Below are 56,789 nucleotides of genomic sequence, written 5' to 3'. Positions count from 1 at the left end.
TCGTCCTTGTCGTGGGCACGTTATTACTGACCAGTTAACCCGTCGGGCGTTCCCGCGCGCCATCCGGGGTCCTCGTTCCCGAGTCCTTCGGATCGGGCCCTCGACCGTGTTCCCGGGGCGTGTCCCGGAGGCGGAACGGGCCGCGGATGAGGGCCGACCACCCGGAGCGCGAACCACTCGGTTCGGGGCCATCGGCCCGCGTGACCTCGGTTCCCGGGGTCTCGGAGGCGACCACGGCCGCGCGTTCGACCGGCAGGACGCCACGGGTGCGTTCGTCCTCGTCGAGTTCGGGCAGCAGTCCCAGGGCGGCGCACGCGGACGGAAGAACGACGAACGCGGCCTGGGCGTACCCGCGAGCCGACGGATGAAAACGGTCTGGTCCGAACATGGAACCAGGGTCCGTCCGAAAATCCTCGCCGAGGATGTCGCTCAGTGAGACGGTGCGCCCGCCGACCTCGGTGACCGCGATCGTCTGGGCGGCCGCCAGTTGGCGCGAGGCCCGCCTGGCCACCGACCGCAGTGGCCAGCCGATGGGGCGCACCGTTCCCAGGTCCGGGCAGGTCGCCACCACCACCGGTGTGCCCAGCCCCATCAGCTCCCGGGTGACGTCGCGCAGCGCCGCCACCGCGTCGTTGGGCCGTACCCGGCGGATCACGTCGTTGGCGCCGATGAAGACCACCGCCACGTCGAAGCGCCGGTCGGGCACGCGCGCCCCGGCCCGTTCGAGTTGGCGGCCGAGGTCGGCCGAGGTGGCGCCCGGCTTGGCCGTGCAGCGCAGCCGCACCGGACGATCGGAGGCCGCGGCGATCCCCGCGGCCAGCATCACGCCGGGTGTCTCACCCGCCTCCTCCACGGCGAACCCGGCGGCGGTGGAGTCGCCGATCATCAACAGCCGCAGTGGCGGTCCGTCCCCGTCGCCGTAGGTGCCGTCGGCGCGGGGCCGCTTCCACTCGGTCACGCCGATGGCGTTCTTGGCCAGCCTGGCCTGGAGGTAGAGCAGGGCCAGCGTGCCCCCGCCCACGAGCGTGAGGCCGCCTCCACCGAAGGCGGTGGCGGCGGCGATGCGTCGGGCTCGCGTGGCTCGCAGCATGCGGAGGTCACCCCCGGTGAGTAGGACCCGCCTCAGGCACCGGCGAGCCGGTCGTCCACCGACGTTACCGGCGGGGAACCCGGTGGTCACGTACCTTGGCGGCACACAAGTCGCGCCTTCGGGACACCTGCTCGATACGTTCGCGAGGGTGGGGCCGGTCGGTTCGGTGCTTCGCGCCAGGTGAGGCGGAACGAACCCCCGAGAACACGCCCTAGAGTTCAGGGTGGGGGAGACCGGAACGGTCCCCACCGGCCTCGGGTGTCACCGGGGATGCGAGACAGGCGGGCCGAAGACCCGGTCGCCACTATGCGAAGGAGCGAAGTTGCGGGTACACGACTCACTCATCGACCTGGTCGGGGACACCCCGTTGGTTCGTCTGCGGAAGGTCACCGAGGGACTGGCCCCGACGATCCTGGCGAAGGTCGAGTACTTCAACCCGGGCGGGTCGGTCAAGGACCGCATCGCGCTGCGCATGGTCGAGGCCGCCGAGAAGAGCGGCGCGCTCAAGCCGGGCGGCACGATCGTGGAGCCCACCTCGGGCAACACCGGCATCGGTCTGGCGATGGTCGCCCAGGAGAAGGGCTACCGCTGCGTCTTCGTCTGCCCGGACAAGGTCGGCCCGGACAAGCTGTCGGTGCTGCGGGCCTACGGTGCCGAGGTCGTGGTCTGCCCGACCACGGTCGCGCCGGAGCACCCCGAGTCCTACTACTCGGTCTCGGACCGGCTGGCCCAGGAGATCCCCAACGCCTGGAAGCCCAACCAGTACGAGAACCAGAACAACCCCGATTCGCACTACCACTCCACGGGCCCGGAGATCTGGGACCAGACCGAGGGCCGCATCACGCACTTCGTGGCGGGCATCGGCACCGGTGGAACCATCAGCGGCACCGGTCGCTACCTCAAGGAGGCCTCCGAGGGGCGCGTGCAGGTCGTGGGAGCCGACCCCGAGGGTTCGGTCTACTCGGGCGGAAGCGGTCGCCCCTACCTGGTCGAGGGCGTGGGCGAGGACATCTGGCCCGGCACCTACGACACGGCGATCTGCGATGACATCGTGGCGGTCAGCGACAAGGACTCGTTCCTGATGACCCGTCGCCTGGCCAAGGAGGAGGGCCTGCTGGTGGGCGGCTCCTGCGGTCTGGCGGTGGAGGCGGCGCTGCGTGTGGCCGAGACGGCCGGGCCGGACGACGTCATCGTCGTGCTGCTGCCGGACGGCGGCCGCGGCTACCTCGGCAAGATCTTCAACGACGAGTGGATGTCCGACTACGGCTTCCTGTCGGCCGAGACCGAGGAGGCCACCGCGGGCAAGGTGCTGGGCGACAAGGAGGGCGAGATGCCCGACTTCGTGCACAGCCACCCGGACGAGACCGTTGGCACCGCCGTGGCGATCATGCGCGAGTACGGCGTCTCCCAGCTGCCGGTGATGAAGGAGGAGCCGCCGGTCATGGCGGCCGAGGTCGTGGGTTCCATCGCCGAGCGCGACCTGCTGGACGCCCTCTTCGACGGCCGCGCGGACCTGGACGACCTGGTGGAGACCCACATGGCCAAGCCGCTGTCCACGGTGGGCACCGGAACCCCGGTGAGCGACTGTGTGCGTCTGCTGCGCAGGTCGGGCGCCCTGGTGGTGCTGCGCGACGGCAAGCCGGTGGGGATTCTCACCCGTCAGGACCTGCTGGCGCACCTTTCCGGCTGAAGGTAGCGGCCTTCGCGCACCGGGTCTCGAACGTTGTTCGGGGCCCGGTTTTCACGTACCGGACAGGGTGCCGCATACTCGGACACTGCTAATGTTCGTCGCATTGGTATTTACTGGCCGGTAATAAGTAGGTGCACCCGTGTCCCGGCTCCTCAACTGGATCATCCGTTCCGTCTGGTCGTACGCACGCACCCACGGTGAGATCCGTGCGGAGTCGAAGGCCGGCCGTAGGTTCGCCCGCTTCGGCAGTGGTTCGGCCATCGCCTTTCCCATCGCCACCCTGTACGGCGAACCCTGGATCGAGATCGGGGTGCACACCGTCCTGGGCGGCGACATCACCCTGGCCGCGGGGATGGGCCCCGACTACGACCTCGGCGAGGGCTCCGTCGTGCGCATCGGGTCAGGGTGCGCGATCGGCCGCGGCTCGCACGTGGTCGCCCACCGGTCCGTCGACATCGGTGACCACGTCTACACCGGGCCCTACGTCTACATCACCGACCAGAACCACTCCTACGCCAACACCGACATCCCCGTCGGCCTGCAGTGGCCGGTGGACGACCCGGTGAGCATCGGCGCCGGGAGCTGGCTGGGCGCCAACTCCGTGATCCTGCCCGGCGTGCACCTGGGGCAGAACTCGGTGGTCGCCGCCGGCACGGTGGTACGCCCCGGCACCTACCCCGACCACGCCGTCATCGCCGGGATCCCGGGCAAGGTCGTGCGCGCCCACGATCCCGAGCTGGGCTGGGACCCGCCGCTGCGCGGCACCGGGACGCCCACCCGCGTGCCCACCCCGGTGACCGGTCTGCCGCCCGAGGCTCCCGCCGAACCACCGGAACCGGGCTCGCCCACCCGTTTCCCGCCGGCCTGACCGTCCCGCCCGTCCGGAGTATGAGACCTCCCAGTTGACAGCGGGTCCCGTGTGGATCCTGGGCACTATTGTTGGCCCCATGAAGTTCGATGGGTTTGAAACGCTGGCCATCCACGCGGGGCAGGAGCCGGACGCCGGCACCGGCGCCGTGGTGGTGCCGATCTACCAGACGAGTACCTACGCCCAGGACGGCGTCGGCGGGATGCGGCAGGGATACGAGTACTCCCGCACCGCCAACCCCACGCGCACCGCGCTGGAGGAGTGCCTCGCCGCCCTGGAGGCCGGATCGCGCGGGCTCGCCTTCGCCTCCGGCATGGCCGCCGAGGACACCCTGCTGCGCACGGTCCTCTCCCCGGGCGACCACGTCATCATCCCCGGCGACGCCTACGGGGGCACCTTCCGGCTGATCTCCAAGGTGGTCGAGCGCTGGGGTGTCAGCTGGGACGCGGTCGATCAGACCGACGTCGACGCGGTGCGGGACGCCATGCGCCCCAACACCAAGGTCGTGTGGACCGAGACGCCCACCAATCCGCTGTTGGGCATCACCGACATCGAGTCGGTCGCCCAGGTCGCGCACGACGGTGGCGCCCTGTACGTCGTGGACAACACGTTCGCCTCGCCCTACCTGCAGCGGCCGATCACGCTGGGCGCGGATGTGGTCGTGCACTCCACCACCAAGTACGTCGGTGGCCACTCCGACGTGGTCGGTGGAGCGCTGGTCGTCGCCGACGCCGAGTTGGGCGAGCGGCTGGCCTTCCACCAGAACACCATGGGAGCTATTCCGGGCCCCTTCGACTCCTGGCTGACCCTGCGCGGTGCCAAGACCCTCGGGGTGCGGATGGACCGCCACAGCGAGAACGCCGAGCGCGTCGTGGCCGCCCTGGAGGGCCACCCCGCGGTGCGACGTGTGTACTACCCGGGGTTGGAGTCGCACCCGGGGCACAAGATCGCCGAGCGGCAGATGCGTTCCTTCGGTGGGATGGTCTCCTTCGCTCTGCGCGATGGGGAGAAGGCGGCACTGGAGCTGTGTGAGCGGACCAAGGTCTTCACGCTCGGGGAGTCCCTGGGCGGGGTCGAGTCCCTCATCGAGCACCCGGGGCGGATGACCCACGCCTCGACGGCGGGTTCACCGCTGGAGGTACCGGCGGATCTGGTGCGGATCTCCGTGGGCATCGAGTCCGGGGATGACCTGGTCGCCGATCTGTTGCAGGCGTTGGAGGGCTGATCCCTCTCGGGGCCCGCGCGGCGCTGCCGCGCGGGTTCCCCGGCGTCGTTGCCGGGCCCGTCGCGGCGTACTTCGGCCTCGCGGCCGTCATCGCGACCCACGTGGTCGGGGCGGGTCGTGAGCGCGGTCGTGGGGGGATGACTCCGAGCCGGAGTCCTGGACCCTGGGAGGATCACCGCCGGGGTTCTTCTCCTCAGGCCGCGGTGGGCGTGCGGTCCTGGGTGGGAAGGGGCGCGGTGTCGTCGGTGGTCTCGTCGTCGCGGAAGTGCAGGCCGCAGACGAAACGGCTGGTGTGGGACAGGGCGCTGTCGTTGTCGTCGTCTCGCAGCGAGCGGTAGCTGCCTCGGCTGTCCTGACGGCGGATGCCGATGGAGACGGCCAGGAAGAAGCCGACCGCGAGGCCGAGGAGGATCAGGCCGACGAAGGTCAAAGCGATGAACGTGTTCTCCATTGCGGTTCTCCTAAGGGGTGTGGAGAGTCTTTTCTGCTATCCGGTCGGCCCCCCTGTGAACCGAGGGGGCGTTGGCTGTGATCTCAAGGTGTGAAGGCTTCCCTCTTGCTGTTCGGTGCTGTTGTTCTGTGTGGGATCGGTGGGGAGTGGGTCGTCCCCCGGGTTTTCTCGGCCGAGTGACCGAGAGAGGGATCCACTGTGTACTCCGGGTGGCCTTCAACTAATATGGGTTCAACGGAACTGGTTGAACTTGTTCGGCTGGTGTAGCTCTCAGCTTGTTGGTACAGGTTGAGTTGTTGGTCTTTTACCCCTATGAGGGCGGACTTATGCGGGCAGAAAGCCGATATCGACAGATCGCTCGAACTCTGCGCAGGGAGATCCAGGAGGGAAGCCTCCCGCAGGGGGGTCAACTGCCCTCCGAGAAGCAGATGGAGGAGCGCTTCGAGGCCTCCCGCAACACCATCCGTCTGGCCCTGGGCATGCTGCGCAACCAGGGCCTCATCGTGAGCAGACCCGGGCGCGGCCATTACGTGCAGGACGTGGTCCCCGAGATCTTCTACGCCACCCGCAGTCGTGGCGGCCCCGGCGGGTTCAACGAACCCAACCTCGCCGGGCTGACCCTGGAGGAACTCCAACTCCTCAGCGCCAACTCCGACATCGCCCCACGGCTGCGCGTCCCGGAGGGCACCATGACGGTCGTCCGACACCTGCACCGCTTCGCCGGAGACCGATCCGGTTCCGTCAGCTCCGCGTTCTATCCCATGGACCTGGTCGAGGGCACCCCGCTCATGCTGCCCGAGGACGTGGAGAGCGCCCTGGAGGTCCTCATGGACCACGGCCACCGCCAGGTCGGCTACGTGGACGAACTGGAGACCCGGATGCCCACGCCCCAAGAGGCGAGCCAACTGGAGCTCACCCCCGGGGTGCCGGTCCTGGAGGTCCACCGCACCGACTACTCCGAGGACCGTCCCATCCGGTTGGTGCACACTGTGTACGCGGGGAACAGCATTCGCTACCAGTACGAGCACGGCGACCTCAACGCCTACCACCGGGACTGATGCATCGCATGAGCACACCGAAGAAGACGCTGGTCGCCGACCACCTGCGCGAGGCCCTCGCCAGAGGCGACTACGAGCCGGGCGAGCGACTACCCGGCGAGGAGGACCTCGCCGACGACCTCGGGGTCTCCCGCGCCACGGCGCGCCTGGGCATGCGCATCCTCCAGGACGAGGGGCGCATCGACATCGTCCCCGGCCGTGGGGCGTTCGTCGCCGACCACCAGCCGTTCCTCCACCTGGCCACCCCGGTCTCCGGCGGCAGCGACTCCGAGCGCTTCGAAGCCGGCTACCAGCCCCGACTGTTGCAGGCCGGCTACCACGACATCGACGAGAAGATCAAGGTCAGCCTGGACACCATGCGGCCCAAGGTGGCCAAGCGGTTGCGCCACGAAGCCGACGACCGGACACAGCACGGCGGCCTCGTCGTGATCCGTTCCTCCGACCGCTTCGTCGACGGAAGTCTCTGGCAGTCCCAGATCACCTACTTCCCGTTCTCGATCGCCTCTGGAACCGCGCTCATGTCCCCCGAACCCTTGGAGGGCGGAGTGTCGGCGGTCATGCGCGACCTGGGCTTCCGCGAGAGCTGGAACTGGGACATCGTGGGTGCGCGCATGCCCTCGCCGGACGAGGCCGAGGCCTTCGGGCTGGGCCCCGGTATCCCACTGCTGGTGCAGGAACGGTCCGCCTACGACGGGGACCGACCACTGCGCTTCACCGAGACGCTCATGCCGGCCAACCGCCACCAGTTGCTGTACTCGGGCGGCGACGCCCCCGAGGAGCTTCTGCTCATGGCCTCGGACGTCAACATCTTCGAGCGCTGATCCCGGTTCAGTCCTTCCCGTCGAGGTAACGCCCGACCACCAGTGCCCCCAGGGCCTCGGCGTCGGCGTTCACCACACGCACCCCGCGTCGCCGCTCCAACAGCTCCCGGAAGGCGCGCAACCGGGGATCGTCGGCCAACAGGAAGAACGTCAACTCCGTACCCTCCGCCAACGCCGCGTCCAGCTCGGCCGTGGTGACCTCCACCGTGCGCGGGGTGGGCGGCCAGGCGAACCGCGCGTCGCCGTCCTCGCCCAGGTGCGCCGTGGGCTCCCCGTCGGTGACCACCATGATCACCGGACGCAACCCCCGGTGTCGCCGCAGGTGGGCACGGGCCAGGTGCAGCGCGTGCTGGAGGTTGGTGCCGGGCACCCGACGCCAGTCGTGTTCGACCAACTCCGCGGGCGTCATCTCCCGGGCCCGGTCGCCGAACCCGATCACCAGCATCCTGTCCTCGGGCCGCCGGGTCCGCACCAGGGTGTGCAGGGCCAGGGCCGTGCGGGTGGCGGCCTCGTGCAGGCCGCGCGTGGTCATCGAATGGGACAGGTCGACCAACAGGCACACCGCGGCCGCGCCGGTCGGTTCGGTCTCCGTGTAGCGCAGGTCGTCGGTGCGCAGGGGCGCGCCGTCGGCCGCCGTGAGGTCTCCCGCGGCGGCGCGTCGCACCATGGCCGCGCGCATGGTGGCCACGGGATCCAAGGGACGGTCGAGGCCGTCGTGCCGCACACTCGCGCCGGTCGTTTCGCCGGCGTTCCCGGAACCGCCCCGGTGGCCTCCGCCCCGCACGCTCGGCGCCGCCTCGATCTCGGCCAACGCCACCTCGCCCAGCCGGCGCAGCTCGCGTGGGGTCAACCCGTGGTCGGCCTCGTCCAACCGGTCCAGTCGTTCCCGCCCCTGGGCGCCCAGCAGGGCGCTCAACGCCAAGGCGTCCACCTCGTCCAGGGCGGAGCGCTCTCCGGCCGCGTAGCGTTCCAGGGCCTCCTCGGCCGCGACCAACGGCGCCGAGTCCCGATCGACGAGTTCGGCGGAGATCAGCGCGCGCAGCTCATCGGCGGCGCGCACCGCCTCACCCGGCGGTGGTTCCTCGCCGGCCAACGGGTCGGCCCCGCCCATGTACGCCCGGTACCGAAACCTCACACCACACGCCCCTCTCAGAACCGGTACACGCCACCGTCGGGCGCGGTGTCCTTGGACAGTCGTCGTTCCAGGTACAGCCCCTCCAACGCGAACTCCACCACGGCCGCGGCCAGCCCAGGTGTGGGCGGCCCGTCCGTCTCCTCCGGGGCCGCCCGTTCGATCAGTCCGGCCAGACCCGGCACCGTTCCCACCCGGCGCAGCAGCTCGGCGGCGCCCACCAGGTCACCGCTCTCCACCGTGCCACCGCCGGCGAAACGGTCGCTCAACGGTTCCAGGTCGGCCTCGCCCATCCTGGCCCGGAAGGTCTCGGCGATGGCGCGGCGCAACAGCGTCTCCAAGATCGAGGACTCACGTCCCTCCATCCCGGTCTCGAACTCGACTTTGCCCAGGAGGGGTTCGGCCACCCCCGCCAGGTCGCAGACCCGTGCCACCGGCACTTCCTCACCGATCAACGCCGCGCGACGCAGGGCCGAGGCCGCCACGGTCTCGGCGGCGGCCACGGTCAGCCGCACCGACACCCCCGACCGTTGGTCCACCCGATTGGAATCGCGCACCAGGCGGGCGAATCGGGCCACCGTCTCCAACAGGTGTGAGGGCACGACCGTGCCCTCGGACAGATCCGCCTCCTGCCGCAACAGAGCCAACTCGTGGTCGAGGTCGGGTGGGTAGTGGGTGCGCACCTGGGCGCCGAAGCGGTCCTTGAGCGGGGTGACGATCCGTCCCCGGCTCGTGTAGTCCTCCGGGTTGGCGCTGGCCACCAACAGCAGGTCCAGCGGCAGCCGCAGGTTGTAGCCGCGCACCTGGAGGTCGCGTTCCTCCAACACGTTGAACAGCGCGACCTGGACCCGCGCCGGCAGGTCGGGCAGCTCGTTGACACAGAAGATCCCCCGGTTGGCCCGGGGCAGCAGCCCGTAGTGGATCGTCTCCGGATCGCCGAGGGAGCGGCCCTCGGCCAGCCGGGCCGGGTCGACGTCGCCGACCAGTTCGGCGGTACCGGTGTCGGGGGTCGCCAGTTTCTCGCCGTAGCGTTCGTCCCGGTGCCGCCAGCGCACCGGGAGTTCATCGCCTTCGGCCGTGGATCGGCGGAGACAGGACGGACAGGTCGGCGCGTAGGGATGACAGGAGATCGGGCAGTCCGCCACCGTGGGAGACCACTCGTCGAGCAGCCCCGACACCGTGCGGATCAGCCGGGTCTTGCCCTGCCCGCGTTCCCCGAGCAGCACCACGTCGTGGCCGGCGATGAGCGCCCGCTCCAGTTGGGGCAGCACCGTGTGGTCGAACCCGTGGACACCGGGGAAGCGGGGCAGCCCCGAGCCCATGCGGGCCAGGAGGTTCTCGCGGACCTCGGCCGCGGTGGACCGGTGGACATGGCCGGACCCGCGCAGTGCGCCGAGGGTGCGCGCGAACCCGCCTGGAGGTGGTGAGGCATAGGTCACGGCAAGCAGTGTAGGCCCGGGAGAGTTTGAGGGGCCAGATGCAGGAAAGTCCCTGGGGGACGAATGGAAGAATGGGGCCGTGAGGTTCCCATGGTCGGTGTCGTGGCCGGCCGTAGACGGGGGTGGCAGTGACAAGGTTCGGCGATGCTCTGACGACGGGGGCCGACCTCGTGAACGCGGCCGAGCGTGCTGTTCTCCACGCACTGGAACAGGTGGATGGACTCGCCGATCTCGTGTGCTTCTTCGTCAGTGGGGCGGATCCCGACGAGGTCTCGCTCGCGGGCTTGAAGGTCATGGAGTTGTCCGGCGGCGCGATCACCCTGGGCTGCAGTGGGAGCGGTGTGGTCGGCGGCGGTCGCGGTGTGGAGGGACAGGGCGCCGTGAGTGTCTGGGCCGCCCGCCTTCCCGACGTGGAGTTCACCCCGTTCCGGCTGGACACGGTGGTGGAGGAGGAGCAGCTCGCGGTGGTGGGCATGCGCGAACCCGGACCGAACGACCGGGTCGGCATCCTGCTCACCAACCCCTACGAGTTCCCCACCCAGGCGTTCGTCCGTGAGACCACCGCCGCCTTGGGCGGGCTGCCGCTGGTCGGCGGGATGGCCGACGGCATGCGCGGTGAGGAGTCGGTACGGCTGTTCAGCGACGGCGAGGTGGTGGACAACGGCGCCATCGGCGTCCTCATCGGTGGTGAGGGTGTGCTGGGCACCGTGGTCAGCCAGGGCTGTCGCCCGGTCGGCCCGGCCATGACCGTCACCAAGGCCGAGGGCAACCTCCTCCTCGAACTGGCCGGGGGCAACGCCTACGAGAAGCTGGAGGAACTGGTCGAGGAGCTCTCCGACGAGGACCGTGAGCTCGCCGAACGTGGACTGCACATCGGGGTGGCCATGGACGAGTACGCCGAACAGCACGAACACGGTGACTTCCTCGTACGGAGCCTGGTGGGCGCCGACCCCGAGTTGGGCGCGTTGACCATCGGCGACATGGTGGAGATCGGACAGACCGTCCGCTTCCAGGTCAGGGACGCCGGCACCGCCGACGAGGACTTCGCCCGCAGACTGACCGAGTTCGGGGCCGAACACGCCGTCGGCGGCGGGCTGCTGTTCTCCTGCAACGGTCGAGGCGATGGCCTGTTCACCCGCGCCGACCACGATGTGCTCGCGGTCCGGCGGATCCTGGGCGCCGCTCCGGTGGCGGGGTTCTTCGCGGCGGGGGAGATCGGACCGGTCTCCGGGGTGAACCACGTACACGGGTTCACCGCCTGCCTGCTGGCCTTCGCTCCCTGACGCATCCGGTAGGACCACGATCGTCTCATTCCAAGTCGGACTTTTACCGCCGTATCACCAACACCCGACGTGGGCTCCTTGAGTGTGCGCGCGTTCCGTTAGTTACTGAGAGTGACTATTTTATTCACTTCGGGTAATTGGCGAGAGAAGGAACGATGGCGCAGAATCGGCGCACCACCGCGCCCTTGGTGGCACTGGGGGCATTCGCCCTGCTGGCCCCGTTGACGGTCCCCGTTGCGGCCTCGGCGGAGACCACCTGGCTCGAACAGGACCTGTCCTCCACCGACCGGATCGGTCTGGCCCTCGACTCGGGGGCACTGCGCCTGGAGACGGGAGAGAGATCGGGGGCCTCGCTCCGACTGGAGACCGCGGAGCGGCGCACCGGGTTGGCGACCTTCCCCGAACAGGAGTTGGAGACCCCCACCGACACCGTCGACGTGGCCGTGACCACCACCGGTGACGAGGAGGAGGTCCTCACCGAGGCCCGGGGCGTTCGCGCCGACGGCATGTGGACCGAGTGGCACCCGGCCCGATCCGGCGGGGGCCGGGTGGCCCTTTCCTCGGAGGTCACCGAGGTGCAGCTGCGCGTCGAGATGTCCGCCGAGGGGGAGCGGAACGACACCTCCGTCACCGACGTGCGTCTGCGCCCCGTGGAGTCCTCGTCCACCGACGCCGAAGCGGAGGCCGACACCGAGGCTTCCGCGCGGGACGACGACGTGCCCACCCCTTACTCCGCCCGGCTCTTCGCCACCCGCATCGGTCTGGTCGGCAACACCACCGCCAACGGTCACACGGTGCGCCCCGACGACCACTTCGTGGCCCTGCCCTCCCGCAGAGGCCTCGCCAACCGAGGTGGCGGCGAGTACACCGTCCGGGTGTGCACCACCGGCGAACTCGGGCCGGACGCCACGGGCGACACCGAGAACCACAAGGCGCGCTGTGCCTACCTGCCGGTGTGGGACGTGGGCCCGTGGAACATCACCGACGACCACTGGAACGAGGATCGTGAGTCCTGGCCCGACCTGGACCGGGGTCGCCCCCAGTCCCAGGCCGCCTTCACCGAGGGCCACAACGGTGGACTGGACGGGTTCGGTCGCCGAGTGGGGAACCCCGCCGGCATCGACCTGGCCGACGGAGCCTTCAACGAGGGGCTGCAACTGCCCACCAACGGCTGGGTCCAGGTCGACTACCTGTGGACCGCCGAGTACCGCGATCGCGCGGAGATCATCACGGACACCCAGAGCGACCCGGTGGTCGTACGCACCGGCCCGTCCACCCACCACGACACCGTCGGTCTGGCCGCGCACAAGGCCAACGTCGACGTGGCCTGCCAGGTGGTCGGCGACACCGCCAACGGACCGAACGGCACCGACGACGTGTGGTACCGGATCGGGGAGGACCACTACGTTCCGGCGGTCTTCGCCTCGGGCGGCTCCGAGGCCCCGCAGTGCCTGCCCGACCAGCCCTGAGCCGGTTTCGGTCAGCCGCGGGTGCGGATCACCACGGTTCCGGCGACGCGGTCGTGCAGGGCACGTTCCCGGTCGTCACCGAACATGGCCATCGACTCCCCGAGGGAGAACAGGTGGCCCAGACACGGCAACGACTGCGGCAGGCAGAACAGCATGGACCGGCCGATGGCCTGGCCCTGGTTCAGCCTGCCGCCGTCCGCCGCGTCGACCACCTTGATGCCCACCATCATCTTGCCGAGGGTGCTGCCCCAGGCGATCAGGTAGAGCCAGTCGTAGAAGAACAGCAGTAGGCCCCAGCCGAAGAGGAACAACGAGCCCCAGAGGGCTCCTTCGGCGTCGCTGGTCGCGCTGTCTCCTCCGTTCGCCAGCACCATGAAGAGCACCATCACGAGGAAGAACGCGAAGGCGGCGACGGTCGCCAGGACCGCGTCGATGGCCCGGGCGACCAGACGGATGCCGAACCCGGCGGGACGAGCCGGTGGCGGTGGCGGGGGCGGGGGGAGTGGAGAAGCCGACTGTGCGGGAAGCGGCCCTCCGTAGGACCAGCCACCGTTCTGCGGCGGTGGTCCGGCCTGATACGGGTCTTGGGGGTTCCAGTAGGGCGAGGGCATGCGGCCGCCGGTTCCTTGAGTAGAAGGGGTTCAACGAGCGGGGTTCAAATGCAGAGTACCCAGCCATGGGCCCACCGGCCACACGACGAGGGGCGGCCGTGGCCGCCCCTCGTCATGTGGTCTCGTCCGTGCGACGACCGGACGTTTCACATGCCGTAGGGCACCGCTCCGATGATCTCCACACCGAGGCTCTTGCCGTTGGGGAGCGCGTAGCTGACGGTCTCGCCCACACGCTTGCCGTTGATCGCCGAACCCAGCGGGGACTTGGGGGAGTACACGTCGATGGGGGACCCACTCTCCTCCCTGGAAGCGAGCAGGAAAGTGACCTCCTCGTCGTCACCCTCGAACATGATGGTGACGGTCATGCCGGGTCCGACCACGCCCTCGGTACGGGGCGTTTCGCCGACCCTCGCGGTGCGCAGGATCTCGGTGAGCTGGAGGATGCGGGCCTCCATCTTGCCCTGCTCCTCCTTGGCGGCGTGGTATCCGCCGTTCTCCTTGAGGTCGCCCTCCTCTCGGGCGTCCTCGATCTTCTCCGCGATCTCGATGCGCCCACGCCCCGACAGGTGGTCCAGCTCGGTCTTGAGCCGGTCGTACGCATCCTGGGTGAGCCAGGTGGCGTTGTCATCGCGGGTCTGGGTCACGGGAACTCCTTGTGTACTAGTAGCAAAGGCCACCAGGCGGCCAGAGCTGAACTTACGAGAATATCACCGAGCGCGATCAGGCGCCCGGTGTCCGTGCTCTCGGGGTTCCGCCCCGCTCCTGGGTACCCGGCCGGGGAGGACTCGGTCGATCAGTCTTGCGAACCTTGTTCCCTGCAAGAGGCCACTTCTACCGTGCCGGCCTCACGAACCGTCTCGATGCTCGCCTCGACCATCCGGTTACCGGCCTCGACCTCGACCCTGCTCGTACCCACCTCGACCATCTGCTCGTCCAACGCGCGCAGCAGGCACTCGGCGCCGTCCTTGCTGTTCACCTCGAAGGAGATCCGCGCCTCGTCGGCCGATGGCGCCGTGACCGTCACCACCTGGTGGTACACGCCACCGCCCAACCCGTTGTAGCTCATCACGGAGAATCCCCAACCGAAGGTGACCGCCACCGCGAAGATGGTGCCGACGATGAAGAAGACGGGCCCGTTGCCGTGGCGCTTACGGAGCGCTGGAGCTGTGTCGGCACTGTTCACGGCATCATCTTCCGGGGTCGCTGACATTGGGAATCTCCGAGCGAGGGGATGGTGTTGTCTAAGATATCCCCGACCTGACAGCCCCCCTACGCGGCCCGCACGTGAGTCGTACGACGTCGTGGACCACCGGGGGCACGGCCGTGCCCCTGACCAGAGGTCGTCCAGGTCGTCGACCGAGCCAAGGAGAATCCTTCGTTGTCCGAGCGCCTGCGGCTTATGGCCGTCCATGCCCATCCCGATGACGAGTCCAGCAAGGGTGCCGCCACCATGGCGCGCTACGTCCAAGAGGGCGCGGAAGTGCTGGTCGTCACCATGACCGGTGGTGAACGCGGCGACATCCTCAACCCCGCGATGGAACGCCCGGAGATCCGGGAGAACATCACCGAGGTACGCCGTCAGGAGATGAACCGGGCCCGCGAGATCCTGGGGATCGAGCAGGAGTTCGCCGGTTTCGTCGACTCGGGTCTGCCCGAGGGCGACCCACTGCCGCCCCTGCCCGAGGGGTGTTTCGCCACCCTTCCGGTGGAGGAGGCCGCGGCCCCTCTGGTCGAGGCGATCCGCCGGTTCCGCCCGCACGTGATCCTCACCTACGACGAGAACGGCGGTTACCCGCACCCCGACCACATCATGACCCACAAGGTGTCGATGCACGCCTTCGACGCCGCGCCCGAACCGGACGCCTACCCGGGCACCGGAGACCCGTGGCAGCCCCTCAAGCTGTACTACTTCGTGGGCTTCCCGCCCGAGCGCTTCGACGCGCTCGCCGAGGTCCTGACCGAACGCGGCCTGGAGAACCCCTTCGAGGACTGGGCCGCGCGGATCAAGGACGGCGACCGCCGTCGCTGGGAGATCACCACTCGGGTGCACTGCGGTGAGTACTTCGACGTCGCGCACGACGCCCTGCGGGCCCACGCCACCCAGATCGATCCGAACGGGTTCTGGTTCGCGGTGCCCAACGAGATCGTGGCCGAGGCCTGGCCGACCGAGGACTACCACCTGGTCCGGTCCCTCGTGGACACCGAGGTCCCGGAGAAGGACCTCTTCGCGGGGGTCCGGGAAGCAATGAGAGTATGAACGACATGAACACCCTTCTCGCGTCCACGATGGTGCTCGCCGACAGCTTCTCCTTGGACAAGGACACGGTCACGCCCGGCGTCATGGGCTTCCTCGCCATCTTCGCGATCGGTGTGGCCCTGTTCTTCCTCATGCGCAACATGACGGGCAAGCTGGAGGGTGTCTCGGAGCGCGCCGAGGAGGCCGGAGAGAAGCCGTCCGGGCCGAACATCTACGCGAGCGAGTCCGACGAGGCCGCCGAGACCGACACCACGAAGGTCGAGGCCTCCGGTTCGGACAAGGCCGACAGCGGTACGGACAAGGGTTAGCGCCGCGTCGGCCAGGGTTCACCCCGTCGCGGCACTAGTTCTTCAGGGATCGGAGCATCCTGCGTTGGGTGCTCCGTCCCATGGCCACCGCCATCGGTAGTGCCCACAGCCCGAACCCGGGCAGGGCGTCGGCGAGCCGGGACTGCCATCCCCGCCATCGAGGCAGGATCGTCACGGGACGAGGCCGGTCGAGGACGCGGCCGACGGCCCTGACCACCTCCGCCGGCCGCAGCAGCCTGCCCGAGAAGGACAGCGCCGATTCGGGGTCGTGGAGTTTGTCGTGCAGCATCGGCGTCCAGATCCCGTCCGGGCACACGCACGAGACGTCGATGTCGCGCACCCGTGCCAGTCGTAGGTCGGCGAGGGTGCTGAGGCTGAAGCCGATGGCGGCGTGCTTGGACCCGGCGTACACGGCCTCGCCGGGCACGGCGGTGATCCCGGCCAGGGACACGATGTTGACGATGTGGCCTCCTCCCCGTCCGAGCATGGTCCGGATCGCCGTCACGGTGCCGTTCACGGTGCCCAGGCCGTTGACGCCGAACAGCAGGGACCGGGTCGCCTCGTCCTGTTCCCACGCCGGTCCGGTGACCAGCACCCCAGCGTTGTTCACCCACACGTCCAGTCGTCCGGCGCGGGCCAGGATCTCGTCGCCCGCCGCGACGACCTCGGCCTCTTCCCGAACGTCCACCCGCATCGATGTGGCGCGCGGGCCAAGGTCCGCGGCGGTGGCCGCGGCGGCTTCCCCGTCGACGTCGGTGATCAGCACCGTGTACCCGCGCTCCACCAGCAGCGCGGCGATCTCCCGCCCCAGCCCGCGCCCCGCGCCGGTGACCACGGCACCTGCGGGCCCTGACCTCACCGTCATCGTGCCTCGCCCCCACGGAGTTCGCCGTAGGAGACGCCTCCATGCGCGAACGTCGGCATCACCGGCCAGAACCGCTTCCACGGTGCGAGTTCCGTCGAGGGGAGGATCTGTAGCCAACGCGGGTCCCGACGGCACGGGTCCGCGAGGATCTTCTCCTTGACCATCGAGTCGTACTGGTCGAGCGAGTCTTCGAGGGTGTTGGCGTTCGGACAGATCTCCCGGCCGTAGCGCCGGTGGTACCCGCGCACTCCGGGGATCTTCGACAACTCTGGTTGCCAGTTGTCCAGAGCGATGCCGTTCTCGGAGGAGACCCACACACCGTCGGGGGTGTTGAGCAGCAGAGAGTGGTTTCCGTCCGTGTGCCCGGGCGTCCACAGCAAGGTGACGCCCGGACCGAGTTCGACGTCCCCGTCGAAGGTCACGAACGACGACCGGTCCACGCCGCTGAGCCCGTCCTCCACGTACCACGCCCACTGCATCGGGTGCAGGGACTCCAAGGTGGCCAGTTCACGGGAGTGCACCAACATCCGCGCCGAACCGAAGAGGGGCGGGCGCGGGCGACTCTCGCCGGGGATCACCCGGCTCGACCCGAGGATCATCCGGGGGTCCTGGACGTGCAGGTGGTCGAAGGTGCAGAAGTCGATGTCCTCCGGGGCGAGCCCGAGCTTGGTCAGCGCGTCCGCCGGCTCGTTGTAGTACTTGAGCAGGAAGGCCTCGGCCAGCCGGGTCCCACCCGGGATCCTGCGCATCAGCTCCTGGAGGTGGTGGTAGAACGGGGCCTCCGCCGAACCGTCCGGAACGGTCGGTTCGAACACCAGGGTGCGCGGACGCCCCTCCCAATCGTCGTACTGCACCACCACCATGCGGTTGATCATCGCGATCATCGGCAGGGTCGGTACCGACACGGCGTTGTTGAAGGCGAACGCGACCGGATAGGGGGCCGCGGCGATGTCCACCGATCGCACCGCGCGCACCGTGCCCTGGGACTTGAAGCGTTCCTTGTACGCGTGGGCGGCCTCCTTGACCGCGCTCAGTCGTTCTCCGCGCGGCCAGACGTCATGCACCCCCTCGAACTCGGGTACGCCCCGCGCGCCGATGTCGGCCAGGGTGTCCTCGGTGTGACCGGTGCTCATCCTCGTTCTCCGCTCCTCGGAACCGCTCTTCTCACGGCACCCTAGGAACCAGGGTGTGGGCTGGGACACTCTTCCTCCGGCCAGGGAGTTAACATTTTCGGACACGCGTATGGACGGAGGAGGGAATGCCGGTGCATCGGTGGGACCTGCCGCGCGGTCCGGCCAGCGCCCTACTGCTGGTGCGGCTGGGCGGGGAACACTCGGTGTCCAAGGGCACCGTCCTCCATGGAACCCGCATCGCCCTGGCCGACCTGGAGGACCCGCACACCCTGGTCACCGCGGAGCAGGAGACACGGATCGTCCGGAACCTGCTCGACGCGCTCCCGACCGTCGAGGCGCTGCCGGTGCTCGCCGGTTCCCGCTATCACCTCACCACGCACGGCATCTGGGGGTTCGCGATCTCCGGCAGCCCCGATCTGCGCTCGGCGATCGGCGTGGGGCTGCGCTACCTCGCGTTGACCTGGGCCTTCTGTGACATGAGGGTGGTCGAGGGTGGCGGCCGGTCACGCCTGCTGTTGCGGTCCGGACACCTGCCCGAGGACGTCCGGCGCTTCTTCGTCCACCGGGAACTGGCCTCGATCATCGCGTTCGGTCGTGAGCTCGGGCTGGCGGAGGAGCAACTTCCCGAGGTGCGTTTGAGGGGTCGCCCGCCCACCGACCCGGAGCCCTACACGAGGCTGTTGGGCCCACGCGTCCGCTTCGACGCAGAGGAGGACGCCTTGGTCCTGGACGCGGTGGAACTCGACCGGCCGCTGCCGCGCGCCGACGCGCACACCGTCGCCCTGGGCGAGGAACAGTGCCGGCGGCTGCTGGGGGAGAGGTACGGACGTTCCGGGGTGGCCGGACTGGTCCGCGGTCACCTGATGTCCGGGTTCCCGGACGTCCCCGACATCGAGGTGGTGGCCGGGCGACTGCACGTCAGCTCACGGACGTTGCGCCGGCGGCTCGTGGCCGAGGGCACCTCCTACCGCGTGCTGTTGGACGAGGTCCGTGAAGGGTTGTCGGAGGAACTGCTCGCCGCGGGATGCACGGTCGAGGAGACCGGACGCCGGCTCGGTTACCGCAACACCCCGAGCTTCACCACGGCGTTCAAACGCTGGAAGGGGACGGCGCCCCGCGTGTACCTGGCCCGGGTGGGGACCTGACCCGTCGGACGAGGGCCGGCAGAGTGGGATACATGCCCAACCGCCTGAGCGACGCGACCAGCCCGTACCTGTTGCAGCACGCCGACAACCCCGTGGATTGGTGGCCCTGGGGTGAGGAGGCCTTCGCCGAGGCCCGCCGCCGCGACGTCCCCCTCCTCATCTCGGTCGGATATTCGGCCTGCCACTGGTGCCACGTCATGGCCCACGAGTCCTTCGAGGACCCCGCGACCGCGGACCTGATGAACACCCTCTTCGTCAACATCAAGGTCGACCGTGAGGAACGCCCCGACGTCGACGCGGTGTACATGGAGGCCACCCAGGCCATGACCGGCCAGGGCGGCTGGCCGATGACGGTGTTCGCCACCCCCGACGGGGCGCCCTTCTACTGCGGCACGTACTTCCCGCGCGAGCACTTCCAGCGGCTGCTCCAGGGGATCACCTCGGCCTGGCGGCACAAGCGGGTCGACCTCGTGGAGCAGGGGCGACGCGTGGTGGACGCGCTGAGCGCACCACGTCGCCTGGCGTCCTCGCCGCCGCCGACCGCCGCCGACCTGGACCTGGCCGTCCAAGCGCTGATCCGTGACTACGACGCCACCTCCGGCGGGTACGGCGACGAGCCGAAGTTCCCGCCGTCGATGCTCTTGTCGTTCCTCACCGCGCAGCACGAACGGACCTTCCCGTTCCAGACCGCCGACGAGCCCACCCCGGCCGCGCTCATGGCGGGCGGCACCGCCGTGGCCATGGCGCGCGGCGGCATCTACGACCAGCTCGGCGGGGGCTTCGCCCGTTACTCGGTGGATCGGGGCTGGGTGGTCCCGCACTTCGAGAAGATGCTGTACGACAACGCCCTGTTGCTGCGGGCCTACACCCGGCTGAGTCGTCGTCCCGCCGAAGGCGACGCGGGGGCCGACTCCGACCAGGAGCTGCTGCTGCGCGCCGCCCAGGAGACCGCCGACTGGATGCTGCGCGACCTGCGCACCCCCGAGGGCGGGTTCGCCTCGGCCTTGGACGCCGACAGCGAGGGTGAGGAAGGCACCTATTACGTGTGGACGCCCGAGCGGCTGCGCGAGGTCCTGGGCGAGGAGGACGGCGCGTGGGCGGCCGAGCTTTTCGACGTGACCGAGGAAGGCACCTTCGAGCGTGGTTCCTCCGTCCTACAGTTGCGCTCCGACCCCGACGACCCCGAACGCTACGACCGGGTGCGCGCCGCCCTGCTGTCCGCCCGCGCGGACCGCGTGCCGCCGGCCCGCGACGACAAGGTGGTCGCCTCCTGGAACGGGTTGGCGATCGCCGGTCTGGCCGAGGCCGGGGCCCTGCTGGGGCGCCCCGAGTGGATCACCGCCGCCCGCGAGGCAGTGGACCTGCTCCTGGACGTCCACCTGCGCTACGGACGCCTGGTGCGCACCTCGCGCGACGGCGAACCGGGCCCCGGTACGGGCGTGCTGGAGGACTACGCGAACCTGGCCGAGGGGCTGCTCGCCCTGCACGGGGTGACGGGTGAGGCCCGCTACGTGCGGGAGGCCGGCGGTCTGCTGGACACGGTCCTGGACCACTTCGGCGACGACGAGGGCGGGTTCTTCGACACCGCGGACGACGCGGAGAAGCTGTTCAGTCGCCCCCAGGACCCCACGGACAACGCCACCCCCTCGGGCCGGTTCGCCGCCGCGTCCGCGCTGCTCACCTACGCGGCGCTCACGGGGAGCGAACGCCACCGGGAGGCGGCCGAGGGCGCACTGTCGGTGGTGCCGCTCCTGGCGGAGAAGGCCCCGCGCTTCGCCGGTTGGGGCCTGGTCGCCGGGGAGGCCCTGCTGACCGGGCCGCGCGCCGTGGCCGTGGTCGGTGACATCGGCGATCCGACCGTCGAGGAGATGGTCCGCGCGGTCCTGCGCTGGGCGCCGCTGGGCACCGTCCTGTCCCGAGGCGACGGACGTGACAGTGGGGGAGTGCCCCTGCTGGAGCACCGCGCGCCGATCGAGGGGAAGGCGACCGCCTACGTGTGCGAGGGCTTCACCTGCAAGCTCCCCGTCACCACCGTCGAGGAACTCCTCGCACAGCTCGCAGGGTGAGGCCGCCGAGCGCCGCTAGCGGAGCCGGACGTTGTCGATGATGGTGTCCACGACGTCCGGCCGGTAGTCGGGCTGGCGGATCTCCATGTACACCGTGCGCGGGGTGTCGGGCGGGTGCACCGCGATCGAGGTGAACGTACCGTTGTCGTTGCACTCTGGCCATTCCCAGAGCATGCCCTCCCACCGGTCGGTGCGCACGGAGCGCTCCTCGGGCTGCCCCGCGCACGGGTCGGTCTCGGCCACCCGGCGCAGGTCGGGGGAGCCGGGCAGCACCGTGGCGTACACCCCGTAGGACTCCTCGTCGGTGGCGTTCCAGTGTTCGGCGTCGGTCGCGGCGAGCAGCCCGGGACCGGCACCGGCCTCGGCCACGGCCGGTCGCGCCTCCTGGTCGGGGTGGAACTCCCGGGCCCACACCGAGGGCACGTCCACGCGCACGTCCTGGGCCGCGTGCCGGACGGTGGTCAACGACATCCCCGGGGATCCGAGTGAGGCGGTCATGACGAAGGCGAACACCCCGCAGACGAGGGCGAGGGCGCCGCTCCGCCGCCAGGGCATGCGGGACAGGGACCACCAAGGGGCCGCCTTGGGCAGGTCGGGCGACATACGGATCGCCCTGACCCGATCGGTGAAGGTCTTGGCGTCGCTCGGCCGGTCCTCGCGGTCCACCGATAGCGCGGCCAGGATCAGTTCGTCCAGTGCGGGAGGCAGGCCTGGCCGGATCCGGCCAGGCGCGGCCCGTACCGGCGGGCGCGGCGGCGACTGGCCGGTCATGAGTTCGTAGGCGACCGCGCCCAGCGAGTACACGTCGGAGCGCACGTCCAGGTCGCCGCCGGGCATGCTCTGCTCGGGCGACATGTAGCCGGGGGTTCCCGCGGCGGCGGTGAACCCGGAGGCCTCGTCGATGGACTTGGCGAAGCCCAGGTCGGCGACGAGCACCCGCTGACCGACGGGGGAGGACTGGAGCAGCACGTTGGACGGCTTGATGTCGCGGTGGATGGTGCCGTGGTTGTGCAGCACGGTGATGCCCTGGCCGATCTCGGTCAGCAACCTCAGGGCCTCGTCCAAGGGGAGTTGACCTCGACGGACGAGGTCGGCGACACTGCCTTGGTCGGCGTAGGTCATCACCATGTAGGGGCGGCCGTCCGGCAGTACGTCGACGTCGTGCACCGCCACCAGCCAGGTGGAGTCGGTCTGACGCAGGATGCGCGCCTCTTCCAGGAACCGGTACTGGATGTCCATCTGATGCGCCCAGTTCTCGGCCAACACCTTGATGGCCACCGGGTAGTTCAGAAGGTCGTCCTGGGCCAGCCAGACGGTGGCGAACGAACCGGACCCCAAGCGCCGTATGACGCGGTAACGTCCAAAGGCCTCCGGTTGGCTCATTTCCGCCTCGGTCTGTAGGGGGTGAATACGCGTTCGTTGCCCACTAATACACCATCTGCGCCTTGGCGATGGCTTCCGCGGATATGATCCCGTTCCCGGGTAGCGCCGACGCCATCGGTGCGTGGAGACTGGAGGAGCCCCTTCGGGTTCTCCGCCTTCGTGGGACAACGCCGCGTGGGATTAACGGGATCGGCGCGTGAAGTCGAGTGAGGTAACGGAGCCGAACGGGGTTCGTGGACGTCCAATAGACGTGTGAACTCACGAACGGACGTCTGTCGTCAGCCAGGAAGAGACGAACCATGGGTAGTAGTGACCGACCGGACAACGAGGAGCGCCCCACCCCCCGCCGCCGGGTGGCGAGCAACGTCGACGAGGAACTCGAGGATCTCGCGCGCCGGGCCAAGGAGGGTGACGCCGTGGCCCTGGACGACCTGCTCCGTCGTATCCAGCCCGAGGTACTGCGCCGCTGCGCCCGGTTCCTGCCCTACCGCCAGGACGCCGAGGAGGCCTGCCAGGACGCGCTCCTGCGGGTGGCCCGCAAGATCGACAGCTTCAAGGGCGACTCCCTCTTCACCACTTGGCTCTACACCGTGGTGTCCAACTCCGCACGTCAGACCTACCGGTCCATGAAGCGTCGCTCCGCCGAGTTCCCCACCGAGGCCGAGCGCATGCCGCATCAGAGCGACCCCCGGACCACCAGTGTGATCGCCGGTTCCCGGATCGACCTGCTGGAGGCCCTGGACCAGCTGGAGAAGGACCGCCCCAACCTGGTGGCGCCCCTTGTCCTGCGCGACCTGTGCCAAATGGACTACAACGAGATCGCCTCCGAACTGAATCTGGCCTTGGGTACGGTCAAGTCCCGCATCCACCAAGGGCGCAAACACGTGCGCAAGTCGCTCGCCGTGACGTGAGCGCCCCGGGCGAACTACTCTGGACCCATCCCCGTCGGCATATCCGTCGCCGGAGTGCGCCGTCCTTTGATCCAGCTCTGAGAGGTTTCGCCAATGGGGCTCCGTGACCCCCTGTACTGGCTGTACGAGCGGCGGCTGGAACGCCGTCTGACCAGCCAGGAGATCCCCCGGCACGTCGGTGTCGCCATGGACGGAAACCGGCGTTGGGCCAAGAGCAGCGGTCTTCCGGGCGCCGAGCAGGGCCACCAGGCCGGGGCGAACAAGATCTTCGAGGTGCTCGGCTGGTGCAACGAGATCGGTGTGCAGGTCGTCACCCTGTGGATGCTGTCCACGGACAACCTCACCCGGGACGAGGCCGAGCTCGGTCCGCTCGTGCGCATCATCGAGCAGACCATCGCCCGGCTGCGCGAGGAGGGGTGGAACACCCGCCCCGTCGGGGCTCTCGACGTCCTGCCTGATTCGACCGCTCGTGCCCTGAAGGAGGCGGAGGAGGCCACATCCGGAAACCCGGGTCTGGTTGTCAACGTCGCCGTCGGGTATGGGGGTAGGCGTGAGATTGCCGATGCGGTTCGGTCCCTCCTCCACGAGGAGGCGGCCAAGGGCACCGATATCCAGGAGCTGGCAGAGCGCCTGGACATCGAGGACATCGCACGGCACATCTACACGCGTGGACAACCCGACCCCGACCTGCTCATCCGCACCTCGGGTGAACAGCGTCTGTCGGGTTTCATGCTGTGGCAGAGCGTTCACTCGGAGTTCTACTTCTGCGAGGTCTTCTGGCCTGCCTTCCGCAGAGTGGACTTCCTGCGTGCCCTGCGCTCCTACGGCGCGCGCAATCGGCGCTTCGGCTCCTGACCCCCGTCGGCCCTCCCACCAACCTCTCGTAACGAGGAGTTCATGGGGAGGTCGGCTCGGGCCCTGGAAAACGGGCTCTGGGGCGCGTAGCGTCGATGACAGCGGATGGCGTTCGCCCATCCGTTCGGGAGGCCCCGGCTCATTGATCTTCTCCGCCCTGGCGGGATGTCGACGAGGAGGGCCGGACCCGGCCCTCGTGGGCCTGGTCCCGGTCCTCCATGATCCCGTGACAGTAGGGCGCCCTCGCGGTGCCCAAGGGGAGAACGAGTGGCTAGTTCCTCGACCGATCGCCGTGACACCCAGTCCCCGACCGCCCCTCAGGCGGTAGAGGGTACGCGCGTCTACGTGCTCGACACCAGTGTCCTGCTCGCCGATCCGGTGGCCATGAGCCGGTTCGCCGAGCACGAGGTCGTCATCCCCGTGGTGGTGATCACCGAGTTGGAGAGCAAGCGTCACCACCCGGAGCTCGGGTACTTCGCACGCGGCGCGCTGCGCCGCCTGGACGACCTGCGGGTCGCCCACGGCCGTTTGGACGTCGCCGTCCCGGTGAACGAATACGGCGGCACACTCCGGGTGGAGCTCAACCACAGCGATCCGACGATCCTGCCGGCGGGCTTCCGGCTCGGCGACAACGACACCCGGATCCTGACGGTGGCGCGCAACCTCCAGGAGGAGCATGAGGAAGAGGACGCCGTCGTCCTGGTGAGCAAGGATCTGCCGATGCGGATCAAGGCCTCCTCCATCGGTCTGCAGGCCGACGAGTACCGGGCAGAGCTCGCCATCGAGCACGGCTGGACCGGGATGTCGGAGCTGGACGTGCCCGCCGCCAACATCCAGGAGCTGTTCTCCCAGGGGGACAGCGAGATCGAGGAGGCCAGGGAACTGCCCTGCCACACCGGTCTGGTGCTCGTCTCCGAACAGGGCCGGGCGCTCGGCCGGGTCCAGGCGGACAAGTCGGTGAAGGTGGTGCGCGGCGACAAGGACGTGTTCGGTCTGAAGGGCCGAAGCGCCGAGCAGCGGATCGCCCTCGACCTGCTCACCGACCCCGACGTCGGCATCGTCTCGCTCGGTGGTCGTGCCGGTACCGGCAAGTCCGCGCTCGCGCTGTGCGCCGGTCTGGAGGCCGTCCTGGAACGCGGCCAGCACCGCAAGGTGATGGTGTTCCGCCCGCTGTACGCGGTGGGCGGCCAGGACCTGGGCTACCTGCCCGGCACCGAGAACGACAAGATGACGCCCTGGGGCCAGGCGGTGCATGACACGCTGTCCGCGGTGACCAGCGAGGACGTCATCGAGGAGATCGTGGACCGCGGGATGTTGGAGGTCCTGCCGCTCACCCACATCCGGGGTCGGTCCCTGCACGACGCGTTCGTGATCGTGGACGAGGCGCAGTCCCTCGAACGCGGGGTCCTGCTGACGGTGTTGTCCCGACTCGGGGAGAACTCCCGGGTGGTGCTCACCCACGACATCGCCCAGCGCGACAACCTGCGGGTGGGCCGCCACGACGGGGTGGTCGCCGTCATCGAGAAGCTCAAGGGCCACCCGTTGTTCGCCCACGTCACCCTGAACCGGTCGGAGCGTTCCCCGATCGCCGCCCTGGTCACCGAGATGCTGGAGAGCTGACCCGACGAACCATGTGGCCCCCGCCGAATCGGCGGGGGCCACACCTGTGGGCGGTGGTCAGCGCAGGGCACCTACGTACCGACCGATCCGGCGCAATCGGTTCAGGTTCGCCTCGTAGCGCGCGCCGATCAGGAGCAGCAGCAGGCCGACCACCGCGAACGGCACCCAGTTGGGCAGCAGCAGGGTCAGGTCCCACAGCGGCGGACCGAAGGCCCGAAGGGACACCACCAGCAGTGCCCCTCCGCCGAGCAACAGCTGTGCCTGGAGACGGGACCTCAAGCCCCACACGGCCATGGCCACACCCACCACGAGTACTGCGGGGACCCGCCACCCCAGGTCCTGGCCGTCGATCGCGAGCCAGACCGTGGGACCGAGGAGCAACAACAGTCCACCGCCGTAGGAGAGCAGGCTGGAGGGCTTCACCTCGGCCCGGCGCTCCCACTCCCAGCCGACCACCAGGAAGGCGAGTGCGGGCGGCACCGTATAGGCCTCGGGAACGGTGACGTCCCAGGCCGCCAGCGCCGTCCACATCGCACAGAACATCAACAATCCGCCGACCGGTGCCACCCACCGGCGGCCGGGGCGCACCGCGCAGGCCAGACCGATCACCCCGACCACCGCCAGGGCGAGCGCGACCAGTTCCAGTCGGGATCCCGCGCCCATGGTGATGGCCAGGGCGATCACCGCCCACACGGCGGCCGGGACCTCGGTGGCCTCCGACAGGGGCGAACGCAGGCGCGGGGCCGCGGCCGCCACGGCGGCGACCACCAACAGGGGACCGAAGGCGGCGTACTCGGCCCAGAGCCCCAAGGACATGAGCAGCGCCAGGGCGAACGCTCCGGTGCCGAAGGTCGCCGCGGCGGTCGAGGCCACGATGATCGATCTGACACGGGCCAGGGAGGACGCCACGGACGCCGCGACCGCCCAGGCCAGCAACACCCCTACGGCGGAGTAGCGCTCCGACAGCGCCCAACTGAAGGCCAGGGCGAAGGCGAACAGTCCGGTGGACCACACGACCCACGCGGTCCCCGCCCGGTTCGGTAGGGCGGAACCGGCCGTCAGGGCCGCTCCCACCAGCACGGTGCACACCAGGGCGACCAGGAAGGGCAGACCGAGCGCGAACGGCAGCGGCACCAGTGTCACCGGCGCGAGCAGCGCAGCCGCGGGCACGAGCAGGCGTTGGTGGAACAGCCGTACCGCGCCCACCGCCAGGGCACCGAAGACCAACGTCCCCAGCGCCACGGAGGGGCCGGCGAGGGTGGTGGCCTCGGGCAAGCCGATGAACTCGTGCGCGGGTTCCAGCAGCGCCCCGGTCGGAAGCCCGCGCGGGGCGAAGAACGACAGGGCCGGCGATCCGGCCGGGCCCACCACCAGAGGTTGGGCGATGAGCAGGAGTAGCCCGAAGATCCCGAACGGGCCGAACTCCGTGGTGCGCTTCTCGACCGCGCCGAACACCCGGGAGGCGACCCCGTCGAGCAGCAGCGCGGTCGCGCCGAGCAACAGCCCCGTGGCGCCCAACAGCCACCAGGGACCATGGCCCTCGCCCGGGAGGGCATCGTAGGCGGTGGCCGCCAGGGAGGCGCCGCCGATCACCAGTGTCACGGTCCACACGACCACGGTCAGCCGGTAGACCGTCGCGGCGTCGCCCTCGGCGGACGGGCGCCGCGCCGACAGCGCCGAGACCAGGGTGATCGCGGCGAGCAGGACGAGCGCGGACAGCATCGTGTGCCGCTCCACCGACGACCACGCCAGACCCGTCAACATGGTCGCCAGGCCGCTCGCCCCGAGCAGCCGGACGGACAGGGACCCGTGCGTCCGACCCGCGCACAACAACAGCGCGGCGCCGACCAACAGGGTCCACACCACCGCCACCGCGAACGGGGCGTCCGCCAACACCGGCAGCGGAACCAGCGTGGGCGGGGCGATCAGCGCCACACCCGCGGCGGCCCAACGCCGTTCGATGAACACGACCAGCGCCAAGGCCGACACACCCACCGCCACGACGGCCAAGGCCGCCGCGAACCCGGTGAACGGATCGGCCGGTGCGGACGACCCCAGCACGGCGGAGGCGGGTTCGCGCACCACCCCGGGCGACGCCGACCAGGCCGCGTGTTCGGACGAGAACAACCTCAGGGCCGGGTTCTGGGACGGCAGCGCCGATAACGGAGCGGCCGGCAGGACGAGCAGGCCCACCACGGCGAACATTCCGCGTAGATCGGCGCGTTCGTCCGTCTGGCCCGGTGCGGTCGGGGCCGGCAGCGAGGAGGGCGTGGCCACTCGACTCAGCAGCAGCGCCGTCGCCCCCGTCAGGACCACCGTGGCGGTCAACAGCCACCATTGGGCCTGTTCGGTTCCGGGAGCGCCCCGGTTGACCAGCACGAAGACCGAACCGGTCAGGAGGACCAACGCCCACGGCAGAATCGCGCCCATGTACAGTCCGGCGACCCGACCGCCCGGTTCCGGTCGTGGGCCCGGCTCGGCGAACCGACGGGCCCCGGCGGCGGCGATCAGGGCGGTGACCACGAGCAGCAGCAGCGCGGCCAAGGTCGTGTACCGCTCCGGCAGCGCCCACACCAGGCCGGTGAACAGGGTGGCGGATCCGACCAGTACCGGTGTCGTGCTCAGTCCGCGCGGCGCCACTCCGGCGCTCAGGACCAGCGCGGCACCGATCAGCAGCGCCCACACCACGGTGATCGTCCAGGACATCCCGAGGAGGGCGGGCACGACCAGGAGCGTGGCCGGGGCCAGGAGTACCGCGATGACGAACGACGAACGGCGGCGCAGCAGCCACACCGCGCCCAGCGCCAGGAGCGCCGCCACCACGATCCCGGTCAGGTAGAGGGCCGCGTGGTGGGGCGGAGCCGGAGCCGGGGCGGCCATCTGCGCCGGGGACACGCTCCACGGCGAGACGGTCACCCGGGGGAGCGCCGGAAGGGTCGAGGGCCCCGCGGCCAGGGGAAGCAGGGCCAGGGCCGCCAGACCGCCCACGGAGTACGGCGAGGGCGCGTCGGCGTTCTGGCCGGGGCCTCGCGCCATGAGCAGCCCGGTCGTCCCACCGAGGAACAACGTGGTGGCCAGGGCCCACCGGTGCGACGGGTCGACGTCGTCGATGAACAGGAAGGTGCCCGTCAGCACCGCGAACATGGCGGAGAACACCCACAGTAGGACCGCGGCCGCGCGCAGGGTCCGGACCGGAACCCCCGGGCGCGGAGTACCGAGGACGTGCACGGCGATGGCGTCGGCGAGCGCGGTGGCGCCCACCGCGGTGAACCACCAGGCGGGGTGCGCGTCCGGCTGGGCGGCCACCAGCAGGACCGGTACGGGTTGGGCGAGCAGCGCCATGAGGACCCGGGGCGAGCGCAGCGGAACCAGGACCGGGTAGAGCGCCAGGAGCGCGGCGATCACCGCCAGGGCGGCCGCCGTGTACCCGGGGCCGTTGGTGAGCCCGTCGGACAGGAACCACAGGGCGAGCGCGTCCACGCACATCAGGAGCGCGGCCACCACCCCGAAGGCCTCGGCGGTGGAGCGCAGACCGCGGCGGTAGAGCGGCACGGCCACCACGGTGAAGGTCAGGGTGGTCAGGCCCAGAACGGTGGCGCGGGCGCCGGTGCCCAGGTCGCTCCAGGTCCACACGGCGAAGACGAGCGCCGCGATCCCGATGAGGAGGGCGCCCAGGCCGAGGATGACGTTCTGCGCCGAGCGTCGGCTCACCTCACGGGTGGGCGCGCCGGGCCGGGGAGCCGCGGCCACGGGGGCCGGAGCCGGTGCGGCGGGCACCGAGGGGGTGGCGACCGGTGCGGCCGCGCGGGTCTCCTCGCGCAGCCGGGCCAGCGCCTTGGGCCGCTCCTCCAACAGCGTGTGCCTGCGCAGGTCCAGTGAGACCAGTTCGGTGTCGATCCACCACAGACGTTGCGCTGTGGGCCCGACCAGCCCGAGCCCGCACCGCGGGCAGGCGCGGGCCGAGGAGATGAGCTCGGCCCGGCAGTCGGGACAGTGGTGCGGCGCCCCTGGCGGTCGGGGGATTCCTTGGGCGTTCATACCCCCATGCTGTGCTTTCGCGGATCCGGACGCATCGGTACGAGTACTCAGAACCGCACTGGGAGACGAGTGACACAAACCTGCCCGTACTTGACCACCTATTGACTCTTCGTGTCAAAGCGCAGGTCAGAGCCCTGAAAAACAGGCACATTCCGTGATGTGAGTCACGACACAGTAAAACCGGCGTTACTTTACCGTGACGATGATGCAGGCTGAATGCGCTGCACCGAGCAACCCCCTCCCGTGTGGGAGCCCCCGCCCGTGGTCGGTCGAACGGCGATTCCGTCCCCTCCACGCAGGTCACCAGGGCCGAGCGGTCCTGCAGCGGCATCCCACACCACGCGAAGGCTCCGAACGGGGCACGCGTGCGTCAACGTGAAAGGGCGACCTTGCTACTCCACCGCATCTCTCTGCGCCAGATGAGCGCGGTCGGCGCCGCGGCGCTGGTCGCGGGCGGTATGTTCACCGTCTCCGCCTTCGCGGGCACCGGAACTCCCGACCCGGATCAGGCCACTTCGGCGGCCACCCTCCCCGAAGCCGAGGAGACCCCCGCCGAGACCGAAGCGGCGGACGACTTCTTCGCCAGCCCTTCCCCCGAGGACGAGCGGGACCTTGAGGACCGGCGCGAGGAGGCCCGTGAGCTGGCCGGCGCGGCCGTCGACGACTCGTCGCGTTCCGGCTCGGGCTCCGGCAGTGAAATCCAAGAACCGGAACCCGAACCGGAACCCGAGAGCACCTCCGAGGACTCTTCCGGCTCCGCGAGCTCCTCCGGTTCCTCCGGAGGGTCGGTCCCCACCGGCTCGGCCAAGGAGATCGCCCTGCAGATGGTCCTCGATGAGGGCTGGGGTGCCGAGGAGTTCAACGGCTGCCTGGAACCGCTCTGGGAGAAGGAGAGCAACTGGAACCACACCGCCCAGAACGCCAGTTCTGGTGCGTACGGGATTCCGCAGTCGCTCCCCGGCAGCAAGATGGCCACCCATGGCGACGACTGGCAGACCAACCCGGCGACTCAGATCGCCTGGGGCATCGACTACATCAAGGGCCGCTACGGCACTCCGTGCGGGGCCTGGGCCCACTCACAGGCGAACAACTGGTATTAATAGGTTTTTCCCTGCCCTAAACCCCCTTTTGGGAAAGGCAATCGTGCTACTCAACCGAATGTCGCTGCGTAGTACCGCGGCGGTCGGTGCGGCGACCCTGGTCGCCGGCGCGACGTTCGCCGTCTCCGCGTTCGCGGACGACGGCCTGGACCCGGACCTGGCGGCGAGCGCCGCGGTCCCCGGGACCGAAGAACCCGCGACCGACACAGAATCCGAAGGCGACAGCGGCTCCGAGGAGAACGAGGACTTCTTCTCCTCCTCCGAGCAGATGTCCGAGGACGAACTCCAGAACCGGCGTGAGCAGGCCCAGGAACGGCGCGAGAGCGCCCGGGGCAACAGCGTCGTCAGCACCTCGGCCACCGGCTCCGCCATCCAGGAGGAAGAGGAAGAAGAAGAGGTCCCGGCGGAGTTCGAGGGGGACCCCAAGGGCATCGCCCTGCAGATGGTCCTCGATGAGGGCTGGGGTGCCGAGGAGTTCAACGGCTGCCTGGAACCGCTCTGGGAGAAGGAGAGCAACTGGAACCACACCGCCCAGAACGCCAGTTCTGGTGCGTACGGGATTCCGCAGTCGCTCCCCGGCAGCAAGATGGCCACCCATGGCGACGACTGGCAGACCAACCCGGCGACTCAGATCGCCTGGGGCATCGACTACATCAAGGGCCGCTACGGCACGCCCTGTGAGGCTTGGGCCCACTCCCAGTCCGTCGGCTGGTACTGACCCGGCGGCGCTCCCTCCGAGCCCTCAGAGAACACTTCGGCCCCGTCCGGAAGGCGAACACCTTCCGGACGGGGCCGTCGCCGTCGGGGTCACTTCAACGGAGTGAAGGTCTCGATCACGTCCTCGTGCACCTCGTCGAAGTCATCGGCCTGCGCCCGCGGCACGTTCACCGTGACCAGGTAGAACACCCGCTCCTCCCCCTCGTTCATGATCACCGAGTAGGCCCAGAAGCGACGCTCGGAGTCGTCCCAGGTGTCGTTCACCAGGTCCGCCTCGACCATCGCCACGTCCATGCCGGCGAGGCCGCCCTCGAAGTCGTCGCCCTCGAAGTCCTCGGACTCCAAGACCTCGTAGTCACGGGTGACGTCCCCGTCGATGTCGGTGCCGCCCTGGGATAGGGCAAGGTACTCCGCGCTCGTCCCGGTGAACTCGGTCTCCTCCCAGCCCTCCACGTCGATCTGGTGTTCCAGGCCGGGCGCGACGAAGGAGGCGTAGGAGTTCTCCAGATCCTCCGAGCCGATCTCCCAGCCGCCGGGGTAGGAGATGGTGAACCACTCCGAGGCGTAGCGCAACAGGTCGTCCTCGTCGTACTCGGGAGGGGTCCCGTCCGCGGCGGCCGGTGCGTCGTTCTGCCCGGCGCCCTCCCCACCGCCCTGATCGTTCTGGTCCCCCTGCTCCCCTTGGCCGCCTTGGTCGCCGGTGGACTCCTGACCGCTCTCGGAGTCCGCGGCGGAGTCGGTCGGGGTTTCGTCGGATCGCAGTGCCACGACCAGCACGAACCCGGCCACCAGGAGCAGCGCCGCGGCGGCGGCGAACATGGCGATCATCGGGCCCTTGCGGGAACGGCGCCCGGGTTCGTGCGGAGGCGGGGGCGCGACCGGGGCGGCGTGGGCGGCGGCGTTCGGGTAGGCGCCGCTTCCATGGTGGCCACCGCCGTGGTGCGGGTCGGTGGAATAGTCGGCCACCGGCCCCTGGGGACCGCTCGGCACACCGGCCGCGGCGGCGACCGCGGTGGCGCCCGCCGAACCGGCCGAACCGGACCGGAGATCCGTCAACGACCCGAGCGCCTGGTCCACGGTGAACCTGCGCTCGGGGTCGCGCTCCAGCAGACCCGAGATCACCGGTTCCAGCCACCCCGCGCGCGTCATCGGCGGCATGGGGGCGGAGATCACTGCGGCGATCGCGGCCGTGATGGAGTCGCGGCGGAACGGGGAGGAGCCCTCCACCGCCGCGTACATGGTCACACCGATGCTCCACAGGTCGCCTCGGTGGTCGGCGGGCGCGCCCTCCAACCGCTCCGGCGGCATGTATTCGGGCGATCCGATCAGCGCGCCGGTCCGGGTGATGCTCGGCCCGCCCTCCACCGTGGCGATGCCGAAGTCGGTGAGGATGACCCGCCCGTCGGCGGACATCATGATGTTGCCCGGCTTGATGTCGCGGTGCAGCACGCCCGCCGCGTCCGCGGCCCGCACGGCCTCCAACAGCGAGACGGCGATCTCGGCCACCCGATCCGGGGACAGGGCGCCCTCCTCGGCGAGCGTCTCCTGTAGCGAACCGCCCTCGACGAGTTCCATCACCACCCACGGGTCGTGCTCGTGCTCGAAGACGTCGTGGATGGTGATCACGGTGGGGTGGTTGACCCGGGCCGCCGACCGCGCCTCGCGGCGCACCCGCGCGTGCGCGTCGTCGCGTTCGGCGTCGGTGAAGTGTCCGGGCAACAGCACCTGTTTGATGGCCACGACACGATCGAGGGCGGTGTCGTACGCCTCCCAGACGATGCCCATGCCGCCCCGGCCGAGTTCACGGCGCAGGACGTAGCGGTCGGCGATGCGTTGTTCGCTGTTACTCGACATCTGTCGCTCTCTCGAAGAGGGCCGGGGAAGCCGGGGACGGGGGTGTTCTGCCTCGATCGTCCGACGTCGTCGGGGGCGGAGGGGTTCCTGGCGTGCGAGGGGCACCCCGCCGAAGCGAGGTGCCCGGACGTGGGTCCCGGCGGCGACCTACTGGGAGTTGGTCATCTTCAGGACGTCGAGGGCGGCGTCGAGCTGCTCCTCGGTGAGCTTGCCGTCCTTGACGTACCCGCGCTCCAGGACCACCTCGCGGATGGTCTTCTTCTCGGCCAGCGACTGCTTGGCGACCTTGGAGGCCTCCTCGTAGCCGATGTAGCGGTTGAGGGGGGTGACGATCGAGGGGGAGGACTCGGCGTAGACCCGGCACTGCTCCTCGTTGGCCTCGATACCGGCCACACAGCGGTCGGCGAAGACCGTGGAGACGTTGGCCAGCAGACGGATCGACTCAAGCACGTTGCGGGCGATCATCGGCAGCTGCACGTTGAGCTCGAAGTTGCCGGAGGCGCCGCCGAAGGCCACCGCGGCGTCGTTGCCCACCACCTGCGAGGAGACCTGGAGCATGGCCTCGCACAGTACCGGGTTGACCTTGCCCGGCATGATCGAGGAACCCGGCTGCAGGTCGGGCAGGAAGATCTCGGACAGACCGGTGGTCGGGCCCGAACCCATCCAGCGGATGTCGTTGGCGATCTTGCAGTAGCCGATCGCGATGGTCCGCAGCTGGCCGGAGAGCTCGACCAGAGCGTCACGGGCGCCCTGCGCCTCGAAGTGGTCCCGGGCCTCGGTCAGCGGCAGACCGGTGTTCTCGGCGATCTCCGCGATGACCCGGGCCGCGAAGCCCTCCGGGGTGTTGATGCCGGTGCCGACGGCGGTGCCGCCCAGCGGGAGCTCGGCCACGCGCGGCAGGACGGCCTCGATGCGCTCGACACCGTAGCGGACCTGCGCGGCGAACCCGGCGAACTCCTGGCCCAGGGTGACCGGGGTGGCGTCCATCAGGTGGGTGCGACCGCTCTTGACCACGGAGGCGAACTCGTTCGACTTGCGGGTGAGTTCGCCCTCCAGGTGGCGCAGGGCCGGGATCAGCTCGTTCCGCACGGCCGAGGTGGCGGCGATGTGGATGGAGGAGGGGAAGACGTCGTTGGACGACTGGGAGGCGTTGACGTGGTCGTTCGGGTGAACGTCCAGGCCGGTGCGCTCCTTGGCGACCGTGGCCACGACCTCGTTGGTGTTCATGTTGCTGGAGGTGCCCGAACCGGTCTGGAAGACGTCGATCGGGAACTCGTCGTTCCACTTGCCGTCGGCCACCTCCAGGGCGGCGTCGCGAATGGCCTTGCCGAGGTCGTCGGAGATCACGCCGAGTTCGGCGTTGACCTTGGCGGCGGCGGCCTTGATCTGGCCGAGAGCGGCGATGTGGGCGTTCTCCAGCCCCTGTCCCGAGATCGGGAAGTTCTCGACGGCACGCTGGGTCTGTGCCCGCCACTTGGCGGCAGCCGGGACCTTGACCTCACCCATCGAGTCGTGCTCGATACGGAACTCACTCATGACAACCCATCTCTCCTGGGAAAACCTGTGAAGTCAAGCCTGCCAGACCCGTGAGAACACGACGCACCTCACCCGGGGTTCACGGTGTTGCACGTGTCATGTTGACATCGGTGCAGGTCATGGGTGCGCCGTGTCGATCACAGGTGGGCCAGGGCCCGGCGGGCCGCCTCCGACGCCGCCAGCGGCCGCACCGCCAACCGGACCAGGGCCCGGGCGTTGTCGTCACCCGCGATCCGGTTGGCGCTCAACCCGCCACAGGACGCGCACCGGTGGATGAGCATCCACTCACCGTCCGGACGGGCGAAGACCCCGGCCGCGCTCATCCGGCCCCGGCAGTCGGCGGCGCGGTCACCGGGGACCCGGCCGTCGACGTGCAGGCTGGTCAGACAGTGCGGACAGTGGTTGCGATGGGCGGAGCCGACCGCGTGGGCGGGCACGTCGAGCCGGCACCCGGCACAGCGGAAGGACTCCGCCTCCGGGCCGGCGCGACGCCCTTGTTCACCCCGCGCGCGCAGCACGGTCTTGCGGCGTTGCGGTCGCCGGGGTTCGCGGTGGTTGCGCCGGCCCATGCTCACACCCGCCCGAGGAGTTCGAGCGGGAACGGCGGTTCGGCCAGTGGCCGCACGGCGATCCGCATGAGCGGGAGTGGGCCGTCGTCGCCGGAGACGAGGCCCTCGGACAGTTCGGCGCAGTCCACGCAGCGGTGGACCAGACGCCATCGGCCGTCGGCGGGGACCACGACGGACAGGGGTGTCATGCGTCCGGCGCAGTCGGAGACGCCGCCGTCGTGCTGGTCGTGGACGTGCCGGGAGGTCAGGCAACCGGAGCAGTGGTCGCGTTCGTCGCCCTCGGGGGTCAGGGCGGACATGGTCAGACCACAGTGGACACAGATGAAGTCGGGTTCGGTGTTGGACACCCGGGAACTCCTTGCTGAGAGGACGTGCTTGGGATCAGCAAGAGTGCCGAGCGGGTCTCGACGTGGGGCGGGTTCCGGCTCAGCCGGCCGAGGGGACTCGGGGCAGGCTCAGGCCCGCGCGGCTGTGAGGCGCGCTCGGCGCGTTCCGGGGCATACCCACCTGTCCTAACGTCCGGGGAGTCTGGCCCCGGATCGAGTCCGTGTTCCGATCCGACGCCTCGACGTTAGCCATGTCCCTCCGTCTCCCGCAACGGATTTTCCCCGTCGGGCCCGCGGCCGTGACGACGTCGCGGCCACGGGCCCGCCCGGCCCCGATCGTCAGACGACGCCTCGGCGCTTGCGGGCCAGGTGCAGGGCGCCCGCGCCGGCGGCCATCAGGGCGATGGCGGTGACGAACAGGCCGGTGATGGCGGTGCCGGTCTCGGCCAGTTCGCCGCCGCCGGAGGCGTGCGTGCCGTGGTCGGTGGTGGCCGCCTCGTCGGACTCCTCCACCTTCTCCTCGGCGGGCTCCTCGACGGCCTCGGGCTCTTCGCCCTGGACCTCCTCTTCGGCCGGCGTCTCGGCGGCGTGGTCGGCGTGGGCGTGGTCCAGCGCCTCCTGGGCGGCCGGGTCCACGGTGAACGCCTCGGTCTCCTCTGCGGCGGTGGTCACCGCGTCGCCCTCACCACCGAAGGTGACGTCGGAGCAGCTGTAGAACGCCTCGGGGCTGTCGGTGCGCTGCCAGATCGTGTAGATGAGGTGCTGCCCGCTCTTCTGCGGCAGTCGGGCCGTCATGGTGTAGCCGCCGTCCTCGGCGGCCGGCTGGTCGTCCACGGCGAACGGCTCGGACTCCAGCTCGTCCCAGGTCAGGGGAGTGCCCGGGTCCCAGTCATCGGTGGTGACGTAGTACTCGATGTAGCCGGCGTGGGGGACGGCCGCCGTGTAGTCGAAGGTGTACTCGGATCCGGAGGGCAGCTCGGTGACGGCGGTGCTCGCCCAGTCACCAGGGTTGTCCAGCGCGGAGTACTTGTCCCGTCCGGCGCTGCACAGTTCACCGTCGGGGATGATCTCGCGGTGCCGTCCGTCGGCGTTGGCGAGGTTGACCTCGTGCCAGTCATAGAGCGGTTGGGTGCCGTTCTCCTCCACGAGGCGGACGCACATCTGGGACCGAGGGTTCTCGGGCCCCTCGGCGTAGCAGGCGGCGATCCGGCTGATCGGGTCGCCCAGGGTTCCGTGGGCCTGGGCCGGCGCGGTCACCAGACCGGTGACGGCGATGGGGGCGGCCACCAGGACGGCGGCGGAACGGGCGAGTCGTCCGAACCTCATCGGGGGTTCTCCTCAAGTCGTGGACAGGCGGGGGGCCGTGCGGGTCGCGAACCCGCACGGTCGTCCGGGCTGGAGGGACCACCTTTCGGACAGCCCGTGAGCGTGGGGACCACGGGGGTTCCAGCCCGTCCGAAAGGTGTGGGTGGCGACTATACAGACATGATTCCGAAAAGGAAGGTTTTGCCGATAAAAGTGCTCTGGCCTGGGGGTTTGACGGGTACATCGGTGATCAGTAATGTTTGTTTTCGGTTGACCGTGGGATGCCGTCCCAAGCCGTGGCAGAGTGTCCCTAAAGGGCGATGGTGCCCTTCTTTCGTAATGGTCGAATCCCGTTGAGAACAGGCGCGTAATCCACTCGGAAAACCAGTGGAGATCCGGGTCGAGATTTTCCTACCGTGTTCCCATGACCACACCAGACCCCGGACGCCACGTACCGGCGATCCGGCTGAGCGGAGTCGTCAAACGCTTCGGCGCCCTCACCGCCGTCGACGGCCTCGACCTCGAAGTCCCCCGAGGGATCGTGCTCGGGCTGCTCGGCCCCAACGGGGCGGGCAAGTCCACCACCATGAAGATGCTCACCGCACAGGCGATCGCCGACGAGGGCACGATCAGGATCCTCGACCACGAGATCCCCGCCGAGTCCAAGTGGGCCCGCGCCCGCATGGGCGTCGTCCCCCAACACGACAACCTCGACGAGGAACTCACCGTCGAGCAGAACCTGCGCATGTTCTCGTTCCTGTACCGGGTCCCGCGCCGACAACGTCGCGAGGCCATCGAACGCACCCTGCGCCTGGCCCAACTGAGCGACCGCGCCGACACCCCCGTCGACGACCTGTCCGGGGGCATGCGCCGCCGACTGCTCATCGTCCGAGCCCTGCTGCACCGCCCCGAACTCGTCCTCATGGACGAACCCACCGTCGGCCTCGACCCACAGGTGCGTCAGGACCTGTGGGGCGTCATCTCCGCGCTGCGCGACGAGGGCGTCACCGTCCTGATGTCCACCCACTACATCGAAGAGGCCGAACGCCTCTCCGACGAGGTCGCCCTCATGGCCAAGGGACGTGTCGTCGAACGCGGCACCCCGGTCGACCTCGTCGCCAAGTACGCCGGCACCACCGTGGAGGAGTACACCCCCCAAGGATCGGGCGGTATCTCCGAACTGGAGACCCTGGTCCGGGCACAGGGCTTCGACACCCGACGTACCGGTACCAGCCTGTCCGTCCTGCGCGCCGAGGAACTCCCCGACTCCCTGCGGGACCGACTCGGCGAACCCGAACGGCGCGCCGCCAACCTGGAGGACGTCTTCGTGACCCTGACGGGGGAGGGGGTCGCATGAGCCCGACACGACAACAACGCGCGGACGCCAGGCCCGAGCATCACGCCCGTCCCGGCCGCTTCGAGACCGACGCGGTCCTGGGCGTGGTCGCCCGCGAGTGGATCCTCTACGGTCGGTCCTGGCGGGCCACCACCTTCGCCGCGATCGTCGAACCCACGCTGTACCTGCTGTGCTTCGGCTTCGGCATGGGCGCCCTGATCGGCACTCTCGCGGGGTTCAGTTACATCGACTTCCTCGGCACCGGCATCGTCGCCGTGTCGGTGATGTTCCAGTCGATGATGCCCGCGGTCATCAACACCTTCATCAAACGCCGCTTCCTGCACACCTACGAGGGCATCCTCGCCGCACCGGTCGACGTGCGCGAGTTGGTCACCGGGGAAGCGTTGTGGCTGGCCCTGCGCTCCGGCGTCTACGGCTGCGTGCCGCTGCTCGTCGCCATCGGCTTCGGCCTGCGTCCTGGCCCCGGCATGCTGCTGGTGCCCTTCGTCGCCTTCCTCGCCGGGTTCGCCTTCGCGCTCTTCGGTATCTGGATCTCCGCGGTGATCACCTCGGTGCGTTCCATGGACTACGTGTTCAGCGGCCTGTTCACCCCGTTGTTCCTGGTGGCCGGGACGTTCTTCCCGATCACCGAGCTGCCCGCCTGGGTGCAGGCCGCGGCCATGGCCAACCCGCTCTTCCACGCGGTCGAACTCATCCGTGGTGCCGTATTCGGAGGGCTGGGGCCCGGGATGGCCCTGCTGCACGTGGCCGTCCTGGCCGGGTTCGCGTATCTGATGTGGAACCTGGCCGCGTTCCAGATGCGCCGCCGGGTCGTGGACTGAAACGCCGACGGCGCGGCGAGGAACCCTCCTCGCCGCGCCGTCCCGCGATTCATCCGTCGATATGGGTCAGGACCCGGTGGGCGCCCAACGCAACTCGACCACGGCACGCTCGCCGCCCTCGGACACGCTCAGTCCCATGCCGAGCGCGCCCCACTGCTCGGGAGACTGGACGTCGTCGGTGGTGACGGCCTGACGCATGTCCACGTAGGCGGCCATCACGGCGTCGTCCATCTCGGCCATGGTCTGCTGGAAGACCTCGTCGTCGGCGAGCACACCGCTGCCGGGGTTTCCGGTGCTGACGACCACGGCGTCGCCGTCCTCGCTCACCGTCGGGGCCGGACCGGAGGCGTAGGGGTTCGCCACGACCTCGTCGACGAACGAGTTCAGCGCGGCGGCGTCACCGCCCACGGCACGGAACACGACGGTCGGGTCGGTGGTGGAGCCGTAACCGCCCATCCCGCTCGTGTCGAAGTCGGACAGACCGACGGCGGTGGAGCCGCCGAGCAGGGAGGTGAACCCTTCCGGCAACGGGGCGCCGATGGAGTTCATGTCCGCCTCCATGTCCTGGCGGTCCTGCTCGTCGAGCAGCGGCAGTTCGTCGTTCTCCCAGGCGGTGCTCAACATCTGGTCCAAGCCGCTGCCGCCCAGCGCCACGGTCGAGTTCGCCGGCAGCGCGCCGACGGCGTCCAGACTCGCCCCGGACCCCTCCGCCAACCAACTCACGTCGGTGCCCTCGACCTCGAAGCCGAACACGTCCATCCGCGCCTCCAGGTAGTCGCCGGTGACCCGGAAGGAGGCGGTCATCCGGCCCTGGAGGGATCCGGTGGTGCCGAACTCGGTGGCCAGATCCTGTTCGATGGTGCTGATCTGGCCCAGGGCGCTCAGGTCGGCCCAGGCCAGGGCGATGCTGCCGCTGGGCACCCCGTCCAGGTCACCGCTGTAGGTGTCGTTGCCCTCCAGGTCGCCGTTGGCCGACATCTGGTCGTTGTAGTCTTCGATCCCGCCGGTCAGGTCGGTGAACACCACGAAGTCGTCGACCATCGTGTACTCGACGTCGTGGGACTCGGACAGCTCGGAGAACTGCTCCTCGGCGGCTCCGGCGTCGTTCACCGCCAGGGCGATCCCGTAGGCCGCACCATCGTAGGTCTCGAACTCCGGGTTGTCGGTGGTCCAGGCGGCGGCGCCCACCTTCTGCCCGATCCACTCCTCGACCTCGGAGGGGTCCAGGTCGTAGGAATCGGCGAAGGCCTCGGCGAAGGGGGCCGAGGTGTCGTCCTCCTCCACGTCGCCCATCTCCTCGCGGACCTCGGCGGGGAGCTTTTCGACGAAGCTCAGCAGGTCCATGGCCTGGGAACCGTCGATGTCGAGGTCGGCCTTGGCGAAGGCGACGGAATTGCCCGGCAGCACGGACTCGGGCTGGGGGCCACCGAAGTTCACCAGCGACACGGTCGCCCACACGGTGCCGGCCATGACGACGACGGCGGTCACGGCGGCCGCGGGTATCAGCCACTTACGGCGACCACCACCGCCACCGGGCGGAACCGGGGCGCCCTGGTACTGGCCGCCGTAGGGAGGCTGACCCGGACCCTGCGGGCCACCGGGGAAGGGTGGTCCGGCCTGGCCGGGCCCCTGCGGGGGCGGCCCCTGCGGGAAACCCTGCTGGGGGCCCTGGGACGGAGGGAAAACCTGCCCCGGTTGCTGCGGCGGCTGCCACTGCGGCTGCTGCGAGGGATCAGGGTAGGACATCGGACCTCCGACGAGGATGGTGCTTGAGAAGGGATCACCGGCTGCGGGGCCAGTGTGCGTTGAGACGCGGCCGGAGACCGGAAGGTTCCGAGAACAACCCCGGGAACAGCACCGACGCCGCCGAGGCGGCGCCGGTGACGGGCGTGGGAGCGGGTCCGGGCCTACTCCGGGGCGGAGGTCAGATCGACACCGCTGTAGGCGGAGAGCTTGCTCAGCCGGTGCTCGCTGCGCACCTGACGCACGGTGCCGCTGCGGCCGCGCATGACCAGTGAGTCGGTGATCACACCGGTGGACTCGTAGCGCACCCCGTCCACCATCTCGCCTTCGGTGATGCCGGTCGCGGCGAAGAACACGTCGTCGGAGGCGACCAGGTCGTTCGTGCGCAGGACACGGTCCAGGTCGTGCCCGGCGTCGAGCGCCTTCTGACGCTCCTCGTCGTCCTTGGGCCACAGCCGACCCTGGATGACGCCGCCCAGACACTTCATCGCGCACGCCGTGATGATGCCCTCCGGGGTGCCACCGATGCCCAGCATCAGGTCCACGCCCGTCCCGGGACGGGCCGCCATGATCGCGCCCGCCACGTCACCGTCACTGATGAACTTGATGCGCGCGCCCGCGTCCCGAACGTCCTGCACCAACTGCTTGTGGCGCGGACGGTCCAGGATGACGACCGTGATGTCCTGCGGTGACTTGCCCTTGGCCCGCGCCACCGCGGCGATGTTGTCGGCGACCGGCGCGGCGATGTCCACCACGTCGGCGGCCTCGGGGCCGGTGGCCAGCTTCTCCATGTAGAACACGGCGGAAGGGTCGAACATGGTGTTGCGCGGGCTCATCGCGATCACCGCGATGGCGTTGGGCATGCCCATGGCGGCCAGGGTGGTGCCGTCGATCGGGTCGACCGCCACGTCCCAGTCGTGGCCACCGCCGTCGCCGACACGCTCGCCGTTGTAGAGCATGGGGGCGCTGTCCTTCTCGCCCTCGCCGATCACCACGGTGCCGTTCATCGACACGGTGCTGATCATGTGGCGCATCCCGCGCACGGCGGCACCGTCGGCCCCGATCTTGTCGCCCTTACCGACCCAACGGGCAGCGGCCAGTGCGGCGGTCTCGGTGACGCGGACCAGTTCCAGCGCGAGGTTTCGGTCGGGTACCGAGTGCTGCGTGGACGGGCTGCCGGGCTGCGACATGGAGGTGACACCTTCCGTCTGGGAACAGGGTGGAGTTCACGTCTTAGGGTAGTCACCCCGGGTGTTTCCTGGTCATCGCGGGTGGGGCGGGTCCAATGGGGGCGTGACCGCACCTCGAAGACCCGTAACGGTCTACCCTGGCGGGGACCCGGACAGGAGTGAGGGCGTGACAGTGGACAAGACGGACAAGCCCGCGCGGGCCTCCGCGCGAGGCGCGGCCACCCGCACCTCCCTACTGAAGGCGGCGGCCCAGGTCTTTCGTACGGTGGGGTTCGCGAAGGCGGGTGTCAGCGAGGTCGTCTCGGTCGCGGGTGCCAGCGTGGGCAGCCTCTACCACCACTTCACCGGCAAGGCGGACCTGTACCTGGCGCTGTACGAGGAGTTCCAGCAGCGGCAACAGGAGCGGACCCACCAGGCGGTGCGTGAGGCGCGCGTCGATGGTGAGAGTGATCCCACACGGCTGATGAACATCGCGGCCCACGCCTACCTGCTCGGCGCCATCGAGGAACGGGAGACCACCCGGCTGTTCTTCAGCGGCGACGGGCCTCCCGGCTTCGACTACCAGCTGCGGTCGCGGCTCACCCAGTGGACCGACCGCAACGTGGCGCTGTTCCGCAAGGCCGACGAACCGGTCGATGAGGCGCTGCTGATCGTGGTGAGCGGTTCGATGCTGTTGGCCGTCGCCGAGGTGGTCTACCGCGACGACATCGACGCGCACAAGCTCGCCGACGACATCACCGGACTGCTCACAGAACTGGAACCCCGCAACCGTCGCCAGGAGAGCCCCGCGGCCCCGGGGCCCGCCACCCCGGACCCCGCTTGAGGGACCCCGGGTCGAAGTGGCTCCAGACCTGCGGCAAGCTGGACAGGTCATGAGTGAGAACAGCAGGGCCAACGCCACCTTCAAGAACTACGCCATCTCCCTCGGGGTCGTCGTCGGAATCCTCCTGGTGATGGCCTTCGTTGTCTCCACGCGTTCGGGCGAGAACATCCCCACCGTGGACTACCGCCCGGACATCGAGGTGATGCGTCAGTCCGCCGACTACGAGGTGACCGCACCCTCGGAGGACATGCCGCGGGGGTGGACCCCCACCAGCTCGCACCTGGACGTGACCGGTCCGGTGTCGTGGAGCATCGGCTTCGCGACACCGCAGGACAGCCACGCCATGCTGACCCAGAGCGACGCCGACCCGGACAAGGTGATCGCCGACCACGTCAAGGACGCCGAACCGGTCGGTTCCGTCATGGTCGCCGACCGGGAGTGGGAGCAGTTCGAGGCCGACGACTGGGGCGCCCTCGTCCAGCGCGGCGACGACCGGACCCTGATCATCTCCGGCAGTACCTCCCTGGACGAGTTCGCCGTCCTCGCCGAACACATGGAGACCTACCCCGTCCCGGAGAAGGACGACGAGGCCTCCGAGGAGGAGACGGAACCCGAGGGCTCCTGATCCCTAGTCGGGGCTGTGTTCCATGGCCCGCCGGTCGGAGGCGCTGCGCAGTACGCAGAACTCGTTGCCCTCGGGGTCGGCCAGGATCGCCCACCCCGAGCCGTCCGGCTCTCGGTGGTCGCCGACGAAGGTGGCGCCGAGCCCCAACAGCCGTTCCACCTCCAGCTCCCGAGTGGTCTCCGGGCGCAGGCACAGGTGGATCCGGTTCTTGATCTCCTTGGGCTCGGGCACCTGGTTGAAGTGCAGCACCGGTCCCTCCGCCAACAGCACCAGGGTCTCCTCATCGCCGGGTCGGCTCTCCGGGTGCACGGGACGGCCGGTCACCGCGCTCCAGAACCGCGCCAGTTCATAGGCGTCCGTACAGTCGATCGCCACGTTCTGCAGTATCGAAACCATGCGTGGAAGTCTCGGGCATTCGTGTTCCGGGTGCCACCGGTTTACGAACTCCCGGAACGGTGGGCGGTGGATCGTCCACCGGGCGAAGTGGTGTCTCCTCGTGATCGGGGGAGCTCGAACCCTCGGCTTCGTGCAGCCCACGACCCGCACGCGAAACGGGCCCCGAGGAACCACGGAGGTTCCTCGGGGCCCGTTCGTCGTACGGGTCGTTTCTCGGCGCGGGTGCTACTCGGCGCGAAGGTCGCGGCGCAGCTCCTTGGGCAGCGAGAAGGTGAGGGTCTCCTCGGCGGTGGTCACCGGGGTGACGGATCCGTACCCGTGTGCGGAGAGCTTGTCGAGGAGTTCGCGCACCAGGATGTCGGGGACGGACGCGCCACTGGTCACACCCACGGTGGTGACGCCCTCCAGCCAGGCCTCTTCCATGAGGGTGGCGTTGTCGATCAGGTAGGAGGCGTTCGCGCCGGCGTCGAGGGCGACCTCGACCAGGCGGACGGAGTTGGACGAGTTGTCCGAACCCACCACGATGACCAGCTCGCACTCGGGCGCCATGGCCTTGACGGCGTCCTGGCGGTTGGAGGTGGCGTAGCAGATGTCGTCGCTGGGCGGAGCCAGCAGGTTCGGGAACTTCTTGCGCAGCGCGTCCACGGTCTCGTTGGTCTCGTCCACCGACAGGGTGGTCTGAGACAACCAGGACACGTTGTTCGGGTCGCGGACCTGGACCTTGTCGACCTCGTCCGGGCTCTCCACGATCTGGATGTGCTCGGGGGCCTGGCCGCTGGTGCCCTCGACCTCCTCATGGCCGATGTGGCCGATGAGGACGATGTCGCGGTCCTCGGCGGCGAATCGCTTCGCCTCCTTGTGGACCTTGGTGACCAGTGGACACGTGGCGTCGATGGTCTTGAGTTGGCGCTTCTCGGCCTGCTCGTGGACGGCGGGCGATACACCGTGCGCGGAGAAGACGACGATGGCGCCCTCGGGCACCTCCTCGGTCTCCTCCACGAAGATCGCGCCGCGCTCCTCCAGGGTGCGCACGACGTGCGTGTTGTGCACGATCTGTTTGCGCACGTAGATCGGGGCGCCGTACTGCTCAAGGGCTTTCTCGACGGTGATGACCGCTCGGTCGACACCGGCGCAGTAGCCCCGGGGGTTGGCCAGGAGCACACGACGTTGGTTCGTGGCAGTCGTCATCGCAGTCATGGCATACATCCTAGGTGCGATCGTGGGATGTGGGAGCGGGTGTGGGATACGGCACCGTCGGGGTCAGGCCTATGGTGGAGACCACGACCAGGTGACGTCGCCGCAACAGAACGTACCCGGTTGGGCCGCGACGTGGCGAAATCGTTCACTTGCGGCCAGCTCATGGTGATCCTCCCTCATCTATCCTGGTTCACCAATCGCATCAGTTATGAGGCGGTTCGCCCTCAACTCGGCCTTGCCTGGTTTGCTGGACGCGCGCCGCCGGCCCAACGCCGAGAGCATCAGGAGCCCCCGTCCTATGTCGAACCCGACCATCGCCACGAAGCTGACCTCCTTCATCAAGGGCATCTTCGGGCGTAAGGACCCGGTCGTCACGACCGTTCCGGAGCAGCCGGAGAAGAAGGACGAAGCCCCCGCGTCCGAGACCACGGCGCAGGAGAGCGCCGAGGTGGAGACCACCTCCGAGGTTTCTCCGGAGCAGGAGAAGCCCACCGAAGAGAAGGCCGAAGTGGAGGTCGAGGAGAAGCCCGAGCCGGTCGTCGAGGCCACCGCTCCCACGGCGATCCCCGTCACCGAGGCGGACTCCACCGAGACCACCGAGGTCACCGACGCCACCGAGGCCGCCAAGCTGGTCGAGGAGATCCGGGAAGAACCCTCCGTCCCCGCCACCGCCGACCTCGCCGAGGACGGCTCCGCGCTGGCCGAGGAGCTCAGCGCCGCCGAGGCGCACACCACCGTCGCCAGCGACGAGGTCCTGGAGAAGGTTCGCAAGGGCAACGCCCCCGCGGTCGAGGACCTGGCCGTCCCGACCTACGACGAGCTCACCCTGCCGTCGATCCGGGCCCGCCTGCGCAAGCTCACCATCGAGCAGGTGCGCGACCTGCGCGCCTACGAGGTGGCCCACCAGGGTCGTCCCGAGTTCATCAAGATGTACGACAACCGCATCGCCAAGCTGGAGGCGGAAGCCGGGGCCTGAGTGCGGTTTCGCGGAAGCGGAAGATGGGGCGAGGGATCCGATCCCTCGCCCCTTTTTCGTTGCTCCGAGGGGTTGACGCCTATTTGGTAGTGAGTGTTTACTATCAAACATGACGACAGGGCGGAGACCACGGGTCGGAATCGAACGGCGCCGCGAGCAGATCCTCGCGGCGGGGCTGAAGGAGTTCAGTCACAAGGGGTTCCACGGTGGTTCGACCGTGGCCATCGCCAAGGACGTCGAGATCTCGCACCCCAACCTCTTCCGGGTCTACTCCACGAAGAAGGAACTCTTCGTGGCGGTGCTGGAGAAGACCTTCGCCGACATCGAGCGGGAGATGCTCGTTCCGGGGGAGAGGGCCGAAGAGGATCCGTTGCAGGTCATGTCGGACGGCTGGGGCGTGCTGATGGAGCGCCGCGAGGTGATGCTCATCCTGCTCCAGGGGTACGCGGCCGCCAACGATCCCGACATCCGCGACGTGATGCACGAGTGGACGCGGGACGTCTTCGAGCGTTTCGAGGCGCTGCCGAAGGTCGACACCGACCAGGCGCACGAATTCTTCGCCGACGGAATGCTCTACATGGTGGCCGCCTCGATCGGGCTGCCCGGCCGTGCCGAGTCCGACGAGTGGGCCGAACGCTTCCTGTCCTCCGGGAACTGAACCTTTCCCGTGGCGGGCAGGGCCCGCCTTTTTTCGCCCATTGATAGTGACTACTCACTATTGAGTAATGATGCCACCCACGCAGAAGGAGACCCTCGCGATGAACTCGCCCACCGTGCTCGTGACCGGAGCCACCGGAACCATCGGTTCGGCCCTGATCCCCGAACTCCAGGCGCGCGGCGCCACCGTCCGCGCCATGACCCGCGACCCCCGACGTTCCGTGCCCGGCGCCGAGACCGTCGTCGCCGACCTCAAGGACCCCGAATCGGTCGCCGCGGCCCTCGAAGGCGTCGACACGGCCTTCCTCAACAGCCCCTCCGAGGAGGGCGCCGCCGACCTCCAGATCCGGTTCGTCGACCTCGCCCACAAGCTCGGTGTGCGCCGCCTCGTGCTGCTCTCCCAGTACGCCGCCCGCCTCGACTCGCCGGTGCGGTTCCTGCGCTGGCACGCCGAGGTCGAGGAGCACGTGCGGCGGTCGGGCATCGACCACACGGTGCTGCGCCCCAACCTCTACCTGCAGGCCCTGCTCGGCTTCGCCGCGACCATCGAGCAGGGGTGGTTCGCCGCTCCCATCGGTGGCGCGGCCGTGAGCGCGATCGACACCCGCGACATCTCGGCCGCCGCGGCCGAGGCACTGGTCGGGGAGGGGCACTCGGGCCGGATCCACACCCTGACCGGACCCAGGGCCGTGACCCACGACGAGATCGCCCGTGCCCTGTCCTCGGCCACCGGGCGGGAGATCGCCTTCCACGAGGCGACCGACGAGCGGTTCTCCGAAGCGCTCTCGGGTGTGCTTCCGCGGTGGCAGTTGGCGGGCCTCGTCGAGGACTACGCCCACTACGCCAGGGGAGAGGCCGCCGAGGTGCACACCGGCGTCGCCGACCTGACCGGACGTCCCCCTCGCGACGTCACCGACTTCGCCCGCGACCACGCCGACGCGTTCGGCCGGGCCTGACCACCGTCCCCGCCTTCACCCACATCCCCCAAGCACACCATCACACCGACCACCCCTCGCCCCCGAACCCGGCGCGGGCCTGCGCTTCGTACTCACCAGCCCGCGCCGGATCCGCGCGGTCGCGCGCTTCCCGTCCTTCTTCGCGACCTCCGCCGTGCGCCGGCGTCCCACGTCGGCCGACCGGGTCGCGCCGAACCGCCGAGCCCGACGAATCGGGAACTGTCGCCATCCTGGCCTAGGCTCTGGAGCCATGGGTATGGAGAGTTCCGCGGAGTCACCGCAGCCGGTCCGGGCCGTGCTCCAAGCGGTCGGGGGTTGGATCGACCGCTTGGGCGCGATCTGGGTCGAGGGTCAGGTCGCCGAACTCAACTCGCGTGGCCGGATGACCTACCTGACGCTGCGCGACCCCGTCGCCAACGCCTCGGTCCGGGTCATCTGTGAGACCGCCGTACTGCGCCGCCAGGATCCACCACCAGGACCCGGCGACCGCGTGGTCGCCCACGCCAAGCCCGACTTCTACCAGTTCAGGGGCACGTTCTCGCTGCGTGCCCGGGAGATCCGACACGTCGGCGTCGGTGAGCTGCTGGCCCGGCTCGAACAGCTGCGCCGCACCCTCACCTCCGAGGGCGTGTTCGCCTCCGAGCGCAAGCGCCCCCTGCCGTTCCTGCCCAACACCGTGGGGCTGATCTGTGGTCGGGACTCGGCGGCCGAGCGCGACGTCCTGGAGAACGGGCGCCGCCGTTGGCCCGCGGTGCGCTTCGAGGTGCGTCCGGTGGCAGTGCAGGGCGATCGAGCCACCCGTGAGGTCATCGAGGCCCTACGGGACCTGGACGCGCGCCCCGAGGTCGACGTCATCGTCATCGCCCGTGGTGGCGGCTCCATGGAGGACCTGCTGCCCTTCTCCGACGAGGCGCTGGTGCGCGCCGTCGCCGCGGCGGCCACACCCGTGGTCAGCGCGATCGGGCACGAGCAGGACACCCCGTTGCTGGACCACGTCGCCGACGTGCGCGCCTCCACCCCCACCGACGCCGCCAAGAGGACCATCCCGGACGTGGGGGAGCAGTTGGAGATCATCCGACAGCTGCGCGACCGCGGTCGCCGGGTGATCGGTGGCGGGTTGGAACGCGAACTCACCTGGCTGGCGGGGATCCGGGCCCGCCCGGTGCTGGCCGATCCGGTTCGCGAGACCGAACGCCTCACGGAGCAGGTCCTGGAGCTGCGCGACCGGGCCCGACGCAGCCTGACGATCTCGCTGGACCGGGCCAAGGAGGGACTCGGGCACACCGAGGCGCGCCTGCACGCGTTGTCCCCGGCCACCACGTTGGCCCGTGGGTACGCGATCGTGCAGCGCGAGGACGGTTCGGTGGTGCGTTCGGCGACCGAGCCCGAGCTGGGCGAGAAACTGCGTCTGCGCTTCGCCGAGGACGGTCTGACCGCCACCGTGAACGAGGTGGACACCGATCCCGCGGCCGGCCCGGAACCGACCGAGAAGGTGGCCGAAGAGACCGAAGAGACGGGTGAGGCCCGGGAGAAGGCCCCCGCGAAGCCCAAGGCCACCAAGGGGACCACGGCCCGCAAGCGCCCCGCCAAGAGGTCCGGCACGGCGAAGAGGACCGGCGGGACCGGCGGTGGAACCAAGGGCGCCGCCGAGAAGACCACGACCGAGAACACCGAGGGGGAGTAGGCATGACCGAGACGAACGAGGCCCCGGAACCGAGCTACGAGGAGAGCAGGGAGCAGCTGAACGACGTGGTTCGGAAGCTGGAGTCGGGTGGCCTGACCCTCCAGGAGTCCCTCGCCCTGTGGGAGCGCGGGGAGGAGTTGGCGCGAATCTGCGAGCGTTGGCTGGAGGGCGCCCGCGCCAAGCTGGCCGCCGCGATGGATGAGCGACGCGTGGACGCGCCCGCCGACCCCGATACCCCGTTCTGACGTTCACCGGGGGCCGGGGATCGCTCAGCCGCGCCCGTTGAGTTCGTCGCCCAGGGAACGGAGATTCCCGGGCAGGCCCCGGAAGACGGCGATGACCAGCACGAGCGCGGTCCCCAGGAACAGCCAGGGCGCGACCTCGGCGAGCCGGGAGGCCAGCCCCAGGATGAGCACCCGGGCGAACCCCTCGTTGCCGACGGCGAGCACGCTCTCGGCGGCGACCACCGCGACGAAGTAGGCGATCGGCGGACTCACCGACAGCGAGAGCAGGTCGGCCGGGCGGACCAGGGCGGCGGTGGCCAGGCAGGCGAGCGTGAAGATGATGCCGGGAACCGCCGGAACGGAGGCCAGGTTCGCGATCATCGTTCCGGCGAAGCTGCCCAGGACGATGATCAGGACCGCGCCGCGTCCGGTCAGCCGGGGCGGCGCAAGGGCCCCGGGCAAGGTGGTCCCACCGGGAGCGCCGCGTCCGGCGGGGGTCCCGGTGGGACCACCTCGCCCGGTGGTGGTGTTCTTGGTGGTCGTGGGTCGGCCGCGTGTCCTGGACACGTTCGGAACGTCACGACCACGACCGTTGGTCCGCACGAAATACGGGGCCTGTCCTGGCTCCGGACCGTCCGATTTGCGTGGGGGCATGGTCGTGCGCCTCCCAAGTCTGTTACTCACAGTGTTCAGTGTGTCACTTCTAGTGAGTCTCCGGGTGTCTTTCACGGGATCGTGTTGTCATTTCGGCCACTTGCCCGTTCCGGGATTATCGTGCCTTCCACCCCTTGGACGCCGAGATGACCCCAACTGGTTCGGGGCGGTTTCCCCGACTCGGGTGGTTCGTCACCCTCTGTGTCCGAACCTCTTGGTCCCGGTTTGGGTCATGCCCATCTATCCGTTACTCGCACACCGAATGTCGTCGGAATGGGGGGAGTTCGTGTCGGACACGCCACGGACGCCCGAGTCGTTGGCGTCCGGCCCGTGCTTCAGATCGTCGCCGCACCTGGACCGGTCCCGTTCGCGGTGACCCCGTCGAGCCCGTTCTCGCTCAGCTCCGGTGCGGACACCCCGCGCGGACGCTCCTCCAGTCCCGACAACCGGTCCAGCTCGCCGTCGACCAACCCCAGTTCGCCGAACCGACGCGCGGTCACCAGCACCCGGCTCTCCAGGGAACCCACCGTCTGGTTGTAGGCGGACACCGTCCGGGTCAGCGCCCGGCCCAGTCCCTCCACGTGCCCACCCAGGGTCGACAACCGGCCGTGCAACTGCTTGCCCAGATCGAACACCTCACGGGCGTTCTCGCTCAACGCCTCCTGCTGCCAGGCGTACTGCGCGGTCCGCAACAGCGAGATGAGCGTGGTCGGCGTCGCGATGTGCACGCGCCGGGCCATGGCCTCCTCCAACAACCCAGGATCGCGCTCCAACGCCGGCGCCAGGAACGCCTCCCCCGGGATGAAGAGCACCACGAACTCCGGCGACGGGGTGAACGACGCCCAGTACGACTTTGCGGCCAACTGGTCCACGTGGGTGCGCAGGTGTTTGGCGTGCGCGTGCAGCCGCTCCTCCGCGCCCGGACCCTCACCGGCTTCCACGGCGTCCAGGTAGGCGGCCAGCGGCACCTTGGAGTCCACGACGATGTTCTTGCCGCCGGCCAACCGCACCACCATGTCGGGTCGGTGCGCGCCCGCCACGGCCTGTTCCTGGAAGTCGCAGCGCGCGGCCATCCCGGCCAGTTCCGCCACCCGGCGCAGTTGCAGCTCGCCCCACCGGCCACGCGCCTCGGGCCGCCGCAGCGCCGTCACCAGGGACTGGGTCTGGCCGCGCAGACGCTCGGAGCCCTCGCGCACGAGTTCGACCTGCTTGGCGAGCTCGGCGTGCGCCGCGGCCCGCCCGGAGTCAGCCTCGCGCAGTTGGGCCTCCACTCGGCTCAGGGTCTGGGTGAGCGGCTCGACCATCCGTTCCATCGCCCGGCGCCGCTCGTCCAGGTCACCGCCCGCCTCGGCGCTGACCGCCCGCAGTCGTCCCTCGGCCAACTCCATGAATCGTTGGTTGGTCTGGTCCAGGGCCTGCGAGGACATCGCCCGGAACCGGTCCGCGAGCTGTTCCTCCACGTAGGCGGCGCGTTCCTCCGCCGCTCGGGCGTCGGCCCGGACCTGGGCGTCGCGCCCGCGAGCCAGGGCCAGGCCCACTCCGACGCCGATGGCGATACCGATGAGGAGCATGAGTACGAGTAGAAGGCCGTCCATGGGGCCCATGTTCCCGTAGAGAGCGCGGGGATGTGGCCGAAGGCGGACGTTTTCCACAGGGTGTCGAACCGTTCGGTTCGGACGGGGCGCGGACCCTCCCCGAGAAGGGGTTCACCATGCGCACCGTCGAGGGCGCCGGACGCCGCGTCCACCGGGACGACCTGCCAGGTCTGATTTCGGCGCCGGACGGTTGGATCTAGTGCCGACGTGTCCGCCGGGGCCGTACCCCGACGGACGCGCATCGGTCAGTTCGCGGCACCTCCGCACGACTCCAGGGCGGTGCGCCACTCGCGCAGCGACCCCCAGAACGCCTCCGGTGGTTCCTCGGGGGCGAGCAACCACATCCGCTCCCAAGCGGGGGAGGCGCGCCCGCAGATCTGGGTGCGAGGGTCGTAGGGCGGCTCCCCGGCCACCGGGAACCACAGGTACTCCAACGGTTCCACGAGGGCCATCAGGCGTTCCTCCAGACCGCGATCGGGCCTGACCTTGACGAGCATCCAGGGTCGGAAACGGCGCAGGATCTCCAGCCCACCGACCACCACCTCGGGTTCGCTCCCCGCGGTGTCGATCTTCACCATGGTGGGGACACTGCCCGCCGACTCGTTCCACCGGGCCAGGGTCGAGGCCTCCACGGTCAGGTGGTGCAGACCGAGGCGTCCGTTGCGCACGACCTGGTTGCACATGTCGTTGTGCAGCGCCCGTTGGAGTCGGGCCGTGCCGTTGTGGTTGCTCAGGGCCAGTTCGACCACGCCGAAACCGAGGTGGGCCGCCGACGACATCGAGCGCGCGGCCGCCGCGAGCTCGGGCGTGGGCTCGAAGGCGAACACGGGTCGACGCGAACGCGCGGCCGCGAGCATGGCGTACACGCCCACCCCCGCACCCACGTCCAGGACCGCGCCCGGTCCGGTGTGGTCCAGGACCGCCATGAAGCAGGCGAGGCTGTCGGGTTCGTGTCGGGAGAGTCCTCCGACGGCCAGACGGCGGGGGACCGTCAGGTCGCCCGGTAGCCGGAGCTCGACCCGGTCAGGGCCGAGCCCGCGTGTGTCGCCCGCGGTTCGAGGGAGCGTGAGGGTGAGTCGGCGGTGGCGGGGCGGGACGCGGGCGGGGTCGAGGCCACCGAGTCGTCTGGGCAGGTGGACGCGGATGCGGCGGGTGGCGAAACGCACGATCGGGTATCGGCGCACGAGTGCGCGTAGCTGGTCGTGGACCACAGTGTCCCCTTCCCCCAAAGAATGGTGCCGTGGTGGTGTCGCCGATCACCTCGCCGTCCGATCTGTGTGCTTGTTCGGACGTCTCCGTCTCTCCGTCCGAGGTGCCCGGCTTCGCACTCCGAACCTACTCTGAGTAGCCAGTCCTGCGCACTGGGTTTCCATGATTGTTCTCGGTCCTCGCCCACCCCTCGGGACGCATACACTCTGAGCTTGTGAGTCTGTCTATCGGGATCGTCGGCCTGCCCAACGTTGGCAAGTCCACCCTCTTCAACGCGCTGACCAAGAACGACGCTCTGGCCGCGAACTACCCGTTCGCGACCATCGAGCCCAACGTCGGGGTCGTCGGTGTTCCCGATGTCCGGCTCGGGAAGCTGGCCGAGATCTTCGGCTCCGCGAAGATCCTTCCGGCGACGGTGGACTTCGTGGACATCGCCGGCATCGTCCGCGGCGCCTCCACCGGCGAGGGCCTGGGCAACAAGTTCCTCGCCAACATCCGCGAGAGCGACGCCATCTGCCAGGTCATCCGGGCCTTCGAGGACGCCGACGTCACCCACGTCGACGGCGACGTCGAGCCCTCCCGCGACATCGAGACCATCAACACCGAACTGATCCTCGCCGACCTCCAGACCCTGGAGAAGGCGATCCCGCGCCTGGAGAAGGACGCCAAGCGCAACGCCAAGGACAAGGGTGCCCAGGAGCTTCTGGCGGCCGCCAACGCCGCCCAGGAGATCCTGAACGAGGGCACCTCGCTGTCCCAGGCCAAGGGTGTGGACCTGGACCGGCTGCGTGAACTGAGCCTGCTCACCGTCAAGCCGTTCATCTACGTGTTCAACCTCGATAGCGACGAGCTCGCCGACGAGGCCCTGCGCACCAAGCTGCAGGAACTCGTCGCCCCGGCCGAGGCGATCTTCCTCGACGCCAAGATCGAGGCCGAGTTGGCCGAGCTCGACGACGAAGAGGAGGCCCAGGAGCTGCTGGAGTCCCTCGGTCAGACCGAGTCGGGCCTGGCCCAGCTCGCCCGCGTCGGCTTCGCCACACTCGGGTTGCAGACGTACCTGACCGCGGGCCCCAAGGAGGCGCGCGCCTGGACGATCAGGAAGGGCGCGACCGCCCCAGAGGCGGCCGGTGTCATCCACACCGACTTCGAGCGCGGCTTCATCAAGGCCGAGATCGTATCCTTCGACGACCTGGTCGCGAACGGCGACATGGCCGCGGCCCGCGCCGCCGGCAAGGTCCGCATCGAGGGCAAGGAATACGTGATGTCCGACGGCGACGTGGTGGAGTTCCGCTTCAACGTCTGAGCCCCGGGTCCACGGGCGTTCCCCGTCGCGGATCGGTGTGGACACACCGGGACCGTGACACCTTCGTGGCGGTGTTCGCGTTTCGGCGGAAGGTCGCCCGGGCGGCGACCCGATGGACCTTCCGCCGGCCCGTCCCCATCGCTGAGAGGTACCGGCGGGGGCCTCGAAGTGGACCCCGCGCCCGTCTGTTCGCCTCGTTACGGCGCGATCCGGTATTCGAGGTTCAGGTGGTGGGTGCCGTCCGCGTCGATGACGATGCCGCCGGTCCCGGTGATGCCGGAGAGCTCGCCGGTGCCGCTGCCGGGCACGATCAACAGCGTCTCGTGCGAGCGGTCCGAACCGGAGGTCGTGGCGCTGTGGGTGATGTTGCAGGCTCCAGCACGGCCGTTGATCGTCCCCTCGAAGGACTCCAACGCCACGTAGGTCCCGCCACGTTCCTCGTCGAACGCGTACACGAACTGGGTCTGCGCGGTGCCGTCGATCGCCCCGCGGAACTCCTTGCGCATCAGCGCGTACCCGTTCGGCAGACCCGTGGTCACACTCGCCTCGAACGGCTGGGGCACCATCTCCGCCACGGTGAACGTGCCGGTCGCGGTCTCTAACTGACTCATCCTGAATGCTCTTCTTTCCGTTGGCCGTGATCCATCAAGGCTGGAGCATCGTCGTTCGGGGTTCCGATCGGCGGAATCCTCCACGAGATTCAACCATGGGCGAACGCGCTCGGAGCGGTGGTCGCGGTCGCCCTGCCGATGACCTGGTCGATGGGCCCACCACCACGGTGACGAGGAGCGGATAGGTTGAGGGAGGCGGCGAATTCGCCGACCCGGCCATGTTCCTGGAAAGGATGAGAAACGCTGTGCCAGTCCCGCTGAGTATTCTCGACCTCGTCTCCATCTCCGAGGGGTCGACGGCCCGCGAGGGCATCGCGGCGTCGATGTCCGCGGCGAGGCTGGCCGACGACCTCGGCTACACCCGACTCTGGTTCGCCGAGCACCACAACACCATGAACCTGGCCGCCAGCGCCACGGCGCTGCTGATCGACCAGGCCGCCACGGTCACCGAGCGGATCCGAGTGGGATCGGGCGGCGTGATGCTCCCCAACCACGCTCCGCTCATGGTGGCCGAGCAGTACGGCACGCTGGCCAACATCCACGGTGACCGCATCGACCTCGGCCTGGGTCGGGCCCCCGGCACCGACATGATGACGGCCCAGGCACTGAGCCGCTCCTCGGCCGAACCGCAGGCGTTCGCGGAGAACATCTTCGACCTCCAGGGGTGGTTCGGCGACGAGGGAAGAAGCCGCAGCGCGCCCATCGCCTCGGCTGTGTCCAAGGGCACCGAGGTCCCCATCTGGGTCCTCGGCTCCACCGTCAACGGCGCCTCCATCGCCGGTCAGCTCGGACTGCCGTTCTCCGTCGCCTCGCACTTCGCGCCCGACCAGCTCGATGCCGCGATCGAGGTCTACCGGAGCAGCTTCACCGCCGACGCGCCGACCGCGCAGATCGACGAGCCCTACGTCATGGCCGGCATCAACGTCATGGTGGCCGACAGTGACGCCGAGGCCGAGCGCGAGTACACCACCCTGGTCCAGATGTTCGGGGACATCGCGAGTGGCAGGAGCCGCAAGCTCCAGCCGCCGATCGATCCGTCCGAGGCACGGGGCGGGGACAACCCGATGCTCAGCATCAAGGCCGTGGGCGGCCCGGAGACCGCCGTGCGGCAGCTGAGCGAGTTCGCCGAGCGCACGGGCGCCGACGAGCTCATCACCGTGACCTACGCCTACGACCCGGCCGTCCGTGAACGCTCACTCCGGCTGCTGGCCGAGAACTGGTTCTGATCCCACCTCGCCCGGCACCGGGCGGCCTCCGCGGCACGTGGCCGAGCGCCGACGAGGTCGGCGCGGGCATCACGGTCCACGGCGGCCGCCCGGTGCATCCGGCCGCGTCGGTGGAACACCACCGAGATCCGATATCCTGGAGACGCCTGAAAGATCTTGGCTGGTGTGGTTATTCCAGCCCTCACTCTCTTGAGATGCAGTCGTACCCGACGGTGCGAACCCGAGGCGCCCGATACCTCTTACCCAAGGGGCGGCGCCACCGTCTGCATCGAGGGCGTCGTCGTCCCTGAAAAGGAACCGACGTTGAGCAAGAAGAGCATCTTTCTCTCCCAGATCATCATGACCTTCATCATGGCCGCGACGATGTCGGGTCTCCTGGGCATGATCTTCTCCGGTGGCCCGTCCATGGAGTGGCTG

General features: G+C 69.4%; 51 protein-coding genes. 27 read left to right on the top strand and 24 right to left on the bottom strand.

What is annotated here, in order from left to right; genetic code table 11:
* Window positions 1-34: 34 nt before the first annotated feature.
* Window positions 35-1,090, bottom strand: coding sequence for an SGNH/GDSL hydrolase family protein (locus ABZ717_RS12770; RefSeq protein ID WP_358508834.1), 1,056 nt, complete (start codon window positions 1,088-1,090; stop codon window positions 35-37).
* Between the two features lie 322 nt (window positions 1,091-1,412).
* On the opposite strand from ABZ717_RS12770, the gene ABZ717_RS12765 reads away from it, so the two are divergent.
* The 3 genes from ABZ717_RS12765 (at window position 1,413) to ABZ717_RS12755 (ending at window position 4,873) form a co-directional block, all read left to right on the top strand.
* A complete protein-coding gene (locus tag ABZ717_RS12765) occupies window positions 1,413-2,780 on the top strand; it encodes a cystathionine beta-synthase (protein WP_358508832.1) in 1,368 nt (455 codons plus the stop codon).
* A 139-nt stretch (window positions 2,781-2,919) separates the two neighbouring features.
* On the top strand, window positions 2,920-3,648 hold the full coding sequence (locus tag ABZ717_RS12760) for an acyltransferase (protein WP_358508830.1): 729 nt from the start codon (window positions 2,920-2,922) through the stop codon (window positions 3,646-3,648).
* Window positions 3,649-3,727: 79 nt separating this feature from the next.
* Window positions 3,728-4,873 (top strand): cystathionine gamma-synthase, encoded by a 1,146-nt coding sequence (locus tag ABZ717_RS12755; protein ID WP_358508829.1) that lies wholly within the window; start codon window positions 3,728-3,730, stop codon window positions 4,871-4,873.
* A 193-nt stretch (window positions 4,874-5,066) separates the two neighbouring features.
* Here ABZ717_RS12755 and ABZ717_RS12750 read toward each other — a convergent pair whose 3' ends face one another.
* Window positions 5,067-5,324 (bottom strand): hypothetical protein, encoded by a 258-nt coding sequence (locus ABZ717_RS12750; protein ID WP_358508827.1) that lies wholly within the window; start codon window positions 5,322-5,324, stop codon window positions 5,067-5,069.
* Between the two features lie 326 nt (window positions 5,325-5,650).
* On the opposite strand from ABZ717_RS12750, the gene ABZ717_RS12745 reads away from it, so the two are divergent.
* Together ABZ717_RS12745 and ABZ717_RS12740 are read left to right on the top strand one after the other, a co-directional pair.
* Entirely contained in the window at window positions 5,651-6,382 is a 732-nt protein-coding gene (locus ABZ717_RS12745) for a GntR family transcriptional regulator (protein WP_358508825.1), read from the top strand.
* A gap of 8 nt (window positions 6,383-6,390) precedes the next feature.
* On the top strand, window positions 6,391-7,203 hold the full coding sequence (locus ABZ717_RS12740; RefSeq protein ID WP_358508824.1) for a GntR family transcriptional regulator: 813 nt from the start codon (window positions 6,391-6,393) through the stop codon (window positions 7,201-7,203).
* Between the two features lie 7 nt (window positions 7,204-7,210).
* On the opposite strand, the gene ABZ717_RS12735 is transcribed toward ABZ717_RS12740, so the two are convergent.
* Window positions 7,211-8,338, bottom strand: a complete 1,128-nt coding sequence (locus ABZ717_RS12735) for a VWA domain-containing protein (RefSeq protein ID WP_358508822.1) — start codon at window positions 8,336-8,338, stop codon at window positions 7,211-7,213.
* Window positions 8,339-8,352: 14 nt separating this feature from the next.
* Window positions 8,353-9,774, bottom strand: coding sequence for a sigma 54-interacting transcriptional regulator (locus ABZ717_RS12730; protein ID WP_358508820.1), 1,422 nt, complete (start codon window positions 9,772-9,774; stop codon window positions 8,353-8,355).
* Window positions 9,775-9,902: 128 nt separating this feature from the next.
* On the opposite strand from ABZ717_RS12730, the gene ABZ717_RS12725 reads away from it, so the two are divergent.
* Window positions 9,903-11,057: an FIST N-terminal domain-containing protein gene (locus ABZ717_RS12725; RefSeq protein ID WP_358508819.1), complete on the top strand. Its 1,155-nt coding sequence runs from the start codon at window positions 9,903-9,905 to the stop codon at window positions 11,055-11,057.
* Window positions 11,058-11,212: 155 nt separating this feature from the next.
* Window positions 11,213-12,526 carry a hypothetical protein gene (locus tag ABZ717_RS12720; protein WP_358508817.1) on the top strand — a complete coding sequence of 438 codons (1,314 nt, stop codon included), beginning with the start codon at window positions 11,213-11,215 and terminating at the stop codon, window positions 12,524-12,526.
* 11 nt (window positions 12,527-12,537) lie between these two features.
* Here the strand turns inward: ABZ717_RS12720 and ABZ717_RS12715 are convergent, their stop codons facing one another.
* The 3 genes from ABZ717_RS12715 to ABZ717_RS12705 form a co-directional block, all read right to left on the bottom strand.
* Window positions 12,538-13,137 carry an RDD family protein gene (locus ABZ717_RS12715; RefSeq protein ID WP_358508815.1) on the bottom strand — a complete coding sequence of 200 codons (600 nt, stop codon included), beginning with the start codon at window positions 13,135-13,137 and terminating at the stop codon, window positions 12,538-12,540.
* Window positions 13,138-13,283: 146 nt separating this feature from the next.
* Complete coding sequence (gene greA, locus ABZ717_RS12710; protein ID WP_358508813.1) at window positions 13,284-13,781, bottom strand: transcription elongation factor GreA; 498 nt, start codon at window positions 13,779-13,781, stop codon at window positions 13,284-13,286.
* 149 nt (window positions 13,782-13,930) lie between these two features.
* A complete protein-coding gene (locus ABZ717_RS12705; RefSeq protein ID WP_358508811.1) occupies window positions 13,931-14,347 on the bottom strand; it encodes a DUF4307 domain-containing protein in 417 nt (138 codons plus the stop codon).
* Window positions 14,348-14,515: 168 nt separating this feature from the next.
* Between ABZ717_RS12705 and mca the strand changes: the two genes are divergently transcribed.
* Entirely contained in the window at window positions 14,516-15,394 is an 879-nt protein-coding gene (mca, locus tag ABZ717_RS12700) for a mycothiol conjugate amidase Mca (RefSeq protein ID WP_358508809.1), read from the top strand.
* A 5-nt stretch (window positions 15,395-15,399) separates the two neighbouring features.
* The gene (locus ABZ717_RS12695) at window positions 15,400-15,702 is read left to right on the top strand and encodes a hypothetical protein (RefSeq protein WP_358508807.1); all 303 of its coding nucleotides are present in this window, start codon (window positions 15,400-15,402) and stop codon (window positions 15,700-15,702) included.
* A 34-nt stretch (window positions 15,703-15,736) separates the two neighbouring features.
* Here the strand turns inward: ABZ717_RS12695 and ABZ717_RS12690 are convergent, their stop codons facing one another.
* Together ABZ717_RS12690 and ABZ717_RS12685 are read right to left on the bottom strand one after the other, a co-directional pair.
* The gene (locus ABZ717_RS12690) at window positions 15,737-16,567 is read right to left on the bottom strand and encodes an SDR family oxidoreductase (RefSeq protein WP_358508805.1); all 831 of its coding nucleotides are present in this window, start codon (window positions 16,565-16,567) and stop codon (window positions 15,737-15,739) included.
* Complete coding sequence (locus ABZ717_RS12685; RefSeq protein ID WP_358508803.1) at window positions 16,564-17,700, bottom strand: hypothetical protein; 1,137 nt, start codon at window positions 17,698-17,700, stop codon at window positions 16,564-16,566. The genes ABZ717_RS12690 and ABZ717_RS12685 overlap by 4 nt, the downstream gene beginning before the upstream one ends.
* A 125-nt stretch (window positions 17,701-17,825) precedes the next feature.
* Here ABZ717_RS12685 and ABZ717_RS12680 point away from each other — a divergent pair, with 125 nt between their 5' ends.
* Both ABZ717_RS12680 and ABZ717_RS12675 read left to right on the top strand, forming a co-directional pair.
* Window positions 17,826-18,845 (top strand): AraC family transcriptional regulator ligand-binding domain-containing protein, encoded by a 1,020-nt coding sequence (locus ABZ717_RS12680; protein ID WP_358508801.1) that lies wholly within the window; start codon window positions 17,826-17,828, stop codon window positions 18,843-18,845.
* 32 nt (window positions 18,846-18,877) lie between these two features.
* Window positions 18,878-20,911: a thioredoxin domain-containing protein gene (locus ABZ717_RS12675; RefSeq protein WP_358508799.1), complete on the top strand. Its 2,034-nt coding sequence runs from the start codon at window positions 18,878-18,880 to the stop codon at window positions 20,909-20,911.
* A gap of 15 nt (window positions 20,912-20,926) precedes the next feature.
* Here the strand turns inward: ABZ717_RS12675 and ABZ717_RS12670 are convergent, their stop codons facing one another.
* Window positions 20,927-22,294, bottom strand: coding sequence for a serine/threonine-protein kinase (locus ABZ717_RS12670; protein WP_358508797.1), 1,368 nt, complete (start codon window positions 22,292-22,294; stop codon window positions 20,927-20,929).
* 299 nt (window positions 22,295-22,593) lie between these two features.
* On the opposite strand from ABZ717_RS12670, the gene ABZ717_RS12665 reads away from it, so the two are divergent.
* From ABZ717_RS12665 to ABZ717_RS12655, 3 genes are all read left to right on the top strand, one after another.
* Window positions 22,594-23,205, top strand: coding sequence for a sigma-70 family RNA polymerase sigma factor (locus ABZ717_RS12665; protein WP_358508795.1), 612 nt, complete (start codon window positions 22,594-22,596; stop codon window positions 23,203-23,205).
* 93 nt (window positions 23,206-23,298) lie between these two features.
* Window positions 23,299-24,060 (top strand): isoprenyl transferase, encoded by a 762-nt coding sequence (locus tag ABZ717_RS12660; RefSeq protein ID WP_067606920.1) that lies wholly within the window; start codon window positions 23,299-23,301, stop codon window positions 24,058-24,060.
* A 267-nt stretch (window positions 24,061-24,327) separates the two neighbouring features.
* The gene (locus tag ABZ717_RS12655; RefSeq protein WP_358508793.1) at window positions 24,328-25,680 is read left to right on the top strand and encodes a PhoH family protein; all 1,353 of its coding nucleotides are present in this window, start codon (window positions 24,328-24,330) and stop codon (window positions 25,678-25,680) included.
* Window positions 25,681-25,737: 57 nt separating this feature from the next.
* Here the strand turns inward: ABZ717_RS12655 and ABZ717_RS12650 are convergent, their stop codons facing one another.
* Complete coding sequence (locus ABZ717_RS12650) at window positions 25,738-29,718, bottom strand: hypothetical protein (protein WP_358508791.1); 3,981 nt, start codon at window positions 29,716-29,718, stop codon at window positions 25,738-25,740.
* A gap of 389 nt (window positions 29,719-30,107) precedes the next feature.
* On the opposite strand from ABZ717_RS12650, the gene ABZ717_RS12645 reads away from it, so the two are divergent.
* A complete protein-coding gene (locus ABZ717_RS12645) occupies window positions 30,108-30,818 on the top strand; it encodes a lytic transglycosylase domain-containing protein (protein WP_358508882.1) in 711 nt (236 codons plus the stop codon).
* A gap of 58 nt (window positions 30,819-30,876) precedes the next feature.
* Window positions 30,877-31,536, top strand: coding sequence for a lytic transglycosylase domain-containing protein (locus tag ABZ717_RS12640; protein WP_358508789.1), 660 nt, complete (start codon window positions 30,877-30,879; stop codon window positions 31,534-31,536).
* 89 nt (window positions 31,537-31,625) lie between these two features.
* Here ABZ717_RS12640 and ABZ717_RS12635 read toward each other — a convergent pair whose 3' ends face one another.
* From ABZ717_RS12635 to ABZ717_RS12615, 5 genes are all read right to left on the bottom strand, one after another.
* A complete protein-coding gene (locus ABZ717_RS12635; protein ID WP_358508787.1) occupies window positions 31,626-33,389 on the bottom strand; it encodes a serine/threonine-protein kinase in 1,764 nt (587 codons plus the stop codon).
* A 147-nt stretch (window positions 33,390-33,536) separates the two neighbouring features.
* Window positions 33,537-34,925 carry a class II fumarate hydratase gene (locus tag ABZ717_RS12630; protein WP_358508785.1) on the bottom strand — a complete coding sequence of 463 codons (1,389 nt, stop codon included), beginning with the start codon at window positions 34,923-34,925 and terminating at the stop codon, window positions 33,537-33,539.
* Between the two features lie 137 nt (window positions 34,926-35,062).
* Window positions 35,063-35,494 carry an RNHCP domain-containing protein gene (locus ABZ717_RS12625; RefSeq protein ID WP_358508783.1) on the bottom strand — a complete coding sequence of 144 codons (432 nt, stop codon included), beginning with the start codon at window positions 35,492-35,494 and terminating at the stop codon, window positions 35,063-35,065.
* A 2-nt stretch (window positions 35,495-35,496) separates the two neighbouring features.
* A complete protein-coding gene (locus ABZ717_RS12620) occupies window positions 35,497-35,841 on the bottom strand; it encodes an RNHCP domain-containing protein (protein ID WP_358508781.1) in 345 nt (114 codons plus the stop codon).
* A 318-nt stretch (window positions 35,842-36,159) separates the two neighbouring features.
* A complete protein-coding gene (locus tag ABZ717_RS12615; RefSeq protein WP_358508779.1) occupies window positions 36,160-37,146 on the bottom strand; it encodes a lytic polysaccharide monooxygenase in 987 nt (328 codons plus the stop codon).
* A 403-nt stretch (window positions 37,147-37,549) separates the two neighbouring features.
* On the opposite strand from ABZ717_RS12615, the gene ABZ717_RS12610 reads away from it, so the two are divergent.
* Both ABZ717_RS12610 and ABZ717_RS12605 read left to right on the top strand, forming a co-directional pair.
* Window positions 37,550-38,482, top strand: a complete 933-nt coding sequence (locus ABZ717_RS12610) for an ABC transporter ATP-binding protein (protein WP_358508777.1) — start codon at window positions 37,550-37,552, stop codon at window positions 38,480-38,482.
* On the top strand, window positions 38,479-39,303 hold the full coding sequence (locus ABZ717_RS12605; protein ID WP_358508775.1) for an ABC transporter permease: 825 nt from the start codon (window positions 38,479-38,481) through the stop codon (window positions 39,301-39,303). Before ABZ717_RS12610 ends, ABZ717_RS12605 begins: the two co-directional genes overlap by 4 nt.
* A 66-nt stretch (window positions 39,304-39,369) precedes the next feature.
* Here ABZ717_RS12605 and ABZ717_RS12600 read toward each other — a convergent pair whose 3' ends face one another.
* Both ABZ717_RS12600 and glpX read right to left on the bottom strand, forming a co-directional pair.
* Window positions 39,370-41,049 (bottom strand): hypothetical protein, encoded by a 1,680-nt coding sequence (locus ABZ717_RS12600; protein ID WP_358508773.1) that lies wholly within the window; start codon window positions 41,047-41,049, stop codon window positions 39,370-39,372.
* A 161-nt stretch (window positions 41,050-41,210) separates the two neighbouring features.
* Entirely contained in the window at window positions 41,211-42,236 is a 1,026-nt protein-coding gene (gene glpX, locus ABZ717_RS12595) for a class II fructose-bisphosphatase (protein WP_358508771.1), read from the bottom strand.
* Window positions 42,237-42,408: 172 nt separating this feature from the next.
* Here glpX and ABZ717_RS12590 point away from each other — a divergent pair, with 172 nt between their 5' ends.
* Window positions 42,409-43,059: a TetR/AcrR family transcriptional regulator gene (locus tag ABZ717_RS12590; RefSeq protein WP_358508880.1), complete on the top strand. Its 651-nt coding sequence runs from the start codon at window positions 42,409-42,411 to the stop codon at window positions 43,057-43,059.
* A gap of 49 nt (window positions 43,060-43,108) precedes the next feature.
* Window positions 43,109-43,684: a DUF4245 domain-containing protein gene (locus ABZ717_RS12585; RefSeq protein ID WP_358508769.1), complete on the top strand. Its 576-nt coding sequence runs from the start codon at window positions 43,109-43,111 to the stop codon at window positions 43,682-43,684.
* Between the two features lie 3 nt (window positions 43,685-43,687).
* Here the strand turns inward: ABZ717_RS12585 and ABZ717_RS12580 are convergent, their stop codons facing one another.
* The gene (locus ABZ717_RS12580) at window positions 43,688-44,080 is read right to left on the bottom strand and encodes a VOC family protein (protein ID WP_358508767.1); all 393 of its coding nucleotides are present in this window, start codon (window positions 44,078-44,080) and stop codon (window positions 43,688-43,690) included.
* A gap of 225 nt (window positions 44,081-44,305) precedes the next feature.
* The gene (locus ABZ717_RS12575) at window positions 44,306-45,277 is read right to left on the bottom strand and encodes a 4-hydroxy-3-methylbut-2-enyl diphosphate reductase (protein WP_358508765.1); all 972 of its coding nucleotides are present in this window, start codon (window positions 45,275-45,277) and stop codon (window positions 44,306-44,308) included.
* 298 nt (window positions 45,278-45,575) lie between these two features.
* Between ABZ717_RS12575 and ABZ717_RS12570 the strand changes: the two genes are divergently transcribed.
* From ABZ717_RS12570 to ABZ717_RS12550, 5 genes are all read left to right on the top strand, one after another.
* Window positions 45,576-46,253, top strand: a complete 678-nt coding sequence (locus tag ABZ717_RS12570) for a hypothetical protein (protein WP_358508763.1) — start codon at window positions 45,576-45,578, stop codon at window positions 46,251-46,253.
* Between the two features lie 109 nt (window positions 46,254-46,362).
* A complete protein-coding gene (locus tag ABZ717_RS12565; protein ID WP_358508761.1) occupies window positions 46,363-46,911 on the top strand; it encodes a TetR/AcrR family transcriptional regulator in 549 nt (182 codons plus the stop codon).
* 67 nt (window positions 46,912-46,978) lie between these two features.
* Window positions 46,979-47,866, top strand: coding sequence for an SDR family oxidoreductase (locus tag ABZ717_RS12560; protein ID WP_358508759.1), 888 nt, complete (start codon window positions 46,979-46,981; stop codon window positions 47,864-47,866).
* A 250-nt stretch (window positions 47,867-48,116) separates the two neighbouring features.
* Window positions 48,117-49,550, top strand: a complete 1,434-nt coding sequence (xseA, locus tag ABZ717_RS12555; RefSeq protein ID WP_358508757.1) for an exodeoxyribonuclease VII large subunit — start codon at window positions 48,117-48,119, stop codon at window positions 49,548-49,550.
* A 2-nt stretch (window positions 49,551-49,552) separates the two neighbouring features.
* Window positions 49,553-49,795, top strand: a complete 243-nt coding sequence (locus tag ABZ717_RS12550) for an exodeoxyribonuclease VII small subunit (RefSeq protein WP_358508755.1) — start codon at window positions 49,553-49,555, stop codon at window positions 49,793-49,795.
* Between the two features lie 24 nt (window positions 49,796-49,819).
* Here the strand turns inward: ABZ717_RS12550 and ABZ717_RS12545 are convergent, their stop codons facing one another.
* The 3 genes from ABZ717_RS12545 to ABZ717_RS12535 form a co-directional block, all read right to left on the bottom strand.
* Window positions 49,820-50,428 (bottom strand): DUF6542 domain-containing protein, encoded by a 609-nt coding sequence (locus tag ABZ717_RS12545; protein WP_358508754.1) that lies wholly within the window; start codon window positions 50,426-50,428, stop codon window positions 49,820-49,822.
* Window positions 50,429-50,763: 335 nt separating this feature from the next.
* Entirely contained in the window at window positions 50,764-52,023 is a 1,260-nt protein-coding gene (locus tag ABZ717_RS12540) for a DNA recombination protein RmuC (protein ID WP_358508752.1), read from the bottom strand.
* Window positions 52,024-52,268: 245 nt separating this feature from the next.
* Window positions 52,269-53,234 carry an FkbM family methyltransferase gene (locus tag ABZ717_RS12535; RefSeq protein ID WP_358508750.1) on the bottom strand — a complete coding sequence of 322 codons (966 nt, stop codon included), beginning with the start codon at window positions 53,232-53,234 and terminating at the stop codon, window positions 52,269-52,271.
* 212 nt (window positions 53,235-53,446) lie between these two features.
* On the opposite strand from ABZ717_RS12535, the gene ychF reads away from it, so the two are divergent.
* A complete protein-coding gene (gene ychF / locus ABZ717_RS12530; protein WP_358508748.1) occupies window positions 53,447-54,535 on the top strand; it encodes a redox-regulated ATPase YchF in 1,089 nt (362 codons plus the stop codon).
* A 197-nt stretch (window positions 54,536-54,732) separates the two neighbouring features.
* On the opposite strand, the gene ABZ717_RS12525 is transcribed toward ychF, so the two are convergent.
* Window positions 54,733-55,146, bottom strand: a complete 414-nt coding sequence (locus tag ABZ717_RS12525) for a DUF3224 domain-containing protein (RefSeq protein WP_358508747.1) — start codon at window positions 55,144-55,146, stop codon at window positions 54,733-54,735.
* Window positions 55,147-55,391: 245 nt separating this feature from the next.
* Here ABZ717_RS12525 and ABZ717_RS12520 point away from each other — a divergent pair, with 245 nt between their 5' ends.
* Window positions 55,392-56,372, top strand: coding sequence for an LLM class flavin-dependent oxidoreductase (locus ABZ717_RS12520; RefSeq protein WP_358508745.1), 981 nt, complete (start codon window positions 55,392-55,394; stop codon window positions 56,370-56,372).
* Window positions 56,373-56,789: the final 417 nt, after the last annotated feature.

Source organism: Nocardiopsis sp. NPDC006832 (assembly GCF_040635885.1).
GTDB lineage: Bacteria > Actinomycetota > Actinomycetes > Streptosporangiales > Streptosporangiaceae > Nocardiopsis.
Note: the sequence above shows the minus strand (reverse complement) of the source record. Positions and strands in the feature narration are given on the sequence as shown.

Excerpts from the sequence above, each read along its gene's own strand:
- ABZ717_RS12580 (WP_358508767.1), bottom strand. The coding sequence starts at position 44,080 with ATGGTTTCGATACTGCAGAACGTGGCGATCGACTGTACGGACGCCTAT.
- ABZ717_RS12745 (WP_358508825.1), top strand. The coding sequence starts at position 5,651 with ATGCGGGCAGAAAGCCGATATCGACAGATCGCTCGAACTCTGCGCAGG.
- ABZ717_RS12750 (WP_358508827.1), bottom strand. The coding sequence starts at position 5,324 with ATGGAGAACACGTTCATCGCTTTGACCTTCGTCGGCCTGATCCTCCTC.
- ABZ717_RS12600 (WP_358508773.1), bottom strand. The coding sequence starts at position 41,049 with ATGTCCTACCCTGATCCCTCGCAGCAGCCGCAGTGGCAGCCGCCGCAG.
- ABZ717_RS12715 (WP_358508815.1), bottom strand. The coding sequence starts at position 13,137 with ATGCCCTCGCCCTACTGGAACCCCCAAGACCCGTATCAGGCCGGACCA.
- xseA (WP_358508757.1), top strand. The coding sequence starts at position 48,117 with ATGGGTATGGAGAGTTCCGCGGAGTCACCGCAGCCGGTCCGGGCCGTG.
- ABZ717_RS12625 (WP_358508783.1), bottom strand. The coding sequence starts at position 35,494 with ATGGGCCGGCGCAACCACCGCGAACCCCGGCGACCGCAACGCCGCAAG.
- ABZ717_RS12560 (WP_358508759.1), top strand. The coding sequence starts at position 46,979 with ATGATGCCACCCACGCAGAAGGAGACCCTCGCGATGAACTCGCCCACC.
- ABZ717_RS12570 (WP_358508763.1), top strand. The coding sequence starts at position 45,576 with ATGTCGAACCCGACCATCGCCACGAAGCTGACCTCCTTCATCAAGGGC.
- ABZ717_RS12755 (WP_358508829.1), top strand. The coding sequence starts at position 3,728 with ATGAAGTTCGATGGGTTTGAAACGCTGGCCATCCACGCGGGGCAGGAG.
- ABZ717_RS12630 (WP_358508785.1), bottom strand. The coding sequence starts at position 34,925 with ATGAGTGAGTTCCGTATCGAGCACGACTCGATGGGTGAGGTCAAGGTC.
- ABZ717_RS12695 (WP_358508807.1), top strand. The coding sequence starts at position 15,400 with ATGAACACCCTTCTCGCGTCCACGATGGTGCTCGCCGACAGCTTCTCC.
- ABZ717_RS12545 (WP_358508754.1), bottom strand. The coding sequence starts at position 50,428 with ATGCCCCCACGCAAATCGGACGGTCCGGAGCCAGGACAGGCCCCGTAT.
- ABZ717_RS12685 (WP_358508803.1), bottom strand. The coding sequence starts at position 17,700 with ATGAGCACCGGTCACACCGAGGACACCCTGGCCGACATCGGCGCGCGG.
- ABZ717_RS12540 (WP_358508752.1), bottom strand. The coding sequence starts at position 52,023 with ATGGACGGCCTTCTACTCGTACTCATGCTCCTCATCGGTATCGCCATC.
- ABZ717_RS12605 (WP_358508775.1), top strand. The coding sequence starts at position 38,479 with ATGAGCCCGACACGACAACAACGCGCGGACGCCAGGCCCGAGCATCAC.
- ABZ717_RS12575 (WP_358508765.1), bottom strand. The coding sequence starts at position 45,277 with ATGACTGCGATGACGACTGCCACGAACCAACGTCGTGTGCTCCTGGCC.
- ABZ717_RS12585 (WP_358508769.1), top strand. The coding sequence starts at position 43,109 with ATGAGTGAGAACAGCAGGGCCAACGCCACCTTCAAGAACTACGCCATC.
- ABZ717_RS12675 (WP_358508799.1), top strand. The coding sequence starts at position 18,878 with ATGCCCAACCGCCTGAGCGACGCGACCAGCCCGTACCTGTTGCAGCAC.
- glpX (WP_358508771.1), bottom strand. The coding sequence starts at position 42,236 with ATGTCGCAGCCCGGCAGCCCGTCCACGCAGCACTCGGTACCCGACCGA.
- ABZ717_RS12770 (WP_358508834.1), bottom strand. The coding sequence starts at position 1,090 with ATGCTGCGAGCCACGCGAGCCCGACGCATCGCCGCCGCCACCGCCTTC.
- ABZ717_RS12615 (WP_358508779.1), bottom strand. The coding sequence starts at position 37,146 with ATGAGGTTCGGACGACTCGCCCGTTCCGCCGCCGTCCTGGTGGCCGCC.
- ABZ717_RS12610 (WP_358508777.1), top strand. The coding sequence starts at position 37,550 with ATGACCACACCAGACCCCGGACGCCACGTACCGGCGATCCGGCTGAGC.
- ABZ717_RS12690 (WP_358508805.1), bottom strand. The coding sequence starts at position 16,567 with ATGACGGTGAGGTCAGGGCCCGCAGGTGCCGTGGTCACCGGCGCGGGG.
- ABZ717_RS12660 (WP_067606920.1), top strand. The coding sequence starts at position 23,299 with ATGGGGCTCCGTGACCCCCTGTACTGGCTGTACGAGCGGCGGCTGGAA.
- ABZ717_RS12565 (WP_358508761.1), top strand. The coding sequence starts at position 46,363 with ATGACGACAGGGCGGAGACCACGGGTCGGAATCGAACGGCGCCGCGAG.
- ABZ717_RS12665 (WP_358508795.1), top strand. The coding sequence starts at position 22,594 with ATGGGTAGTAGTGACCGACCGGACAACGAGGAGCGCCCCACCCCCCGC.
- ABZ717_RS12705 (WP_358508811.1), bottom strand. The coding sequence starts at position 14,347 with ATGTCAGCGACCCCGGAAGATGATGCCGTGAACAGTGCCGACACAGCT.
- ABZ717_RS12720 (WP_358508817.1), top strand. The coding sequence starts at position 11,213 with ATGGCGCAGAATCGGCGCACCACCGCGCCCTTGGTGGCACTGGGGGCA.
- ABZ717_RS12525 (WP_358508747.1), bottom strand. The coding sequence starts at position 55,146 with ATGAGTCAGTTAGAGACCGCGACCGGCACGTTCACCGTGGCGGAGATG.
- ABZ717_RS12740 (WP_358508824.1), top strand. The coding sequence starts at position 6,391 with ATGAGCACACCGAAGAAGACGCTGGTCGCCGACCACCTGCGCGAGGCC.
- ABZ717_RS12680 (WP_358508801.1), top strand. The coding sequence starts at position 17,826 with ATGCCGGTGCATCGGTGGGACCTGCCGCGCGGTCCGGCCAGCGCCCTA.
- ABZ717_RS12670 (WP_358508797.1), bottom strand. The coding sequence starts at position 22,294 with ATGAGCCAACCGGAGGCCTTTGGACGTTACCGCGTCATACGGCGCTTG.
- ABZ717_RS12635 (WP_358508787.1), bottom strand. The coding sequence starts at position 33,389 with ATGTCGAGTAACAGCGAACAACGCATCGCCGACCGCTACGTCCTGCGC.
- ABZ717_RS12550 (WP_358508755.1), top strand. The coding sequence starts at position 49,553 with ATGACCGAGACGAACGAGGCCCCGGAACCGAGCTACGAGGAGAGCAGG.
- ABZ717_RS12640 (WP_358508789.1), top strand. The coding sequence starts at position 30,877 with ATGTCGCTGCGTAGTACCGCGGCGGTCGGTGCGGCGACCCTGGTCGCC.
- ABZ717_RS12650 (WP_358508791.1), bottom strand. The coding sequence starts at position 29,718 with ATGAACGCCCAAGGAATCCCCCGACCGCCAGGGGCGCCGCACCACTGT.